The 57,671-nt window shown below is 38.9% G+C and carries 45 protein-coding genes, 2 tRNA genes and 5 pseudogenes (2 of these 52 cut by a window edge); 31 read left to right on the top strand and 21 right to left on the bottom strand.

Annotated elements, in window-relative coordinates; all coding sequences use genetic code 11:
- On the top strand, positions 1-413 hold the 3' portion of the coding sequence (locus tag AC0VZ4_RS11470) for a TIGR00645 family protein (protein WP_007375378.1). It extends 133 nt beyond the left edge of the window; the window shows 413 of its 546 coding nt (coding positions 134-546); its start codon lies beyond the left edge, outside the window; it ends in the stop codon at positions 411-413.
- A gap of 92 nt (positions 414-505) precedes the next feature.
- Here the strand turns inward: AC0VZ4_RS11470 and AC0VZ4_RS11465 are convergent, their stop codons facing one another.
- Complete coding sequence (locus AC0VZ4_RS11465; RefSeq protein WP_007375377.1) at positions 506-2,128, bottom strand: alpha-glucosidase family protein; 1,623 nt, start codon at positions 2,126-2,128, stop codon at positions 506-508.
- Positions 2,129-2,789: 661 nt separating this feature from the next.
- Here AC0VZ4_RS11465 and AC0VZ4_RS11460 point away from each other — a divergent pair.
- The 7 genes from AC0VZ4_RS11460 (at position 2,790) to AC0VZ4_RS11430 (ending at position 17,668) form a co-directional block, all read left to right on the top strand.
- Positions 2,790-5,582 carry a TonB-dependent receptor gene (locus AC0VZ4_RS11460; RefSeq protein WP_475439734.1) on the top strand — a complete coding sequence of 931 codons (2,793 nt, stop codon included), beginning with the start codon at positions 2,790-2,792 and terminating at the stop codon, positions 5,580-5,582.
- A 103-nt stretch (positions 5,583-5,685) separates the two neighbouring features.
- A complete protein-coding gene (locus AC0VZ4_RS11455) occupies positions 5,686-7,182 on the top strand; it encodes a tryptophan halogenase family protein (RefSeq protein WP_475439733.1) in 1,497 nt (498 codons plus the stop codon).
- A 50-nt stretch (positions 7,183-7,232) separates the two neighbouring features.
- Positions 7,233-9,032 (top strand): glycoside hydrolase family 13 protein, encoded by a 1,800-nt coding sequence (locus tag AC0VZ4_RS11450; RefSeq protein ID WP_475441645.1) that lies wholly within the window; start codon positions 7,233-7,235, stop codon positions 9,030-9,032.
- Between the two features lie 88 nt (positions 9,033-9,120).
- Positions 9,121-10,980 (top strand): alpha-amylase family protein, encoded by a 1,860-nt coding sequence (locus AC0VZ4_RS11445; protein WP_475439732.1) that lies wholly within the window; start codon positions 9,121-9,123, stop codon positions 10,978-10,980.
- Positions 10,973-12,469, top strand: coding sequence for an MFS transporter (locus AC0VZ4_RS11440; RefSeq protein ID WP_475439731.1), 1,497 nt, complete (start codon positions 10,973-10,975; stop codon positions 12,467-12,469). The genes AC0VZ4_RS11445 and AC0VZ4_RS11440 overlap by 8 nt, the downstream gene beginning before the upstream one ends.
- Before the next feature lie 9 nt (positions 12,470-12,478).
- On the top strand, positions 12,479-14,887 hold the full coding sequence (locus AC0VZ4_RS11435; protein ID WP_475439730.1) for a glycoside hydrolase family 15 protein: 2,409 nt from the start codon (positions 12,479-12,481) through the stop codon (positions 14,885-14,887).
- 675 nt (positions 14,888-15,562) lie between these two features.
- Positions 15,563-17,668 (top strand): TonB-dependent receptor, encoded by a 2,106-nt coding sequence (locus AC0VZ4_RS11430; protein ID WP_475439729.1) that lies wholly within the window; start codon positions 15,563-15,565, stop codon positions 17,666-17,668.
- An 8-nt stretch (positions 17,669-17,676) separates the two neighbouring features.
- On the opposite strand, the gene AC0VZ4_RS11425 is transcribed toward AC0VZ4_RS11430, so the two are convergent.
- Complete coding sequence (locus AC0VZ4_RS11425) at positions 17,677-19,296, bottom strand: IS1634 family transposase (protein ID WP_475439728.1); 1,620 nt, start codon at positions 19,294-19,296, stop codon at positions 17,677-17,679.
- An 89-nt stretch (positions 19,297-19,385) separates the two neighbouring features.
- Between AC0VZ4_RS11425 and AC0VZ4_RS11420 the strand changes: the two genes are divergently transcribed.
- The 3 genes from AC0VZ4_RS11420 to AC0VZ4_RS11410 all read left to right on the top strand — a co-directional run bounded on the left by AC0VZ4_RS11420 (position 19,386) and on the right by AC0VZ4_RS11410 (position 21,001).
- The gene (locus AC0VZ4_RS11420) at positions 19,386-19,730 is read left to right on the top strand and encodes an ATP-binding protein (protein ID WP_475439727.1); all 345 of its coding nucleotides are present in this window, start codon (positions 19,386-19,388) and stop codon (positions 19,728-19,730) included.
- Positions 19,705-20,532 carry a LytR/AlgR family response regulator transcription factor gene (locus tag AC0VZ4_RS11415; RefSeq protein ID WP_096792971.1) on the top strand — a complete coding sequence of 276 codons (828 nt, stop codon included), beginning with the start codon at positions 19,705-19,707 and terminating at the stop codon, positions 20,530-20,532. Before AC0VZ4_RS11420 ends, AC0VZ4_RS11415 begins: the two co-directional genes overlap by 26 nt.
- Before the next feature lie 235 nt (positions 20,533-20,767).
- Positions 20,768-21,001, top strand: a complete 234-nt coding sequence (locus AC0VZ4_RS11410; protein ID WP_337120280.1) for a DUF6429 family protein — start codon at positions 20,768-20,770, stop codon at positions 20,999-21,001.
- A gap of 14 nt (positions 21,002-21,015) precedes the next feature.
- Here AC0VZ4_RS11410 and AC0VZ4_RS11405 read toward each other — a convergent pair whose 3' ends face one another.
- A complete protein-coding gene (locus AC0VZ4_RS11405) occupies positions 21,016-22,032 on the bottom strand; it encodes a LacI family DNA-binding transcriptional regulator (RefSeq protein ID WP_475439726.1) in 1,017 nt (338 codons plus the stop codon).
- Between the two features lie 292 nt (positions 22,033-22,324).
- Here AC0VZ4_RS11405 and glk point away from each other — a divergent pair, with 292 nt between their 5' ends.
- The 6 genes from glk to AC0VZ4_RS11375 all read left to right on the top strand — a co-directional run bounded on the left by glk (position 22,325) and on the right by AC0VZ4_RS11375 (position 29,550).
- Positions 22,325-23,317: a glucokinase gene (gene glk, locus AC0VZ4_RS11400; protein WP_007375363.1), complete on the top strand. Its 993-nt coding sequence runs from the start codon at positions 22,325-22,327 to the stop codon at positions 23,315-23,317.
- A gap of 35 nt (positions 23,318-23,352) precedes the next feature.
- Complete coding sequence (locus AC0VZ4_RS11395; RefSeq protein ID WP_475439725.1) at positions 23,353-24,366, top strand: LacI family DNA-binding transcriptional regulator; 1,014 nt, start codon at positions 23,353-23,355, stop codon at positions 24,364-24,366.
- Positions 24,367-24,701: 335 nt separating this feature from the next.
- On the top strand, positions 24,702-26,552 hold the full coding sequence (edd, locus tag AC0VZ4_RS11390; RefSeq protein WP_475439724.1) for a phosphogluconate dehydratase: 1,851 nt from the start codon (positions 24,702-24,704) through the stop codon (positions 26,550-26,552).
- 33 nt (positions 26,553-26,585) lie between these two features.
- Entirely contained in the window at positions 26,586-27,206 is a 621-nt protein-coding gene (gene eda / locus AC0VZ4_RS11385) for a bifunctional 4-hydroxy-2-oxoglutarate aldolase/2-dehydro-3-deoxy-phosphogluconate aldolase (RefSeq protein WP_475439723.1), read from the top strand.
- A gap of 9 nt (positions 27,207-27,215) precedes the next feature.
- On the top strand, positions 27,216-28,220 hold the full coding sequence (gap, locus tag AC0VZ4_RS11380) for a type I glyceraldehyde-3-phosphate dehydrogenase (protein ID WP_475439722.1): 1,005 nt from the start codon (positions 27,216-27,218) through the stop codon (positions 28,218-28,220).
- A gap of 205 nt (positions 28,221-28,425) precedes the next feature.
- On the top strand, positions 28,426-29,550 hold the full coding sequence (locus AC0VZ4_RS11375; protein WP_475439721.1) for a sterol desaturase family protein: 1,125 nt from the start codon (positions 28,426-28,428) through the stop codon (positions 29,548-29,550).
- Positions 29,551-29,628: 78 nt separating this feature from the next.
- Here AC0VZ4_RS11375 and AC0VZ4_RS11370 read toward each other — a convergent pair.
- The 4 genes and pseudogenes from AC0VZ4_RS11370 to AC0VZ4_RS11355 all read right to left on the bottom strand — a co-directional run bounded on the left by AC0VZ4_RS11370 (position 29,629) and on the right by AC0VZ4_RS11355 (position 36,070).
- Positions 29,629-30,958, bottom strand: a pseudogene (locus tag AC0VZ4_RS11370) (leucine-rich repeat-containing protein kinase family protein).
- 41 nt (positions 30,959-30,999) lie between these two features.
- On the bottom strand, positions 31,000-31,713 hold the full coding sequence (locus AC0VZ4_RS11365; protein ID WP_002959761.1) for a YebC/PmpR family DNA-binding transcriptional regulator: 714 nt from the start codon (positions 31,711-31,713) through the stop codon (positions 31,000-31,002).
- A 259-nt stretch (positions 31,714-31,972) separates the two neighbouring features.
- Complete coding sequence (locus tag AC0VZ4_RS11360) at positions 31,973-34,051, bottom strand: M13 family metallopeptidase (RefSeq protein ID WP_475439720.1); 2,079 nt, start codon at positions 34,049-34,051, stop codon at positions 31,973-31,975.
- 240 nt (positions 34,052-34,291) lie between these two features.
- On the bottom strand, positions 34,292-36,070 hold the full coding sequence (locus AC0VZ4_RS11355; RefSeq protein ID WP_475439719.1) for an ABCB family ABC transporter ATP-binding protein/permease: 1,779 nt from the start codon (positions 36,068-36,070) through the stop codon (positions 34,292-34,294).
- A 101-nt stretch (positions 36,071-36,171) separates the two neighbouring features.
- On the opposite strand from AC0VZ4_RS11355, the gene AC0VZ4_RS11350 reads away from it, so the two are divergent.
- The 8 genes from AC0VZ4_RS11350 (at position 36,172) to AC0VZ4_RS11315 (ending at position 42,626) form a co-directional block, all read left to right on the top strand.
- Entirely contained in the window at positions 36,172-36,633 is a 462-nt protein-coding gene (locus tag AC0VZ4_RS11350; RefSeq protein ID WP_475439718.1) for a hypothetical protein, read from the top strand.
- 108 nt (positions 36,634-36,741) lie between these two features.
- On the top strand, positions 36,742-38,580 hold the full coding sequence (secD, locus tag AC0VZ4_RS11345) for a protein translocase subunit SecD (RefSeq protein ID WP_475439717.1): 1,839 nt from the start codon (positions 36,742-36,744) through the stop codon (positions 38,578-38,580).
- Entirely contained in the window at positions 38,573-39,517 is a 945-nt protein-coding gene (secF, locus tag AC0VZ4_RS11340) for a protein translocase subunit SecF (RefSeq protein WP_475439716.1), read from the top strand. Before secD ends, secF begins: the two co-directional genes overlap by 8 nt.
- A gap of 185 nt (positions 39,518-39,702) precedes the next feature.
- Positions 39,703-40,179 (top strand): GreA/GreB family elongation factor, encoded by a 477-nt coding sequence (locus tag AC0VZ4_RS11335; RefSeq protein ID WP_475439715.1) that lies wholly within the window; start codon positions 39,703-39,705, stop codon positions 40,177-40,179.
- 195 nt (positions 40,180-40,374) lie between these two features.
- A complete protein-coding gene (locus tag AC0VZ4_RS11330; protein ID WP_475439714.1) occupies positions 40,375-41,259 on the top strand; it encodes a histidine kinase in 885 nt (294 codons plus the stop codon).
- 35 nt (positions 41,260-41,294) lie between these two features.
- A complete protein-coding gene (locus tag AC0VZ4_RS11325; protein WP_475439713.1) occupies positions 41,295-41,759 on the top strand; it encodes a response regulator in 465 nt (154 codons plus the stop codon).
- Positions 41,760-42,081: 322 nt separating this feature from the next.
- Positions 42,082-42,339, top strand: coding sequence for a type II toxin-antitoxin system Phd/YefM family antitoxin (locus AC0VZ4_RS11320; protein WP_010555056.1), 258 nt, complete (start codon positions 42,082-42,084; stop codon positions 42,337-42,339).
- Positions 42,327-42,626 carry a type II toxin-antitoxin system RelE/ParE family toxin gene (locus AC0VZ4_RS11315; protein ID WP_475439712.1) on the top strand — a complete coding sequence of 100 codons (300 nt, stop codon included), beginning with the start codon at positions 42,327-42,329 and terminating at the stop codon, positions 42,624-42,626. The genes AC0VZ4_RS11320 and AC0VZ4_RS11315 overlap by 13 nt, the downstream gene beginning before the upstream one ends.
- Before the next feature lie 39 nt (positions 42,627-42,665).
- Here AC0VZ4_RS11315 and AC0VZ4_RS11310 read toward each other — a convergent pair.
- Positions 42,666-42,965: pseudogene (locus AC0VZ4_RS11310) on the bottom strand (IS110 family transposase); the annotation flags it as partial.
- A 142-nt stretch (positions 42,966-43,107) separates the two neighbouring features.
- Here AC0VZ4_RS11310 and AC0VZ4_RS11305 point away from each other — a divergent pair.
- Positions 43,108-43,575: an SLATT domain-containing protein gene (locus tag AC0VZ4_RS11305; protein WP_188085494.1), complete on the top strand. Its 468-nt coding sequence runs from the start codon at positions 43,108-43,110 to the stop codon at positions 43,573-43,575.
- Between the two features lie 535 nt (positions 43,576-44,110).
- On the opposite strand, the gene AC0VZ4_RS11300 is transcribed toward AC0VZ4_RS11305, so the two are convergent.
- The 7 genes and pseudogenes from AC0VZ4_RS11300 to AC0VZ4_RS11270 form a co-directional block, all read right to left on the bottom strand.
- Positions 44,111-44,437: a zinc ribbon domain-containing protein YjdM gene (locus AC0VZ4_RS11300; protein ID WP_475439711.1), complete on the bottom strand. Its 327-nt coding sequence runs from the start codon at positions 44,435-44,437 to the stop codon at positions 44,111-44,113.
- A gap of 344 nt (positions 44,438-44,781) precedes the next feature.
- Positions 44,782-46,040, bottom strand: a pseudogene (locus AC0VZ4_RS11295) (IS256 family transposase).
- 42 nt (positions 46,041-46,082) lie between these two features.
- Positions 46,083-46,721, bottom strand: coding sequence for a DUF6444 domain-containing protein (locus AC0VZ4_RS11290; protein WP_475439710.1), 639 nt, complete (start codon positions 46,719-46,721; stop codon positions 46,083-46,085).
- 194 nt (positions 46,722-46,915) lie between these two features.
- Positions 46,916-46,992: transfer RNA gene (locus tag AC0VZ4_RS11285), tRNA-Val, on the bottom strand.
- Positions 46,993-47,245: 253 nt separating this feature from the next.
- Positions 47,246-47,322, bottom strand: a tRNA-Val gene (locus AC0VZ4_RS11280).
- Between the two features lie 110 nt (positions 47,323-47,432).
- On the bottom strand, positions 47,433-48,479 hold the full coding sequence (locus AC0VZ4_RS11275) for a DUF3080 family protein (protein WP_475441644.1): 1,047 nt from the start codon (positions 48,477-48,479) through the stop codon (positions 47,433-47,435).
- Positions 48,460-49,830 (bottom strand): MATE family efflux transporter, encoded by a 1,371-nt coding sequence (locus tag AC0VZ4_RS11270; protein ID WP_475439709.1) that lies wholly within the window; start codon positions 49,828-49,830, stop codon positions 48,460-48,462. The genes AC0VZ4_RS11275 and AC0VZ4_RS11270 overlap by 20 nt, the downstream gene beginning before the upstream one ends.
- 128 nt (positions 49,831-49,958) lie before the next feature.
- On the opposite strand from AC0VZ4_RS11270, the gene AC0VZ4_RS11265 reads away from it, so the two are divergent.
- Positions 49,959-50,585 carry a riboflavin synthase gene (locus tag AC0VZ4_RS11265; protein WP_033015721.1) on the top strand — a complete coding sequence of 209 codons (627 nt, stop codon included), beginning with the start codon at positions 49,959-49,961 and terminating at the stop codon, positions 50,583-50,585.
- A gap of 1 nt (position 50,586) precedes the next feature.
- Here the strand turns inward: AC0VZ4_RS11265 and AC0VZ4_RS11260 are convergent, their stop codons facing one another.
- The 5 genes and pseudogenes from AC0VZ4_RS11260 to AC0VZ4_RS11240 all read right to left on the bottom strand — a co-directional run.
- Positions 50,587-50,790, bottom strand: coding sequence for a CPXCG motif-containing cysteine-rich protein (locus tag AC0VZ4_RS11260; protein WP_007375655.1), 204 nt, complete (start codon positions 50,788-50,790; stop codon positions 50,587-50,589).
- Between the two features lie 115 nt (positions 50,791-50,905).
- Positions 50,906-51,382 (bottom strand): annotated as a pseudogene (locus AC0VZ4_RS11255) (fructosamine kinase family protein); the annotation flags it as partial.
- A gap of 7 nt (positions 51,383-51,389) precedes the next feature.
- Complete coding sequence (locus AC0VZ4_RS11250) at positions 51,390-51,644, bottom strand: hypothetical protein (protein WP_475439708.1); 255 nt, start codon at positions 51,642-51,644, stop codon at positions 51,390-51,392.
- 8 nt (positions 51,645-51,652) lie between these two features.
- Entirely contained in the window at positions 51,653-52,822 is a 1,170-nt protein-coding gene (locus AC0VZ4_RS11245; protein WP_475439707.1) for an IS4 family transposase, read from the bottom strand.
- Between the two features lie 76 nt (positions 52,823-52,898).
- Positions 52,899-53,309: pseudogene (locus tag AC0VZ4_RS11240) on the bottom strand (fructosamine kinase family protein); the annotation flags it as partial.
- 123 nt (positions 53,310-53,432) lie between these two features.
- Between AC0VZ4_RS11240 and AC0VZ4_RS11235 the strand changes: the two are divergent.
- Both AC0VZ4_RS11235 and AC0VZ4_RS11230 read left to right on the top strand, forming a co-directional pair.
- Positions 53,433-54,125 (top strand): hypothetical protein, encoded by a 693-nt coding sequence (locus tag AC0VZ4_RS11235; protein ID WP_007375657.1) that lies wholly within the window; start codon positions 53,433-53,435, stop codon positions 54,123-54,125.
- Between the two features lie 258 nt (positions 54,126-54,383).
- Entirely contained in the window at positions 54,384-55,352 is a 969-nt protein-coding gene (locus AC0VZ4_RS11230) for an IS30 family transposase (protein WP_475441638.1), read from the top strand.
- On the opposite strand, the gene AC0VZ4_RS11225 is transcribed toward AC0VZ4_RS11230, so the two are convergent.
- Positions 55,307-55,630 (bottom strand): DUF3718 domain-containing protein, encoded by a 324-nt coding sequence (locus AC0VZ4_RS11225; RefSeq protein ID WP_475439706.1) that lies wholly within the window; start codon positions 55,628-55,630, stop codon positions 55,307-55,309. The genes AC0VZ4_RS11230 and AC0VZ4_RS11225 overlap by 46 nt on opposite strands.
- A gap of 250 nt (positions 55,631-55,880) precedes the next feature.
- Between AC0VZ4_RS11225 and AC0VZ4_RS11220 the strand changes: the two genes are divergently transcribed.
- Both AC0VZ4_RS11220 and AC0VZ4_RS11215 read left to right on the top strand, forming a co-directional pair.
- Positions 55,881-56,666: a hypothetical protein gene (locus AC0VZ4_RS11220; RefSeq protein ID WP_002962505.1), complete on the top strand. Its 786-nt coding sequence runs from the start codon at positions 55,881-55,883 to the stop codon at positions 56,664-56,666.
- A gap of 100 nt (positions 56,667-56,766) precedes the next feature.
- Positions 56,767-57,671, top strand: partial view of an amidohydrolase gene (locus tag AC0VZ4_RS11215; protein WP_475439705.1) — the 5' portion only. The gene runs 478 nt beyond the window's last position; the window shows 905 of its 1,383 coding nt (coding positions 1-905); its start codon is at positions 56,767-56,769; its stop codon lies beyond the right edge, outside the window.

Below are 57,671 nucleotides of genomic sequence, written 5' to 3'. Positions count from 1 at the left end.
TACTAATAAAATTTTTTAAACAGCTTTATTTAATGGGTATTGCGACGTTTTCAGCAACTAATCAAGAATTACTTGTTGGCATTTTAACCTTAGTCGATACCGCACTATTAGCAGGGCTATTACTAATCATTACATTCAGCGGTTACGAAAACTTTGTTTCAAAGCTTGATATTGATAATCATGAAGACAGACCATCTTGGATGGGGAAAGTCGGTTTTTCAGGGCTAAAGATGAAACTAATAAGCGCAATCGTGGCTATTTCAGCCGTTGAATTATTAAAAGTATTTATTAACTCAGGTGCATACCCAAACGATGAATTACTGTGGAAGGTGATTATTCATGTTACGTTTGTTATGTCTGGTGTTCTATTTGCGCTAACTGATTACTTAAACAGTAAAACTCAAAGTCATTAGAAAAATTAAATGTACAAAAAAGCCCAAGTAATTTACTTGGGCTTTTTATGTTTAGAGCTTAGCTGTAACATTAAGTGTAATTATTGATGTCATTAACACTCTGCATAAAAGCAAGCGTAAGGCTCAAGCGTTAGTGTATCTTGGCTTAATTTTGCGCTGTGATGGCTAAGCTCAGTGTATTCTTTAACGATTGATGTTGGCATATCAATACTTGCTTGTTGAAAGCTTAGATTAAACATGCAAAGCATTCTTTGCGTTCCAAGGGTTCTATAAAAAGCAAGCACAGGCTCAGGCGTTTCAATAAACTCAATATCACCCTCAAGCAAAACCGTTTGCTTTTTTCGCCAGGTCATAAATTCACGGTAGGCATTTAAAATTGAGTTGTTATCATTTGTTTGCATCGCAACTGATTGTTTTTTGTGTGCATCATCTACTGGGAGCCAAGGCTTGGCTTCACTAAACCCAGCGTGCTGCGATCCAGTTTGCTCCCAAGGCATTGGCGTTCTACAGCCATCACGCCCTTTAAAGTTAGGCCAAAACGTTATGCCATACGGGTCTTGTAAGTCTTCAAAGGCAACACTTGCTTCACCTAACCCTAATTCTTCACCTTGGTACATACACACGCTGCCGCGAAGAGAAGCAAGTAGGGCGGTTAACATTTTACATTGCTGAGAGTTGATTTTGCCGTTTTCGCTCCAGCGGCTTGCTACGCGCTCTACGTCATGATTGCTAAATGCCCAGCATGGCCAGCCCTCAAGCATATGTTGTTCTAGGGTTTGAACCGTAGTTCTAATATATTCACTTGAGTAATCATTTGTTAAAAGCTCAAAGCTATAACCCATATGCAGTTTGTCGCCGCCTTGAGTATATTCTGCCATAGTTGCTAACGAATCTTCTGACGATATTTCCCCAAGTGATACAGTACCTGGGTATTTATTAAGTAATGCACGAATATCTTGCATAAACTCAATGTTTTCTGGCTGAGTATTGTTGTAATAATGGTACTGAAACGCATACGGATTATCTTCACTAAAACCACGGCCTTGACGCTTATCTTTTGGTTTAGCTGGATTATCGCGTAGTCGTGCATCGTGATAACAAAAATTAATAGCATCGAGTCTAAAACCATCAACGCCTTTTTTAAGCCAAAACTCTACATTATCAAGCACTGCTTTTCTTACATCTGGATTATGAAAGTTAAGATCCGGTTGTTCGGTTAAAAAATTATGCAAGTAGTATTGCCCGCGACGAGGTTCCCACTGCCAAGCCCCACCACCAAAAATAGAAAGCCAGTTATTTGGCGCTGTACCATCTTCTTTTGCATCGGCCCAAACATACCAGTCGGCTTTATCGTTTATTAAATTATCGCGGCTATCTAAAAACCACTGATGTTGATCAGAGGTGTGACTTAATACCTGATCAATAATTATTTTAATATCACGATCATGGGCTTGGCTTATTAGCTCATCAAAATCATTTAAATCACCAAAAAGCGGGTCAATGTCGCGGTAGTCACTAATATCGTAGCCAAAGTCTTTCATTGGCGATTTGAAAAAAGGTGAAATCCAAATAGCATCAACGCCTAAGCTTTTAATGTAATCAATACGATTAATAATTCCTTTTAAATCACCAATACCATCGTTGTTGCTATCTTGAAAGCTACGCGGATAAACCTGATAAATAACCGCACCTTTATACCACTGCTTTTGGGTCATGCTTTTCTCCGTCATTCCACACAGTACTTAGACTATTCTTATTTGTGATTAAGATTAATCACGTTATTTGAAAAAGCATACGTGAAGCCTTGAACACTGTAAAAAGCCTGCATACGTATGCACTAAAATTAATACAATTAAATTATTAAAAATAAGTACTTAGGCATCATTAAAAATGTTCGATTTGTGTGTTTTTTTGTTTACCAATTATGTAATTTAGCTATTTTCTTACTCGAACTAAGCCTAATAGCTTGTCCTATAAGGGAAATATATCTTATGTTTCACCTTTAATGGTCTGACCAATTTCACACTTGGTTGATGCTTGATAGTTCTTATTTTTCATAGCGGTACTAATTAATTTCACTTTGTTTACATCAAGGTCAGTGAGCTATTAACTGTTAATAGAGTAAATTTAACGAGCAATGTTTTCCAATTGATTTTATTTGTTTTTATATATAATTAAATCAATTGGTTAGTCTTTGTTTTTTCAAGTTTATGTTAATGTTAAATCCTTCTGTAACGGTTGAATACGTATGCATAAAGTTGTTAATAAAATAAAGCTGGCGTTAATATCCATCCTGACAACAAAATTAGCTCGCCTGTTTGACTATCACTCAAATAAAGAAGCGAGTATCACAATATGGGTAACGGGAAAAACATCATGTCTATGTTCAAACCAAGTATATTAACGTTGGCAATGGCTACTGCAGGATTAGCAAGCTTTGCCTCTGTAGCAGCACAAGAAGATACAGTCAAAAATGATGACGTTGAGGTTATCGAAGTAAAAGGCTTTCGTGGCAGTGTTGTAGAATCAATCAACACAAAGCGTTTTTCTACTCAAGTCGTTGAGTCAATTTCAGCAGAAGATATAGGTAAGCTACCTGATTCATCTATTGCTGAGTCTATTGCACGCTTACCAGGTTTAACGGCGCAACGCCTAGATGGTCGTGCAAGTAGAGTATCTATTCGTGGCTTTGGCGAAAACGAAAGCGGTACTACATTTAATGGCCGAGAGCAGGTATCTATTAGTGATAACCGAGGCGTAGAATTTGACCTTTACCCATCAGAAATTATGAGCGGTGTAACTGTTTATAAAACACCTAGTGCAGATTTAGATGCAGAGGGTATTGCGGGCATAATTAACATGCAAACAGTTCGCCCACTAAGTAAAGGTGAACGTGTTGTTCAAGTAAATGGACAGTATGAGCAAACAAGCTTTGATAAATTAAACCCTGACGGCAACGACGACGGTTACCGTGGCACTTTCTCATACATCGACCAGTTTGCTGATGACACCATTGGTATTGCATTTGCACTAAACACCATGAGCTCGCCAAACCAAGAAAAACGTTGGAACTCATGGGGCTACCCTGAATTTACTGCTGAAGATGGTAACTCATATTCAATTTTAGGCGGTGCAAAACCATATGTTCGTTCATCAACGCTTGAACGTGATTCAGCAATGCTTGTTCTAGAAGCAGCGCCTACAGATAAACTAAATATGACGTTTGATGCGTTGTATGTAGACTTTACAGATGAGCAAATTTTACGCGGCATTGAAGTTCCTTTTGCTTGGGGTCAAGGTAGTATTGATGCAAGTAGTGCTACTGTAAATGCAGAAAGTGGATTTATAACAAGTGCTGTAACACAAGGCCAACGTGTTGTTGTGCGTAACGATTACCAAGAGCGTGATGCTGAACTGACTGCATTTGGTTTTAACACTAAATACGATATTGATGATTCATGGTCAGTAGAATTTGATGCAAGTTACTCGCAAGTTGACCGTAAAATTTGGAGTATAGAAAGCTACTCAGGTACAGGACGTGGTGATTCTCGCGGTGTTGCAGATAACTTAGGTTATGCTTTTAATGGTGGCAATACTGGCGCTACTTTTTCACATGACTTAGATTACAGCGATTATGATTTAATCCAATTAGGTGGACCGCTTTCGTGGGGCGCAAGCTCTGCACTAAATGATGCATATGGATTAACTGGCACAGAGTATGAAAACCAAGCTCAAGACGGTTTTATTAATGCTCCAACTATTGAAGATGAATTAGTTACATTAAAACTTGCAGCGTCTAAAGTACTAGAAAACGAATATATTAGCTCAATTGAATTTGGCTTAGGTTATAAAGAGCGTGAAAAGTCTAAATCTTCGCAAGGTTACTTCTTGACTTTAACTGATTTTTCTCTTGAAAACCCAGGAATGCTTAGTGTACCTCAGCAATACCGTCTAGGCAGTGTTGGCCTTGACTTTATTGGGCTAGGCGACATGATAGCTTACGATGTAAATGGTTTAGTTAATGATGGTTACTATGAAACCCTTGACGAAAGTTTAACTAGCTCAACTCATGCAACTAAGTCGTGGACAGTAAAAGAAGAAATCACCTCAGCATTTGCACAAGCTAATATTAATGCAGAAGTAAGTGGTCTTCCATTAACTGGTAATGTTGGGGTGCGCTATGTTCATACAGATCAATCCTCTCAAGGTAATGCTTTTGGTGTAGATGGTAATACTGGCCTAGTCATTACTTCACCTACAGATATTGGTCACGATTATTCTCACGTTTTACCAAGCTTAAATTTATCACTTGCGATTGATGAGCAGCAAACAATACGTTTTGGCGCAGCTAAAACAATCTCACGTGCGCGTATAGATGAAATGAACGCCTCTGTTAATGCATCATATAATGATACACCGGATGAAAACGGTAACTTTTGGTCTGTATCGGGTGGTAACCCTAATTTAGAACCTAAAGAAGCAACAGGCTACGATTTATCTTATGAAAACTACTTTAGTGATGAAGGTTACTTCTCTGCTGCATTTTTCTATAAAGACTTAACCCAGTGGATTTTTGACGGTACTTACGCGATTGATATGTCGGGTGTTGCGGACCCATCAACAGGTGAAGTACCAGCTACGTCAGTAGGTACTGGCAGTGGTAAAGTAAATGGCGGCGGCGGTGACCTATACGGTTACGAGCTATCTCTAGCGTTACCATTTAAAATTTTCCACCCGTCTCTTGAAGGCTTTGGCTTAATTGCTAGTCATACAGGTATTGAATCTGATATTAAAGATGGAAATGGTAATAAGTACGAACTACCGGGTCTATCAGATAAAATTCAAAGCTTAACGGTTTACTACGAGATGAACGGCATGCAATTACGAACCAGCATGCGTAAGCGTAGTGACTTCAAAGGTGATGTTTACGGATTAGGCTTTAATACAGAGCAAGTGAATATTATCGGCGAAACAATTTGGGATATTCAGGCCGGTTATGACTTCTCTGAAGCAGGGGTTGAAAGCCTTGAAGGTTTATCAATTCAGTTCCAAGTTCAAAACTTAACAGAAGAGCCGTTCACATCGCTTTCTGGCGATAACGCGCTACAAGTTCGCGACTACCAAGATTACGGTCGCACTTACTTGTTAGGCTTTAGCTACCAGCTATAATAAAGGTTGTGTGTAGGAGCCCTTGTAATTTGTTTTACAAGGGCTTTTTTATAGCTACTTTATCAAACTTAACAAAGCTTTAAACTGTAACGTGGATAATAAGATGAAATCAATAAAACACGTCGTGATCGCAGGCGGTGGTACCGCAGGTTGGATAACTGCAGCACTGCTTAATAAAGTGTTAGGTAAAGTAATTAATATCACATTGATAGAGTCATCATCTATTGGCACCGTGGGAGTTGGAGAAGCAACAATTCCGCCTATTATTCAACTTAATAACGCATTAGGCATTAACGAAAAAGAGTTTATAAACGAAACCAACGCAACAATTAAACTCGGTATTGAATTCGAAAACTGGAAAAAACCAACGCACAGTTATATGCATGCGTTTGGCCCGATTGGAAAAGACTTCCCGTTTTGCGACTTTTATAACTTTTGGTTAAAAGGTCGAATCACGGGTTGCGAAGACGATTTATGGGATTTTTCGTTAAATTACCAAGCCGCTAAACAGCATAAATTTGCTCCCTTAAACACAATACCCAATACCCAATTACCTGGGCTAAGTTACGCTTATCATTTTGACGCCACACTTTACGCTGAATATTTAAAAAAGCTGGCAATATCGCGTGGTGTAAAACACATTGATGCCAAAATTAGTGAGGTTACACAATGTTTAGCAACGGGTAATGTAGAAACACTCATACTCGATGATAATAAGCAAATCAACGGTGATTTATTTATAGATTGCACAGGGTTACGTGCGTTGCTTATTGAGAAAACACTCAATACCGGATTTGTAGATTGGTCTCATTATTTACCATGCGATAGTGCCATTGCAGTACAAACAAAATCAAACGATGAATTAAAACCTTATACGCAAGCAATTGCGCACAGTGCCGGTTGGCAGTGGCAAATTCCGCTACAAAGCCGAATAGGCAATGGCTTGGTTTATTGTAGTCGTTATTTATCGGATGAAGACGCAAAGGCGTTGTTGCTTAATAACTTACCCGCAGATCCAATAACAGAACCTCGATTTATTAAATTCAAAACAGGTAGACGTGTAAAGCAATGGCATAAAAATGTAGTCGCGGTTGGTTTATCAAGTGGCTTTTTAGAGCCATTGGAATCTACAAGCATTCACCTAATTCAAAGCGCAGTTACGCGGCTGATTAAATTATTTCCGCACCATGGTATTAGCGGTGCGTTAGCAATCGAGTTTAATAAACAAAGCGTGACAGAAATAGAGCACATGCGCGATTTTATTATTTTGCATTACAAACTTACTGTGCGCGAAGACTCCGCATTTTGGCGTCAATGCATCCAAATGGATATACCGGATTCACTGATCCATAAACTTAATCTATTTAAACAAACAGGTAAGGTGATTCGTGAAAATAATGAGTTATTTACCGAAATAGCATGGCAGCAAGTGATGATTGGACAAGGCTTAATACCTGATGACTATTGCACTATTGCTAATTCGTTTACGGACGAGCAGTTAAGTGATTTGTTTATTAGTTTAAAAACATTAGTAAATTCGACAGTTGAAAAACTTCCTACCCACAAAGAATTTTTAGCCAGTATTAAAAGGGCGTCATAATGCGATTTATACAGCAAATACTCTTACTCTGTTTATATACTATACCAAGCATGTCTTATGCTCTTAGCGTTGAACCAGCTAATTGGTGGGTGGGCATGAAAAAAAATACAATTACGCTAATGTTGCATGAACAAAACATTGCAAACACCCAATTTAAGCTTTTACCTTATCAAGGAGTTGAGCTGGCCAATATTACGCGCACCGAAAACCCTAATTACGTATTTTTACATATAGCCATTAGCGATACAGCCCAAGCAGGCACATTAAAATTTAATAGCAATGGTAAGAATAATTTCATTTTCTCTTTACTTGAGAGAACAAAAAATAGTGCTGTGCGAGAAGGTTTTAGCAGTAAAGATACTGTGTATTTAATTAATCCTGACCGTTTTGTAAATGGCGATAAACAAAATGACACCGTGAGCGGTATGTTGGAGGAAGTAAATCCAACATTTAAAGGAGGGCGACACGGTGGTGATATACAAGGTGTTATTAATGCATTGCCATATTTAAAAGATTTAGGTGTAACGCAGTTATGGTTAACGCCGGTGCTTGAAAACAACATGCCCGATTACTCTTATCACGGTTATGCTATTACTGATTTTTATAAAGTAGACCCACGCATGGGTTCTAATTCACTTTATAAATTGCTCTCAGTAAAGGCCAAAGGGCAGGGGATTGGTCTTGTAATGGATATGGTGCTTAATCACTTTGGTGCTGAGCATACATGGATGAAGGATAAACCGAGCAAAGATTGGATCAACTTTAATGGCGAATTTGAAAATGGTAAAAATGCGACAAGCCATGCCCGCCAAACAATTCAAGACCCACACGCAAGCGATTACGATAAACGCCAGTTTAACGATGGCTGGTTTGTAGCCAGCATGCCGGATTTAAACCAGCGCCAACCACTTTTAAGCGAATATTTAACTCAAAATGCGATTTGGTGGATTGAATACGCAGATTTAAGTGGTATTCGCGTTGATACTTACTCTTACTCAGATAAAGCATTTTTGAGCGATTGGACAAAAGCAATTATGCAAGAGTATCCGGATTTTAATATTGTAGGAGAAGAGTGGACCTCTAACCCTGCTATTGCCTCTTACTGGCAACGTGGTAAGCATAACCAAGATGGCTATACGTCAAGCCTACCAAGCGTTATGGACTTTTCGTTGCAAGAGTCGGTAATTCAAGCGCTAAATGAAGATGAAAGTTGGAACACCGGTTGGGTTAAAGTATATGAATCGTTAGCTAATGATTTTTTATACCCTGATACCAATAACATTATGGTATTTGCAGATAATCACGATATGAGCCGCGTTTACACTGAACTTGGCCAAGACGAAGCCAAAACTAAAATGGCAATGACCTTGTTTTTAACCACACGAGGTATAGCCCAAATGTACTACGGTACGGAAGTGCTATTAGATAACACCCCAAGTAAAGACCATGGTGATATTAGAATAGACTTCCCAGGTGGATTTAAAGGCCAAACTCGTAACGCCTTTACGGGCGAGGGGCTAACAAAACAGCAAAAAGAGATGCATAAAACAATTAGCACCTTGCTTAACTTTAGAAAAAGTAGCACTGCGCTTGATAAAGGAAAACTTGTGCACTTTACGCCTCAACAAGGTGTGTATAGTTACGCGCGTATTAGCGACGAGCAAACTGTGTTGGTATTTATGAATAAAAACACAAAAGAGCTCACTAAGAATATTGAGTATATGCAGGAAGTAATACCAAAAAATGCCAAAGCACTAAACTTATTCACCCACAAAACACAGGTGTTGGGTAATACAGTTGCTTTACCGGCAATGAGTGCAACGGTATTAATTATAAATACCTCTCAATAGTTTACCTGAATACGTATGCAGCAACTGTATGGTTGCTGCAGTAATCTTTAGTATAAAGTAATAACAATACTGACAAAAAAGACACACAATGAAAAAATCAGTTTATGTATCCGCAGTACTGTGTAGCGCACTTATTTCTACAGGGTGTTCAGAGAATAACAAACCTGAGCAACCGCAAGCGCCTGCATACACAAAAAGTGAGCTTACCAAGCCGGTTGTATATCAAGTATTTACTCGCTTGTTTGGTAATACCGAAACAGCCAATGTTTCATGGGGCACTAAAGAGCAAAATGGCGTAGGTAAGTTTGCCGATTTTAACGATGCCGCCCTCAAAGGTATAAAGGAGCTGGGAACAACGCACGTTTGGTATACCGGCGTATTACACCACGCCTTAGTAGGCGATTATAGCGATTATGGGATTTCTCAAGACGATCCTGATGTTGTAAAAGGACGAGCAGGTTCGCCATATGCAATAAAAGATTATTATGATGTAAATCCTGATTTAGCAATTAACGTGACGAATCGTATGGGAGAGTTTAGCCAGCTCATTGAGCGTACGCACAGCCATGGCATGAAAGTCATTATTGATATAGTGCCTAATCATGTTGCGCGTAATTATCAATCGCTAGGCAAGCCTAAAGGGGTTGAAGATTTTGGCGCGCAAGACGACACCAGTAAAACGTACGATAAAAACAACAATTTTTACTATGTGCCTGGGCAGTCATTTCAAGTGCCTACCTCTACAACCTATAAAGTGCTAGGCGGGAATGCTCATCCTCTTGTTGATGGTTTTTTTGATGAAACACCCGCCAAATGGACAGGTAATGGTGCTCGATCTCCAAAACCAGATATGAACGATTGGTACGAAACAGTAAAAGTGAATTACGGTGTAAAGCCTGGTGGCAGCTACGACTTTGTAGAGTTACCAAATGAATACAAGAATAAAGATTACCGTGCTCACTACGCGTTTTGGCAAGATAAAGAGCTCCCTAACAGCTGGTACAAATTTAGAGACATTGCGCTTTTTTGGTTAGATAAAGGTGTTGATGGCTTTAGGTACGACATGGCCGAAATGGTGCCGGTTGAATTTTGGAGCTTTTTAAACTCATCAATAAAAATGCAAAAACCTGATGCATTTTTACTTGCCGAAGTTTACAACCCAAAAATGTACCGTGCTTATATCCATCAAGGTAAAATGGACTATTTATACGATAAGGTCGGTTTTTACGATACCTTAAAAGCAATTATGCAAAGCAAGCAACCTGCAAACGCTATTTTTGATGCGCAGCAACAGGTTGCGGATATTGAACAGCACATGCTGCACTTTTTAGAAAATCACGACGAACAACGTATCGCAAGCCCAGACTTTGCAGGCAAAGCTGTGTGGGGTAAACCAGCCATGGTGGTTTCAAACCTGATTAGCCGTGCACCCACCTTATTATATTTTGGCCAAGATGTAGGGGAAGATGGCTCTGAAAGTGCAGGCTTTGGCTTACCAACCCGCACCAGTATTTTTGATTACATTGGCGTACCAGCGCATCAAGCATGGATGAATAGCGGTAAGTTTGACGGCGCTAATTTAACAAAAGAGCAGTCAGCACTTCGTGATTACTATAAAGCCATTCTGTCACTTAATAGTTTACCTGCAGTGGTGGGCGGTGAAATGAGTGAGCTTAGCGTTACAGGAAGTGAGCGAGTTGTAGGATTTACCCGCAAACTTGGCCAACAAATGCTTTACGTATTAAGTAACTTTAGCGAACAATCTCAAACAATTACGGTTAATTTATCAAAAGTGCAATTAGCGGGACTCAGCGAATACACTCAATTGCATGACTTACTTGAGCAGCATAGCACCGAGATTACATCAGGGTCTCAAGGCGCAACCTTCACACTTACACTTGATGCATTTAGCAGCGCAGTATTAACAAATAAGGCTAATAATGAATAATCAAAATAATAGCGACAAGCCAACTCTAAGCTTTTGGCAAATATGGAACATGTGTTTTGGCTTTTTAGGCATACAGTTTGGTTTTGCCCTACAAAACGGTAACGTGAGCCGAATATTTCAAACCCTTGGCGCACAAGTGGATGATATTCCTATTTTATGGGTAGCAGCACCGCTAACCGGTTTAATTGTGCAACCTATTATTGGTTATTGGAGTGATAAAACGTGGTGTCGTTTTGGTCGTCGTCGTCCATTTTTCTTTTTGGGTGCAATATTAACAACCATTGCATTGTTTATTATGCCGCATTCGCCAACATTGTGGATTGCTGCTGGTATGTTGTGGATTATGGATGCGTCAATTAACGTAACCATGGAACCATTTAGAGCACTTGTTGGTGATAACTTGCCAGAAAAACAACGCGCTACCGGTTATGGGTTACAAAGTTTTTTTATTGGAATAGGTGCAGTTTTGGCATCAGCACTGCCATGGATGATGACAAATTGGTTTGATGTGAGTAACACGGCAGCTATTGGTGAAATACCAGACTCAGTTAAGTACTCATTTTACTGGGGTGGCGTTGTTTTACTAGCTGCTGTGTTGTGGACTGTTGCAAAAACTAAAGAATACACACCTGAGCAATTAGCTAAATTTGAGGCGCAAAAAGGGCCAGCTGTAACAGCTGAAATTGCTGATATTAACTATAATAAAGGCGGCATTATATTTGTTGTATTAGGCATTGCAACACTTGCCCTTGTGATGGGCTTAGCGCTTGAAAAAGAACTTTATTTATTAGCAGGTGGCTTACTTGCCTTTGGCATTGTGCAGTGGATAGCAGGTTTATTAAAAGCTAAAAATCACACTCAAGGGGGCTTTTATCAAGTAGTGCAAGATGTATTTACAATGCCCACTGCGATGAAGCAATTAGCTTGGGTGCAATTTTTTAGTTGGTTTACCTTATTTGCGATGTGGATTTATACCACGTCGGCAGTAACAAGCTTTCATTATGGTAGTAGCGATACAACATCAAAAGCGTTTAACGATGGCGCTGATTGGGTCGGTATTTTATTTGCGGCTTACAATGGATTCGCTGCTATTGCCGCAATGTGCATTCCATTCTTAGTTAAAAAAATGGGCTTAAAAGGCGCGCATTGTTTTAACTTATTACTAGGCGCATTAGGCCTTGCCAGCTTTATGTTTATAACAGACCCCAAAATGCTGCTTATTCCTATGATTGGTGTTGGTTTTGCGTGGGCTTCAATATTGTCACTGCCTTATGCAATGCTAAGTAACTCATTACCGAGTAATAAAATGGGTGTTTATATGGGAATATTTAACTTCTTTATTGTTATTCCACAGCTACTTGCAGCCAGTATTTTAGGACTTATTTTGAGCCATGTGTTTTCTAATCAGCCCATTTACGCTTTGTTAATTGGTGCTGCGTCATTTGTATTAGCAGCCATTGCTGTTATGCGCGTTAAAAATTCTAATTAAGAGTAAAAAATGAAAAACTATAACCTAATTACTATTTCATTATTAGCACTTGGATTAACTGCATGCGGTGCTCAAAATACGAATCAGTCACAAACAGTACAAACATCTAAAACAACTGCGCCTGGTGCTCCGGGCAGCGACCCGTTTTGGTCATACGCAGGTAAAACAGGGATTGGCACATCGTACGAGCAATACCAAAATGGTCATTACACAAGTGATGCACCAACAGGTGTAGTATCAAAAGTCTGGTTTTCAATTGCTAAAGGCATGATCACCGAAACTATGTTTGGCCTTATTCATCAAGCACAAATAAAAGATATGCAATTTGTGGTAACAGGAAAAGACTTTACTGTTAGCGAAGCAGACGATCTTGATGTCACTATTGATTATCTATACAAAGACGAGCAAGGCCGTCCGTTATCACTTGCTTATAAAATAGTAAGTAAAGATAAACAAGGCAGATTCACTCTTGAAAAACACGTTTTTACCGATCCTGATGGGCAAAGTTTATTTGTTCGTAGCGTGTTTAATACCGACCTTAAAGACGTTAAAGCCTATGTTGTGGTAAATCCATATATTGATAATAACGGCCTTGATGATTTTGCAAAAACTACCGAGCAAGGTTTAGTTGCTTGGCAAGGTGACAACTACTTAACATTGCAAGCAAATACTGAATTTGGCGCAAAAACGGTTGGCTTTACGGGTGTAAGCGATGGTTTGGATGAGCTTAAAAAGTCACAATCATTAAATACCAGCTATAGCAATACTGGTGAGCAGTCAGGTAATGTCAGTTTACTTGCTGAGCTTGGCAATATTGAAAGTAATACCACGTTTGATTTAGTACTGAGCTTTGCACATAACGAGCAACAAAGTGCAGAGCAGGGCGCCCAAACATTAGCAAAAGGTTATCAAAGTGTACTTGATAACTACAATGGTAAAGGTGCGGCATTTGGTTGGCAAGATTACCTACAAAGCCTTACACCTATTAATAAAATGACGTGGCAAACGGCCGATAACGGTAAGTTACTTTATACCAGCGCAATGGTATTAAAAGCGCAAGAAGACAAAACGTACGCAGGTGCGCTTATTGCGTCGTTGTCTAATCCGTGGGGCGAAACCGTATCGGCTAAAACAGGCTCAACTGGTTATAAAGCAGTGTGGGTACGAGATTTCTACCAAGTAGCTATGGCATTTATGGCACTGGGTGATACAGCTACGGCAAAAATAGCATTCGAATACCTTGAAAAAGTTCAAGTTAATAGCAAAACGCCAGGTAACAATGGCGATACAGGGTGGTTTTTACAAAAAACACATGTCGATGGCGAACTTGAATGGGTGGGTGTGCAGCTTGATCAAACTGCGATGCCAATTATGCTTGCGTGGAAATTACATCAAACAAATGTACTTAGTGATGCCGAGCTTAAAGACTGGTACGCACGTATGTTAAAACCAGCGGCGGATTTTTTAGTCGAGGGAGGACGCGCGAAAATTTTATGGAATGATACACAAATCACGCCACCGGCAACCCAACAAGAGCGCTGGGAAGAGCAAAGTGGTTATTCGCCTTCAACTACTGCAGCGGTTGTTGCAGGTTTAATTAGCGCCGCAGATATTGCAAATATGGCCGGCGATACAAAAAATGCAGAACGTTATTTAGCAACGGCAAAAAATTATAACGCTGACATCGAAAAAATGATGTTTACCACCCAAGGTAATTTAGAATCAAAAGCCACCGATGGCGAATATTTCATTCGTATTGGTCAAGATAAAAATGCCAACTCCAATACAACAATTAACGCAAACAACGGGCGAGAAGGCTTTAATAAAAAACAGATTTTAGACGGTGGCTTTTTAGAGTTAGTACGCTATGGGGTACGTGATGCACTTGCACCAAGCATTGTAAAAACGCTACCAGAATACGATGACGAAACACTCGCTGACAATCTACAAGTAAAATACAGCTTTAACTTTAGCGATGGTAGTGGCTCATTTGCAGGTTATCGTCGTTATGGCAACGATGGCTATGGCGAAGATGAAGTAACCGGTACAAATTACGCTGAAAATGGAAGTAACACACCTGGGCAACGCGGACGTGTATGGCCATTTTTTACAGGCGAACGTGGTCACTATGAAATAGCAGCAGCCAATGCCAGCAATACATTCAATGACGTAAAACAAGCTGAAATTAAAAACAGTTACGTTAAAGGGCTAGAGCAATTTGCCAATGAAGGCATGATGTTACCAGAGCAAGTATGGGACGGCGTTGGTGTAAATAAAGCAGGTTATACACTGGGCGAAGGAACTAATTCAGCAACACCTCTAGCTTGGACACACGCAGAATACATTAAGCTGGTACGCTCACTCAGTGATAAACAAGTATGGGATCACTACCCAGTTGTTAAAAAAGCACTAAAATAGTAATTTTTCATATTTTTAAATTTAAAAGCCATGGTTTATAACCATGGCTTTTTAGTATCTGTGACCTAAGAGTTGTTAAGCTGACCTCCTTGCTTTTAGTTCATTAAATCTGATTATCCATAAAGCGTATGTTCACCTCAATCGGAACACTTTTATTGTGGCTGGTTGATCTTTCAGGATTTAAATGTGTTTTATCTAAATGCGGCTTAACCGAGGCGTAAGGAGTGTAACCTAATGGAGCTGGTAACGGCTCCTGCGCTAATATAATGACTTACATCGCCTATGGTGAATAACCTCGACCCATAAGCGCCAATTTGCCTAAAATCAGACATACTGCTGTAAATTTAACCTCGAAAGGTAAATAGGCTCTAGTTAATTTATATCTATTTAACCTGAATTCTGGTTAAGAGATTTATGAACATATTGAACCACAATGATAGTTAAACTTATTTATCTCAAGCAGTTATTATCCAAAGTTCAGGTTATTTAATAACGATAAATATGACAATTTAATTTTTATTTACGTGTAATTTACTCGGGTTGTATTGCCAGTGCTTCGCTTTACCGTATTAGGGTAGTCAATGGGTGTAACTAATTTGTAACCTGTTAACAGGTAGTAAATAAAGCATGTTTTACATGCCTCTGACAACCCACACAAATTGAAAGGTGATACCCGTGCAAAAAATAAACACAATAACTTTGGCAATCGCACTTGCTTGTTCGTTGCCTAGTATTGCTCAAGAGTCTTTAGCAGATCAAAGCAATAGTAACGAGGTTAAAAAAAATGACACTGCATTAGAAGTTATATCGGTAACGGCGACTAAGCGTAAAACAAGGTTAATGGAAACACCCGTCGCAATTACAGCGTTAACATCGGCACAATTAAAACAAAGTGGTGTTAATAATATAAGGGATATAGCAAATCTTGTACCTGGGCTTGATATATCAACGGCAACAGATCAATCAGCACCAGTTATATCTATGCGAGGCGTGCGCTCTACCAATATTACTGAACTTGGCGACCCTGCTGTTGGCGTGCATTTAGATGGAATTTATTCACCAAGAATGCAAGGTGCTTTAGCATTAATGTACGATGTTGAGCGTATTGAAGCACTACGTGGACCACAAGGTACGCTGTTTGGCAGAAACTCGACCGTTGGTAGCATTAATGTTATTTCTGCAAAACCTGATTTTACTGATGATTATGGTAGTGTAACGTTAGAAGCGGGCAAATATAATACACGCAGTGCGGAAGGTTTTTATAACTTTTCAGTTAGCGACGATTTTGCGGTCCGTATTGCAGCTAAAGGGTTAAAACGTGATTCTTATTTGGAAGGTTATTACGATCCTAACCAATACGATACTCGCAGATTAAGTGATGCAGTACTAAATACAGACGTTATTTCACAAGATTCATATCAAAACATTGGCAGTACACTTACTCAACGAGAGAATTGGTGGATAGATGCAGCTGGTACCAACCCAGAGTCGCAGCAAGTTCGCGCGTTAACAGAAGCTGACAAATCAGATTTTTATAATAGTGCTAATGAGTATTCATTTAGAGTAAGTACGTTATGGTCGCCTTTAGATGGTAATTTCACCAACCATACCGTATTTCAAAAATATGTTAACGACAGTGGTAATAATGTTGATTTGGTAAACTGCGATAAATTACGAGGTCGCCCAACAGAGTACGGTGGCGATTGTTCAAACTTTTTACCTTCAGATAATACATATCAAGCGGTTGTGAATGTACCCGGTGAACTTAAATTAGATATAACGTATTTACGTAACACTCTTAATTATGCATTAACAGACGATCTTGATTTAGTGTGGTTAGTGGGCTTTGAAGACATGGAGCGCTCTTCAAAGCAAGATAGCGAAGCGGGTTTAGATGTTTGGGATGGTGCAACTTATTTTTTAGACGGTACTGGCGCTAAATCTTATTCTACAGAGCTACAACTACAATCATCGGATATGTCTGACCTTACTTGGATTATGGGCGTTAACTATTTTCACGAAAAAACCACAACGCTCGGGTATTACGATAATCCAATGGACGATAAAGTATTTTGGGATCAACCTGATAGATCAACCGATGCATTCGCATTTTTTGCTCAAGCTACGTATAAAATAACCCCCAAACTGCACGCCACACTGGGATATCGCTTTAGTGATGAAACAAAAGAAGATAAAGGCGGGCGCTCTTATCGTTGCTCAAATGCAGATGGCTGCGCGCCGGGTTGGTTTAATCGTACTGATTTAAATAACTTGCCAGCAGATTACTTTGAAGATCCTACTATTTACGCATCATTTTTTGAAAATGACAACAAAGGCAGTTGGACGCACCATGACTTTAGAGTGGGTTTAGATTACGACTTGAGCCCCGATACAATGCTTTATACTTATTTAGCAAGCGGCTTTAAAGCCGGTGGTATTGGCGATGTGTTTGAAGTAGTAAACGATAGAACCTCTGAAGTAAATCGATTCGAAACGCAATTTGATCCAGAAGAAGTATTAACATGGGAAATAGGCGCTAAATCGAGCTTTTTTGATAACTCGTTAAATCTACAAGCTGCATTTTTCTACACAGATTACACAGACATGCAGTATGCATCTGTTGGTTCTATTGGTAACGTTGAGCGTCTTTCTGCTGTTGAGGATAATGATGGCAGGCCTATTTTGGATGGCTCAGGAAACCCTGTATTAGATTACATAAATCAGCCTGTTATAGCGTATTACACACAAAATGTACCTGGTTCTACTATTAACAGGCATTGATCAGACCCCTAGGCAACTTTTTGGATTTTATATAAATGCAACGCATGTCCACCAATGAGCCTTATTATCTTTTCCCTGAACTCATCAAAACCATCCAAGCTGATTTTGTCGCCTTGCTGGAGTAGATTAATTCCCTCAAAACACTGAAAGACCCAACGTAATGTTGGGTTAGATATTTCTTTATTGATTTGATTCGCTATCGTGGCTTTTTCTTTTTTCATATTCGCTCTCATTCGTCTTTGCGCGATTGAATAAACTAACAATGAAAGTGTCATCACCATCAACAGAGCATCTATTCTACTTGGCTTTTTGATAAATAATGATGAAACAAAAAACAAGGGGTCTTTTAAAAACCTAAACCCTTTTTCTACTTCAGATTGTGCTTTGTAATGCTTAAGTAAACCTACTGGTGAAAGGGCTTCTTTATCAATATTCGTTGCTAATACGAAGCATGACTTTTGTTCTACAATCTGTTTTATTGCGCTTTCGTTTTCTTCAATTTCTGCCGTGATTTGCCATTCAATATTTTTTACTGGCGCATCTTTTTTAGGTCGCCCTTTACCTTCATAGACTTTATGCTTAATAAATTGCTGAGTCGCTATTTGATGATGCTTCATCTTTTTCGCTAATTTATCTAATGCGCGTTGTGCGTCAGTTTGACAAGCGAAACGTTGAGCTTGTAAATGGAAGAGGTCTTTTTTGATGCCTGTGTGTGCTCGCTCAACTTGTCGAACAATGCTTTTTTGTGCTCGGCTATTAGCTGCTTTTGAATAAATAATCATCCATCTTTGCTTTATCCCCATATGCTCAATCTCTTCAACAACATATTGATAGTTATCATCAATATTAACCCATTGGTTGGCTGCTATGGCTGTACTTATAGAGGATTTTTCAAGAGAAATTGTTGAAGGTACTAGCGTGAGAAATTGAATTTTGGTTAAAAACTCAGCATTACTTTTATGATAAAGTTTACAGTCCGCCACAAGGTATTTAGGAGCTTGGCTTTTTTTGAACTCGTCAACAAGCGCCTTACTTCGCGCTTTAAAAATAGCGGTGTCTGCGCTGTTACCATCCCAGTTTTTACATGCAAGCGGGATCCCACCATCTTGGCTAACAATGATTTCTTGTACGACTTGTTTTAAATCAGGACGGTGAGCCTTGCTATAGCCATGAGTAATTTTAATGACGTTTTCATCACTATCTCCATCATCAAAAGCATATTCACCTGTCAGTGAGTGACTCGTTGTATCAAGTGATTCAAAGGTTTTATCAACTTGTTCTATTTCACATGCTTGTCCGGAGACTAATGAAAATAAGCTTTCACAGCCAAACTCGAAGCATTGATCGAGAGTTCTACCAAGTTTGTGACGATTAAAATGTGATGCTTGAACCCCTTCACGAAATAAATGTTCAAGAGGCAAGTTAGTAAAAAATTGAGGGCTGAGTGATAAAGGTCGATTGGCAAAACCGAGTCCATTCATGATCATGCCTTTTACAGCTTCACCGGGGGTGATTTCTTGTTTATCGTCTTGAGGTAAGTATTGATCTAAAAGGCTGACAATTTTTAAGTCTTCTATAACACCTGAAACAATACCGTGATGGTCTAACCGTTTGATTTTTAGATTCATATACACCTCAAAGTTGAGATGTTATTTTATCAAATTAAAGAGAATTAAGCGTTTAAATTAAATCGAAATTTTTGAAATTGGTCTGATCAATGTCTGTTTTAATTCCTTCTATGCTTATTCAGCCTTTAGTTGAAAACGCTTTAAAGCATGGAATGGATCAAGCTCAAAACATAACAATAACGCTAAGAATAGAGCAAAAGAATAATACGTTGTCTATTTCTGTTTTAGATACAGGCAAAGGTTTTAACACAAATACTAATTCTCAAAGAGGAATAGGCTTAAAAAATTGTGAACAACGATTAAGCTTAATTTATCCTCAAAATAATAAATTTAAAACAGGTAACAACGAACTGGGCGGAGCGTGGGTTAATATGGCAATTCCACTTGAGCGTACACAGGAGAATATGCATGCAGCTAAAAACACTGATAGTTGATGATGAGTACAGTGCTATAGAAGGGTTGATGATAAGGCTTGAAAGTTTTCCTCAAATAGATGTTATTGGCCATGCTAATAGTGTAGATGACGCCGTAAGTATTATAAATAAAACCCAACCAAACCTTATTTTTTTAGATATAGAAATGCCTGAAAAATCAGGCTTTGAGTTAGTTAAATACTTTATTGGGAATTATTGCCCTGCTGTTATTTTTGTTACAGCTTTTCATCAGCATGCAGTGCAAGCTTTTGAAGTTAAGGCGGTAGATTATTTGCTCAAGCCGGTTAAATTGCAGCGCTTAGGTGAAGCTATTGAGCGCGCAAGTGAACGTTTAAGTAGCGTGGTTAACAAGCAGCAATTACTTGAAATGCGCGAAAGTTATTTAAACGCGCAGCAACCAAGACTCACCAACTCAACAAAAATTGAAACGTTAGTTGAGGCTAATAACTTAATTATACAAGATGGTCGAAACCCTATACAACTTGTACCTTACAACGATATTTTATGTATAGATGCAGCAGGTGATTATATGTGTGTACATACTCAACAAGAAACATTTGTGATGCGCGCTCGAATGAAAAGTCTCGAAAAAGATACACTCCCAGCTGATTTTGTACGCATACATAAATCAGCTATCGTAAATCTGAAGCATGTAAAGCGTTTAGAACCTCTGCGAAATAGTGAGTACAACGCTATTTTAAAAAATGACAAATCTATGAAAGTAAGCCGTACTTACAGCAAAGAACTAAAAAGTCGATTACTTAAAAACTCTGGTTACTTATTATCACAGAGTTTGAATTAGAAATAATGGTTTCAGTGGCAATTATATTGCTCAATTATTTTATCTTCTTCATTCTCAGGTTCAAGAATGAAGCTAAACCAGTAGCAGATAGACGAAGTGATGAAAAAGCAGAACTGCACGTCCTGGTTATAAAAATAAAAGGGTTTAATGAATAAAGCCTCGCTACAAAGGTTTTATTGGATAGGTAAATAATTTAAAACTTGAATTCAAGAGTTCTAATGATTGGGAGTTAGTAATGAATATTGATGAAAATAAAATAGATGAAGCTGCATTAGCGTTGATGTATCTCACATTACATGAGCACAATCGAGCTTGGAAGCAAGTTGATTGGGAAGTAACCAACCGGTTGTTTGAAAAAGGTTTAATCTGTAACCCTATTGGTAAAGCTAAATCTATCGTATTAACGGATGATGGGCTTAAACAATGTGGAATGTTATTTAATAAGTTATTTGTAAAAAATGAGCCCTAAAGTTTACAATTAAATTAACTTGAGCCTCTGGCAATTAATAGCGGCGGTAATAAAGTGCTTTGCACTTCTTCCCCGCGTATGAGTTTTAATAAATTTTCAACTAGCATTTGTCCTGCAACCGTCGTATTTTGCTCTATGGTCGTAAGTGGTGGGTTTACATAGCTCGCAATAGCAATGTTATCAAAGCCGACAACAGCTACGTCTTTAGGTACCTTGATATTTGCTTCTTTAAGCGCTCGTATTGCGCCAATGGCGATTAAATCGCTTGCAGCGAATAAGGCGTTAAACTTTATATTATTAGCAATAAGGGAGCGGGTGGCGTGATATCCAGATTCTTCTGTAGATATAGCGTTGGCCATCTTTCTTTCGTTTATTGTTACTTTATTAGCAAGTAGCTCATCTTTGAAGCCTTGAAAGCGTGCAAAAAATTCTGGACTGTGATCTGAAGCATCACCTATAAACGCACAATCGCTACGATTATGTGCAATAAAATGGGCTGCAGCTTGCTTACCTCCACTATAGTTATCACAGCATACGGTTAGATCAGGGCGGTTATCAACCGTTGCTCCCCAACATACAAATTTAGTATTTTGTTCAAGTAGGCTTTTAAACTTTGGTTGAAAGTCGATGTAATCACCATAACCTAATAAAATGATGCCATCAGCTCTGTGGCTATCTTCGTAGTCAGCTTGCCAATCAGCACTAGCAGATTGAAATGAAACTAATAAGTCATAGCCTTCTTTAGCGCACGCGCGAGTTATGCTACCTAGCATAGCCAAAAAAAATGGATTAATTTGTGAGTCATCTGAGGTTGGGTCTTCAAATAATAACAACGCGAGTGTACTACTTTGTTGCGTGCGAAGATTACTGGCATTTTTATCTACTTTGTAGTTAAGTTGTTTGGCTACATCGTGAACACGTTTGCGTGTTTCTTCATTAACCAGAGGGCTATTACGTAAAGCACGAGAAACGGTTGATTGAGACACTCCAGCATAGTGGGCAATGTCAAATGAAGTAGCTTTACCTTTCATTGTTACAACTTAATTAAAGTAATAAATAATTGTGCCATTCTCGTTTATTAATGGATTTTTTCAAGCTTTTTATGGTTAAAGGCATTTATTTATTGATTTGACCATGACACCGGTGTCATAATGTGGGCGTTTTATCATTTTGTTGTCAAAACGTATTGGCTGTCTATATTCTTATAGGCAGCATTTTTACTGTGATAGCTGCTTTAGGGTGATAGCCTAAAGTAAATAAATACCAATGGTTTACCGTTGTAGAATAATAAGCATTAATCGCTTAAACAAAAGAGATAACACCATGAGCTTACACGCTTCTACCAAATTTGATCCTATCCTAGTTGCTGATGTCGGCGGCACCAATGCTCGTTTTGCTCTAATTACAGCTTTTGACGAGGCAAAAAACCAATTTATTATAGAGCATAACAACACATTTCCCAGTGCTGATTTTGGTTCGCTTGAAAATGCATTAGAGCGTTACTTATCAACCATCTCTCATATTAAACCTAAACGCGCATGTTTAGCAGTTGCAGGCCCTATAAAAGCAGGGCAAGTGCATTTAACTAATTTAGGCTGGCATTTTAGTGTTAACGAATTTAAACAACATTTTAATTTAGAAAAATTAGATGTTATTAACGATTTTGCTGCTTTTGCGTATGCGTCGCCTTATTTAGATCCTCTGCAAAATGTGACTGTGAAATCAGGACAAGCTGATGAAAATGCAAATATTGGTGTAATGGGCCCCGGTACTGGCTTTGGTGCTGCGTGTTTAGTAAGAACAGCTCATTCTACGTCAGTATTAAGTTCTGAAGGTGGCCATATATCGCTTGCGGCGGTTAACGAATTAGATACCGCACTAATTACAGAACTCAGAAAAGAGCATCAGCATGTATCTGTAGAAACCGTATTCTCTGGTCCAGGCATTACACATTTATACAAAGCAATGGCTGCGGTTAAAGGTGTTACTGCAAAAAACCTTGATGCGGCGCAAATTAGTAGCTTAGCTAATAGTGGTGAGTGTGAAGTGTGCGATGCAACTCTCAATCAATTTTGTGATTGGATAGGCAGCGTGGCAGGTGATTTAGCATTGGCTTATGGCGCATTAGGTGGTTTGTTTATTGGTGGTGGTATTTTGCCTCGCATGCAATCTCGCTTACTTGAAAGTCGTTTTGTTGAACGTTTTTCGCAAAAGGGTATTATGTCGCAATATACAGGGCAAATTCCCGTAACGCTTGTAACGCAAGATAACATCCCGTTAATTGGTGCCGCAGCATGTTTGCACAACAGTAAATAAGGTCGTTTCCTTGTTTGCATTTGGAAAATAGAGTGATGAAAAAAGTAACAATCAACAGCGTAGCAAGCCATGCTGGTGTTTCTAAAAAAACGGTATCACGCGTTTTAAATAACGAACCTAATGTTAGTGTGGCTACGCGTGAAAAGGTGCTTGCGGTATTTAAAGAGCTTGATTACACCCCAAATCCAATAGCACGAGGTCTTGCTCAAAATCGTAGCTTTATTATTGGCTGTTTATACGATAACCCAAGTAAAAGTTATATTACCCGAGTGCAAACGGGCGCCTTAGAAGCGTGTAAAGAAAACAACTATAATTTATTGATACACCCTTGTGAGTTTCGTGGTGAAGCACTTATAAATAATATAGAGCAATTACTACAAACTTCTCGATTAGATGGCATTGTGCTAACCCCTCCTTTTGGTGATTTTGCTGAGCTTGCTTCTTTTTTAAAATCTAAAAAAATTCCTTATGCTAGGGTTGCATCAGCTTTACTACAAGATGATTCAATTTCAGTGCGTAGTAACGACGAGCAAGGCGCATTTGAGATTACCGAGCATTTAATTAACCTCGGTCATAAATCTATAGCCTTTATTAAAGGGCACCCAGATCACAGTGCCACGCAACAACGTTTTAAAGGTTACAGGCGTTCACTTGCAAGCCATGGTATAGAATTTGATGAGCGCTTAGTAGAGGAGGGTAACTTTAGTTATCACTCAGGTGTAGATAGTGCACGCAGCATATTAGATTTATCCCCTAGGCCAACCGCTGTATTTGCATCAAACGATTACATGGCGGCAGCCGTACTTAAATTAGCAACTCAGCGCCAATTAAAAGTGCCTGATGACATTTCAATAGCTGGGTTTGATAATGCACCCATTGCACGTCATATTTGGCCCGGGTTAACAACGATTGCACAGCCCGTTGAAGAAATGACTAAACAAGCGGTAACACAACTTATTTCACACATAGCTCAACCACAAGAGCAGCCGTATCAGGTTACGCTTGAGTCGCGCTTGATTACACGCGAGTCTACCTCAGCAATAAAATAGTGAGTTTAAAACACTTTCACAGTAGCCCGAATATGAGTGACGCTTATTCGGGCTTTTTTTACTCTGAACTTGCTAGAACATGCTTTGTGCCTAAAAATCAATTAGGTCATTATTCGGTCATGTTAAAATATTAAACTATTTTTGTTACTCGGGGTTGACACCGGTGTCATGGTCATGCGTTAATACGGTGACACCGGTGTCAGGGTTGTTGTGAGAGGCTCCCTGGTAGCGTACCTTTGAACGGGTATATCAAAGATGCTCAGTACAGTTATTTACGTGGAGTCTATAATTGCTACTGAGCCTTTATCCTCTAACTAATAGAGATGAGTTAAATTATGTTGCACCCTCGTATTCAAGAAGTTACCCAGCGCGTTATAGAACGTAGTAAAAATACCCGTCAAGCCTATTTAGATCGTATTTCGCACGCAAAAAAACAAACAAGAGTTCGTGCTGGATTAGGTTGCGGTAATATTGCTCATGTTATGGCTGCATGTAGCAGTGATGACAAAGCGCGCTTAAAAGCTGATGAGCAACCAAATCTTGCTATTATCAACTCATATAACGATATGTTATCAGCTCATGTGCCATACAAAGACTACCCAGATTTAATTAAAGACATTGCAACAAAATACGATGCTACAGCTCAAGTTGCTGGTGGCGTTCCTGCAATGTGTGATGGTGTTACGCAAGGGCGTGACGGCATGGAACTTTCGTTATTTTCTCGTGACGTAATCGCTATGTCTACAGCAATATCGCTTTCGCACGATGTATTTGATGGCGTTTTTTGTTTAGGTGTTTGTGACAAAATTGTCCCTGGTTTATTAATTGGTGCATTGTCGTTTGGTCATTTACCTGTGTTCTTTTTACCAGCAGGCCCAATGCAATCAGGTATTCCTAATAAAGAAAAAGCACGTATTCGTCAAAAATTTGCACAAGGTTTAGTAAGTCGCGAAGACTTATTAGAGGCCGAAAGCGCTTCTTACCATAGTGCAGGTACGTGTACGTTCTACGGTACTGCAAACTCAAACCAAATGTTAATGGAAATAATGGGCTTGCACCTTCCGGGTAGCTCGTTTATTAATCCTTATACTGAGCTTCGCGATGGTCTTACAGGTAATGCTGTAGAAACAATGCTTAAGCAGCTTAGCGATGACAAAGAAAGTCCGTGTTTAGCCGATGTGATCAGCGAAAAAACGATTATAAACGGTTTAGTAGGCCTGCTTTCTACAGGTGGTTCTACTAATCATGCAATTCATATTGTTGCGATAGCAAAAGCTGCGGGCATTCAAGTTACGTGGAAAGATATGTCTGATTTATCAGAAGTTGTACCACTACTTACTCGTATTTACCCTAACGGCTCAGCTGATGTAAACCACTTCCAAGCAGCTGGTGGTATGGGTTTCTTAATGCGAGAGCTAGCGAGCTCTGGTTACTTACACACAGACGTTAAAACAATGCTAGGTGATGGTTTAGCACCTTACATGACAGAGCCTCGTTTAGATAAAGACGATAGCTTGATCATGAGCAACTCAACCGGCCCAACTAAAATTAAATGGGTAGATTGCCCAGCAAACTCTCATGATGAAGAAGTACTTCGTCCAGTGAATAACCCTTTTAGTAAGCAAGGTGGTCTGCAACTTCTAACGGGTAACTTAGGTAAAGCCGTTATCAAAGTGTCAGCGGTTGCTATTGAACATCAGATTGTTACTGCTCCTGCGAAAGTATTTAGCTCACAAAGTGCTCTGCAAGATGCATACACGCGTGGCGAATTAAACCAAGACTTTATTGCCGTGCTAAAAGAGCAAGGCCCTAAAGCGAAAGGCATGCCAGAGCTACATAAGCTAACGCCAGTAATGGCAACGCTTCAAGATGAAGGCTTTAAAGTAGCTATTGTTACTGACGGTCGTATGTCGGGTGCATCAGGTAAAGTACCTGCTGCTATTCACTTAGCACCAGAGGCAGTAGAAGGCGGCATAATTGCTAAAATTCGAGAAGGTGACTTAGTGACGCTTGATGCGCCAAACGGAATTTTAAAAGTACATGTTAGCGATGAAGAACTTGCAAAACGTGAACTAGAACTTAGCCAACCAAGTGCAACATTTGGTACGGGTCGTGAATTATTTACAGGGTTTAGAAATATCGTAAGCAGTGCCGATTTAGGGGCGAGTGCTTTTGGACTTGAATGAAAATTAGCCATACTGGGTAATGAGGAACAAGTAATGAGTATTGAAAAAATCTTAGCATCGGCACCCGTAGTGCCAGTGGTTGTAATCGAAAAATTAGAAGATGCTGCACCACTTGCTAGAGCGTTATATAACGGCGGTTTAAAAGCCTTAGAAATTACACTACGTACACCAATTGCCGCAGAAGCTGTAAAGCTAATGAAAGCAGAAGTACCAGAAGCTTATGTTGGCACTGGTACGGTTGTAGATAAAGCAAGCTTTGATCTTTCAGTAGCTGCGGGTGCTGATTTTATGGTGAGCCCAGGTGTTAGCGATGAGCTGATTGCTTTAGCAAAAGAGTCAGATATACCATTTCTACCCGGCGCTGCAACGGCGAGTGAAGTTATGCAGCTTGCGTCGCATGGTTTTAAGTTTTTAAAATTCTTCCCTGCAGAAGCTGCGGGCGGAACAGTAATGCTTAAATCTATCGGTGGCCCATTACCAAATATTACTTTTTGCCCAACTGGCGGCATTAGCCTAGCAACTGCACCTAATTATTTAGCGCTTAACAACGTTATTTGTGTTGGTGGTACTTGGATGCTAGATAAACAACTAATTGAAAATAAAGACTGGCAAGCAATTGAAGCGCTTGCTCGCCAAGCAAGTGAACTTAAATAGGAGTCTAAAATGATTAATGTAGCAATTAACGGTTATGGCCGTATCGGTCGCAATGTATTACGTGCACTTTACGAGTCAGCTCAAAACAACGAAATTAAAATTGTTGCAATTAACGATTTAGCACCGGCTAATGTTAATGCACATTTAACGCAGTATGACTCAGTTCATGGTATTTTTTCTAAAAAAGTAACACTTGAAAACAACACTATGCTAATTGGTGATGACGTAATTACGTTAACGCAAGAGCGTGATCCTGCAAACTTACCGTGGAAAGAGCTAAACGTAGACATCGTTTTAGAATGTACTGGTTTTTTCACTAAACGTGATGACGCTGCTAAGCACATTACTGCAGGCGCTAAAAAAGTAATCGTATCTGCTCCAGGTACTGGTTTAGATGCAACAGTAGTACATGGTGTAAACAGCGACGTAATTAACGCTGATAGTAATATCATTTCTAACGCTTCTTGTACTACTAACTGTTTAGCGCCAATTGCAAAAGCAATTAACGACACAGTAGGTATTGAACAAGGTAGCATGACGACTATTCACGCTTACACAAACGATCAAAATTTATCTGACGTGTACCATCCAGATTTATACCGTGCGCGTAGTGCAACTCAATCTATGATCCCAACTAAAACAGGTGCTGCGGCAGCTGTTGGTTTAGTATTACCTGAACTTGCTGGTAAATTAGACGGTATGTCGGTACGTGTACCTACAATCAATGTTTCTTTAGTTGATTTTACGTTTATCACTAATCGCGATACGACCGCAGAAGAAATCAATGCAATCATGAAAGAAGCATCAACGGGTTCAATGAAGAGTATTTTAGAATATAATGAGCTTCCGCTTGTTTCTATCGACTTTAACCATAACCCAGCGTCGTCTATCTTTGATGCAACGCAAACTAAAGCCAATGGCAAACTAGTTAAAGTAATGGCTTGGTACGACAACGAGTGGGGTTTCTCAAACCGCATGTTAGACCAAGTTAAAGCATTAGGTCAGTACTTATAATTAACCTTGTAAAAGTTTAGCTTTATCCAACCAAGCCACGCATTGCGTGGCTTTTTTGCGTTTGGTTTATCTGTATATTTGCAATTCAAAATTAGCAGGGAACTATTTGTATTTTTTATACCCTAAATTTTGTTAATATGTGGGTGTGTAAATTAATGGAATTTCGTTGTATTTAATCAACTCAACGACGCAAGGAATAATAAAAATGATCAGAGCTTTATCGCGAAAAGTATTTCGCACAAATCATCTTCAGATAGGTGAGGGCAACATAAGTGGCTACATAGCCTGCTTTTTAGCAATACTGAGTTGCTTAGGCGTATTAGCGTTTCACTTTCCTGAATATTTAACCACACCAGAGCTGAGAAAAAGCTACAGCGTCAACTTTTTACGTCAGCTTATGTTTGCATCATTATTAGTCTCGGGCAGTTTAGGATTACTTAACTTTGTACGCAATACCAATAAGCGTTTAGGGGCTACAGCGTGGTTTTTTATTTTACTCGCTATTATGTTTGGCGGGCCAAACGTTGAAGTAAACGAATTTGCTTCTGATACACCTTATATAGGGCTTGATTGGTTTATTTTAGATTTACTCGGCTCAACACTTATATTTATTGTGATTGAAAAGTTATTACCTCATCGTAAAGATCAAAAAATATTACGTAGTGAGTGGCGGGGCGATTTAAACCACTTTTTTGTAAATCATTTAATTATTGGTTTTGTATTACTCGTTACTAACCACTTTGTGCATTATGGCTTTGGCTGGGCTGTATCATCTACAGTACAAGGTTATATAGAGCAAACTCCCTTTGCAGTGCAGTTGTTTTTAATAATACTCGTGGCTGATTTAATGCAGTATTGGGTGCATCGTGCTTATCACGAAGTCCCTTTATTATGGCGCTTTCATGGCGTACATCACAGTGCGAAAGAAATGGATTGGTTAGCGGGCTCTCGCCAGCATATTCTTGAAATACTCGTAACGCGCAGCTTAGTGCTCACGCCTATATTTGTGCTTGGTTTTTCACAGCAAATAATTAGTTTGTACGTAATAATTGTGGGTTTGCAGGCTGTGTTTAACCATGCAAATGTACGTGTGAAATTTGGTTGGCTAAAATATTTTATGGTTACACCGCAGTTTCATCATTGGCACCATGCGTCAGATAAAGCCGCGATTGACCGCAATTACGCTGCGCATTTTTCGTTTTTAGACTACGTGTTCGGTACTGCTGTTAAAGGCCAAAAAGAGTGGCCACAAGCGTATGGTGTAGTCGGGGATTACATGCCCGTAGGTATGCTTAAACAACAGGTTTACCCGTTTAAGCGCACTAAATAAGTTCGGGAATCTGGATAAACATAAATTAAAAGCGAGCAAGGTGTTACATTTTGCTCGCTTATATTATTAATATTAAACTTATTTTAGCTCAGCTAATAACTCAGTAAATGTAGGTCTTTGATTTAATATAGGTTGCATGGCACATTTTGCCATATCGGACATTTTAACAAAGAGCTCACTTTGTTTATCATCGCCAGTTACCGTGCCTAATAAGTCTTCAATTAAACACCCTAATGCACGTACTTCAATTAACTCGATTTGCTTTTGTTGATAATCACTTAACATGGCTAAGTTTGTGGCTGCACCAAAATCACCAAATAATACATCAGCATCTTTGTTTATCATGGTGTTATGCGCATACACGTCGCCATGGCTTACTTTACAAATATGCAAGTGCTGCAGCGTACTTATCATTTGCTGTGCAATTTTTAAAATAGCGTGAGTTGAGTAATGGCAATCATCGTTAAAGGTATCACGCGTACAGGTTTCAAGGCTTGGAGGCAGGCCTAAATTAGCAAAGCTTTTATCTATTAGCTCCATTACTAAACCTAGCTGATCACTTTGCTCAATGTAGGCAAGTACTTTAATTAAATTAGCGTGCTCGCCTGCTTGTAAGCAGCAATTTACTTCATCAAGCGGGTAGCCGTCGCTGGTAATTGCGCCTTTAAATAATTTAATAGCTACAGCGCTATCAGCTGCTTGCGCTAAATGAATAACGCCCGATGCACCTTGGCCAATAACATGACTAAGCGTGTAATCGTCAAGAGGGTTATTTTCTAAGCTGCACTTTGTAAGGCACTGAGCTTTATTAAAATCGTTACCGGCAAACGCAATCCAAGCAAGTTTAGGTAATTCAAACAGCCAGTCGTCTACGTGTGTTAAGTTATTAGCTGAGAGCCTAACAAGCTCAAGGTTTTTACACTGCGCCATGCTACTTGGCAGTTGCTTAAGTTGATTGCCTGCAAGCGCAAGCTTTTTAAGCTGGGTATAATTACCAAAATCTTCAGGCAATTCGCTTAACGTATTATCGGTGAGTATTAGCCACTCAATATTTTTTGGCAGGCTGTTTAAAGCAAATTCAGAAATTTGGTTACCTTTAAACGCGACCATAATTAAAGTAGGGCATTTAGCGAGCACTTTGGGAATATGCTTAAACTGATTAAACTGATTAAACGAATTACACACGCTTAAGGCGTGTTAAACAGGCAAATTCATCAGGTAGTGTTGATAAGTTATTATTTGATAAATCGAGAACTTCAAGCGTGTCAGCTAAGCTAAAAATTTCTTCAGGAAATGTCGTTAGCTCTTCTACCAATTGCAGGCGAGTAGCACCAACAAGTTTGCCACTTTTAAGCTCTTTAAGGGAGTTCATATTAATACCATGTTCTAAAAATGAAAAAGCCAACATAGCTGTTGGCTTAAAGTCGTTCTAACTTACTAAATCGCTCTTTAGAATTGCGCGTTATGGTAAACGTTTTGTACGTCGTCGCAATCTTCTAACATGGCTAAAAAGCGTTCCATAACTTCAACGTCTTCGCCTTCAATCGGCGTTTCAATTTGTGGCACAAAGCTAATTAGGTCTTCGTCAAATTCAGTCACGCCCATTTCTTCAAGCGCTGTACGTGTATTGTTGTACTCTGTATGAGGAGCAAAAACAGTAACTTTACCGTCATCTACTTCTACGTCAGTTACATCAACATCAGCCATCATAAGAGCTTCAAGTACTGCTTCGTCGTCATCACCGTCAAATACAAAAATAGCAAGGTGATCAAATAAATGTGAAACAGAGTTTTGAGCGCCAATTTTAGCATTTGCTTTGGTAAAACAAACACGTACATCAGCAAAGGTACGCTTGTTGTTGTCTGTTAAACAGTCAACAATAATCATACAGTTACCAGGGCCGTAACCTTCGTAACGTGTTGCTGCGTAGTCTTCACCGCCGCCGCCTTTTGCTTTGTCTATTGCGCGGTCAATAACGTGTGCTGGCACTTGGTCTTTTTTAGCGCGTTCAATTAAACGACGTAATGATAAGTTACCATCTGGATCTACACCGCCGTTTTTAGCACAAATATAAATTTCTTTGCCGTACTTAGAATAAACTTTAGTTTTAGCACCCGCAGTCTTAGCCATTGAATCTTTTTTGTTTTGGTAAGCTCTTCCCATCTGCGTTTCGCCTTAATATATGTAAATAATAGAATAAAATTATAATGCGTATTCTAAAGGTAAATGCATTCAAGGGCTAGTAAGTATTAAAACAGATTAAAACGGTAACGTTTAAAAGCAATGTAAACTGTATTTTATTAATGGGATCATCGAGGGTTCTAGACGTTGGAATTATATCTATTATGTGTAAATTTAACTCAATAAAAAAGGCAACCTGTATAACAGGTTGCCTTACTAAGTAATAAAAAGTAAGTATTACTTACCAAATACGTACACGTTCATCTTCAGGAAGGTATAACGCATCGCCTGGTTTTACATCAAACGCTTTATACCATGCATCGTGGTTACGTGGCGCTTGTGCTCTAAAGCGACCTGGGGCATGTGTGCCACTACGCAGTTGGTTAAGCATGCTTTGCTCAGTACGTTTTTCTTTCCATACTTGTGCCCACGCAAGGAAGAAACGTTGATCGCCAGTAACACCGTCAATAACAGGCGCTTCTTTACCATTTAAACTGAGCTTGTACGCGTGATAAGCCATCGATAACCCACCTACATCACCAATGTTTTCGCCAAGGCTATTGCGACCATTAACAAAGTTACCTTCGATTGGCTCGTATTTACTGTACTGCGCAGCCAGTTGGTCGGCTTTTTTGTCAAATGCAGCGCGGTCAGCATCAGTCCACCAGTTACGTTGCACACCGTTTTCGTCAGATTTTGAACCTTGATCGTCAAATCCATGACCCATTTCGTGACCAATTACAGCGCCAATACCGCCATAGTTTACAGCCGGATCGGCATTTGGATCGAAAAACGGCGGTTGTAATATCGCAGCCGGAAATACAATTTCATTAAACGAGCTATTGTAGTAAGCGTTTACGCGTTGTGGCGTCATGCCCCAGCGGTTACGATCTGTTTTTTGTAGCTCTTTTTCAACACTTTCTGCGTGGAAAAACTCACGCATGTTTTTCACATTACCAATCAAATCATTTTTAGTAATGCTTAAACCTTCATAAGACTGCCATACATCGGGGTAACCAATTTTTGGTACAAATGCAGCCAGTTTAGCGCGCGCATTTACTTTAGTTTCATCGCCCATCCACTCTAGGTTATCAATACGTTCACCAAGAGCTGTACGAAGGTTTTCAACCAGCTCTGACATTTGTTGTTTTGATGATTCAGGGAAGTAACGTGCTACGTATATTTTACCAATAGCAAAACCAAGCGAACTTGTGCCTGACATTTGACTTATTGCACGTTTCCAACGAGGGCGAGGCTCTTGTTGTCCGTTTAGTTCTTTACCAAAAAAAGCAAAGTTAGTATTAAATACGTCTTCTGATAGTAAACCTGCGTTACCGCTAATCGCGTGATACGTTAGGTAGTCTTTCCATACTGCAATATCTTCTTGATTGATTAGCTCAATCATCGCTTTTATAGGTTCAGGTTGAGAGACATTTAACTGAGGTACTTTATAACCTGTTTGCGCAAAATATAAATCCCAGTTAAAACCAGGATAAGCAGTGCTTAAATCGGCGCGTTCAATTTGGTTTAGCGTTAAATCGCGATTACGGCGCTTTTCACGAGGCCAATGGCCTTGTGCAATTTTGGTTTCAAGATCAACAATTGCTTGAGCGCGCTCAGCGGTATTTTCTACTCCTGCAAACTCAAGCATATCAGCAATGTGAGCAACATAAGCTGTGCGGGTTTTAACAAAGCGCTCAGCGTCTTCAAGGTAGTAAGAGCGATCTGGTAAGCCTAATCCACCTGCACCTAGTGACATTTCATATTTGTTAGGGTCTAGGCGATTAAACCACATACCGCCGCCAAAAGGGGCTTTATTACCGGTTAACCAAGACTTACCAAACATCTCAGCTAAATCGTCGGTTGACGATATACCATTAATTTCACTTAGCAATGGCTTAATTGGCGCCACACCTAGTTTATTAAGTGTTTCGGTATCCATGTAGGCGTTGTAAAAATCAGCAACGAGTTTTTCTTCTGCGTTTAAATCTTTACGTGCGGCTATTTCTTCAATAATAGCTTTAACATCGCCTTCGCTTCGCTCAGCTAATCCTGAAAATGCACCGTAGCGGGTTTTATCTGCAGGCATTACGTAGTTGTCATACCATGTGCCGCTGGCATACATAAAAAAGTCATCGCCTGGTTTAACAGCTTCGTTACGCGCTGTTAGGTCAACACCAAAATTACCTAACTCTGCTTTTTGTGTCACTGCTGCAGTGGCTACTTTAAGTTGTTGCTCTTCTGTTTTTGTTGTTTGCGGCTCTGAACAACCGGTAATAAATGTGGCAGCTAATGCTGCGGCAATTAAACTCTTTTTCATTACTTACTCCTGAGTATCACTGATTGAATTAAAGCAGCAGTGAATCATTTTTATTGTTACGAATATTTAACTTATCGATTGTTATTGATATTAATCAGACAAACAAACCTTTTGAGGTGAATCACCACAGTGGTCGATAAAACTAATATAGGAGAAAAGAGAAAGGCTAATAGGTTCTATAAACACTTTATTTAGCTCGCATACTTAAAAGTATCCGAGCTAAGAGGGGTTACGCAGTATTTATTTTTTATGCTGAAGCTCCCACATACGGGCATATTCTCCGGCGAGTGTAAGTAACTCATCGTGCTTACCTTGCTCAATAATTTGTCCGGCTTTGAGCACAATAATGGTGTCTGCATCGGTAATAGTAGAAAGGCGATGAGCAATAACAATACTCGTATGGTTACTGGCAACTTCACGCATTGCAGCAAGTATTGCTTGCTCAGAATGAGAGTCGAGTGCTGAAGTTGCTTCATCAAAAATTAAAATAGGGGATTTTTTCAAAATAGCGCGTGCAATGGCAATACGCTGTTTTTCGCCGCCGGATACTTTTAAACCGCGCTCGCCAACCAGTGTTTTATCGCCTTTATCAAGTGTGCCTATAAAGTCTTTTAAATGCGCCATAGCAATGGCGTCGTCAATTTCAGCATCGCTTGCTGTTGGTCTACCGTAAGCGATATTTTCACGAATCGTGGTGTTAAACAACACGGTATCTTGCGGGACTATTGCAATGGCTTTTCGTAAACTATTAAGTGTTACTGAGTTTATTGCTTGATTATCAATACTAATTTCACCAGCGTTTACATTATAAAAACGATAAAGCAGTCGGGCTAATGAGCTTTTACCAGCACCACTGGCACCAACAATGGCTACTTTGCTGCCTGCTTTAACATTAAAGCTAAGATTATTAAGAATAGGGCGATGGGCATCGTAACTAAAACTTACATTATTAAATGTTATTTCACCTTGGCTAATATTGAGCTGTTTTGCATTAAGTGCATCGGTTATTTGTGGCTTTTTATTTAATAATCCAAGCATATTTTCAAGGTCGGTAAGGGCGCGTCTTATTTCGCGGTACACAAAACCTAAAAAGTTAAGTGGTAAAAATAGCTGAATCATATACGCGTTAATCATTACCAGCTCACCAATTGAGAGCGTACCTGCAACTACCTCAGTTGAGCCCAACCACATTAACGCGGTAATAGCACAAGCAATAATAAGTGCTTGGCCTGAGTTGAGGGCGAGCAACGACATTCTATTTTTTAAACGGGCTTTTTCCCAGTTTGCTAAAAAGGTGTCGTACGTTTTAGCTTCAAACAGTTCATTATTAAAATATTTTACAGTTTCATAGTTAAGTAGGCTGTCTATAGCGCGGGTATTACTTTGGTTGTCGGCAGCGTTTGCTTCGCGAATAAAGCGGTTTCTCCACTGAGTAACCACCACAGTAAAGGTAATATAAATAGCGACTGCCAATAATGTAATAAGCGCAAACCAAACAGAAAACAACGTGCCAAAAATAATCGCAACGGTCAGTATTTCAAATAAAGTAGGCACAATGTTAAACATTAAAAAACGCATTAAAAAGCTTAACCCGCTTGTACCGCGTTCTATATCGCGGCTAATGCCACCGGTTTGCCTATCTAAATGAAAAGCCAGCTCAAGTGAGTGCAAATGCTTAAATACTTTTAAACCTATATCACGCATGGCGTGCTCGGTTACGCGAGAAAATACAGCATCTCTTACCTCACCTAAAAATACGCTAGCAAAACGCAGTGCACCGTACATCAGTAATAATAAAACGGGAATAACTAACAGTGGGTTAATCGACTTATCTACAGAGTCTATTATTTCTTTAAGCGCCCAAGGCATTAAAAGCGTGGCACCTTTTGCGCCTATAAGCGCCATAAGTGCAATAAAAACACGGCCTTTAAATTTTGTAAGGTAGGGCCACAGTGTTTTTACACTTTGGCGTAAATTCATGGCGTCTGGTCGTTTTTCTGTGCTTTGTCTGGGGCGCATTAGCGATCTCTGTTAAAACTAAATACTTAATTAATAAGCATTGTATTTTAAATGCTTGCCCTTATATACTACGCATCCCTTATTTTAGTTTTAAAACGTGAATGTTTAAATTTAGAGTGTTTTTAACTGCCTTTTTGCTACTTGCTGCACTTTTTAGTGTGCAGAGCAATGCTATGGGCGCCTCACAAAATTTAAATATAAATATTAGCACGCAGGTTTCGCTTACTAATATTGGCGATTTAACTAAAATACAGCCTATTAGTAAGTCTGTAGATACTTCGCAACATAAAAAAACGCATCAAACCGATTTTGACGCGCACCAACCAAGATTAACTGCCAATAATTCATCTTTGTTTTTGCACACTGTGCAAAATGAGCCAGAATACGATGTGGTTTTTGAATTTTTTGCTCAAAATCTTGTTAGGCATATATTCTTACGACCGAGAGCCGTTAACCGTATACAACCTTGGTATACGCTTGTAACTAATAGTAAAAAGTCGCGCTTGAGTGGCTGGAAAGACGTTAACTTACTCTACAGAGCTGTAACTACCTACCACGCTTAATTTTCCTTATTTAATTTTATTAGGTTTTAACTTTTAAAGTTTTAGCCTGCAGATTAATTGTGCTTTTAAAAAGTACGTTGCTAGCATTTCTGGCAATAAGGATTAAACATGTTAAGTTTTAAAAAAGATAAAAAGCCGTCTACGGCTAAGTTCAAATTAAGCTATATAGCCATGCTAATAGTATTGGTTTTATTAGCTATTAGCGCATTACCAAACCTATATCCAAATAAATCGTGGTTGCACGTAAGTAGTACGCCGCACAGCGAAACACAATCTTTACCAAGCACTAAAACCCTAGTTACTTTTTTAAATAACCAAGGACTTGAGGTTGAGCAAGGCTTAGATAAGCAATCAACTATTAATGTACTTTTAAACGAGCCAACTAAAAGCGCTCAGGCGCAAGCGGCTATAAAAGCGCAATACCCAAACACGCAAGTTAAAATTGTTGAGCATGCAACCAGCCCCACATGGCTACAAAATTTTGGTTTATCACCAATTAAGCTAGGCCTTGATTTAAATGGCGGTGTGCTATTTGTATTAGACGTAGATTTAGATAAAGCCGTTGATGAGCAATTAGTCAGTGCGTATCAACAAGCTAAATCAATTATTATTAAGCAAAAAGCACATGGCGTAAAAGCGCAGCAAACTCAGCACGGGTTTGAAATAAACGCATTGCCTAATGCAACCGACAAGTTAACCCCTGTTATTGAAGAGCTACAAAGCCGATTTGCTAATTTAGCCGTTGTAACAAGCAATAACGGCAGTGTTAAAACTGCCAAATTTAGTTATTCAGAGCAAGGCCGCAGCAGCTTTGATAAAGAAGTAATGGGGCAAACACTTACAACCCTTCGTTCACGTATTGAAGAGTTAGGCATTACCGAAGCGGTAACACAGCAACAAGGTAAGCACCGCATTCGTATAGAGCTACCGGGTGTGCAAGATCCAACCGAAGCTAAGCGCATTATTGGTGCAACCGCATCGCTTGGTTTTTATCAATTAAAAGAAATTGGCGGGCAAACATTTAATATGCAATCGGGCGGAACCATAAAGCTCGATCCTGTGCCAATTTTTACAGGCGATCATATTAATAATGCAAACATAGGCCGCGACGATTGGGGTAAACCACTTGTACAACTAAGCCTAGACGGCCAAGGTGGGGATGCAATGTCGGCATTTTCAAAAGCCAATATTGGTAAGCCAATGGCGACGGTTTACTCTGAGTATTCTCAAAACGCTAAAGGCGAAGTAGTTAAAAAAAGCGAAGTTATTAATGTTGCCAATATTGCTCAGCATTTAAGTTCGCGTTTTAGTATTACCAATATGAAAAGCCAGCAAGCGGCAGCCGATCTGGCATTGTTACTACGTGCAGGCTCGCTTACCGCCCCCGTTACAATTGTGCACGAACAAACAATAGGGCCAAGCCTCGGCCAAGAAAACATTAGTAATGGCTTAGCCGCGCTTATGTTAGGCATGGGTATTACCCTTGCATTTATGGCGCTTTGGTACCGCCGTTTAGGCCTTATTGCAAACGTAGCACTTATATTAAACTTAACGTCCCTTGTGGGCTTAATGTCATTATTACCAGGGGTTGTATTAACGCTTCCGGGTATTGCAGGCCTAGTATTAACCATAGGTATGGCGGTAGACACTAACGTAATAATTTTTGAACGTATTAAAGAAGAACGTCGCCAAGGCCGTGCACCATATCAAGCTATTCAAGAGGGTTATAAACAAGCCGGAAATACAATATTTGATGCCAATATAACCACCATGATCACCGCACTTATTTTATACGGCATAGGCTATGGGCCCGTTAAAGGTTTTGCCATTACATTAGCACTGGGACTTTTAACGTCTGTATTTACAGGTGTGTACGTATCAAAAATATTAAGCCAAACGTTGTATTTAAAAATGGGTAAAAAAGCAGGAGTAAAAGCACATGCTTAACACTTTTTTGAAAGGTGAAAAGGGCACACGTTTACGCTTTATGGGTATGCTTTTAAGTGCCATTTTAGTGCTGCTATCCGTATTTACGCTTACGCAAAAAGGTCTAAATTTTGGCCTAGATTTTACCGGCGGTTATTTAACTGAGTTTACAACTAGCCAAAGCGTTGAGCTAAAAGAGCTTCAATCGTTTATTGCTAAAAATCACAACGGTGAGTTTGAGCTAACCGCGCAAGGGAATAGCCATTTTCAATTAAGAGAAGCGCCAAGTGCATCAACTACATCAACAACAGCTAATAGCCTTGATTGGCAAAGCGCCGTTACACAAAACGATGATATAAACGCACAGGTTTTATCGTCAGCTTATATTGGCTCACAAGTGGGCGATGAGTTATTTGATCAAGGCTGTTTAGCCATGTTTGCTGCAATGATTGCGGTAATGATTTACCTTGCAGTGCGTTTTGAATGGCGCTTAGCGGTAGGGTCTGTGGTAGCGCTAATGCACGATTTAATACTCGTACTTGGGTTGTTTTCACTATTACAAATTGAGTTTAACCTAACCGTACTGGCAAGTTTACTGGCTATTATTGGCTACTCACTTAACGACTCAATAATAGTAGGGGATAGAGTGCGTGAGCTTTTACGTGTTCAATCAAACAATATACTTAGCCCAGCGACTATTATTAATAATGCGATTAAAAGCACACTAACGCGCACCTTAATAACGTCGGGTACCACACTTGCAACGGTTGCGAGCGTTTGGTTACTTGCAGGTGCACCACTGCAAGGCTTTGCTATAGCATTATTTACCGGCATTGTAGTGGGTACGTTCTCGTCTATTTGTATAGCGGCAACCTTGCCGGAACTATTGGGCTTAAGCGCTAAAAACTACGAAGTTAAAGTAGATGCCCACACGCAAACATTATTAGATATGCCATAAGGTTTTTAATAAAACACAAGCAAAGAGCTGCACCAACCAATCAACGGCTCTTTGCTTGTTTAATGCTTATTTAAGCCCCGCTAGTATTCCCACCAAACTTGCGGGGTTTAAAACAATGGTTTTAAGCCTAGCAAAAATGTTAAACTAACTGCCTTATTTTTACTGCCAGTATTGTATTAATCCCCATGAATAAAACCCACGTTATCGAACATCTTCGTTTTGCGCTAGAAGCGCAGCTTACAACAGCAAAAGTAGCGGCAAAAACTGCGCACGACACCGCCACACATGAAGAAAACATAGCCGAAAACAAATACGATACCCTAGGGCTTGAAGCCGCTTATTTAGCACAAGGCCAAGCCCAGCGCGTAAACGATTGCTATAAAAGCATAGAATTGTTTGAGCCTGCTTTTAACGAAAAACCAACCGACAAAATAGCTATCGGTTCGCTGGTATGTTTAGAAGATGATAACGCAGCCCAAAAATGGTTTTATTTAGGCCCTGCAGCTGGTGGTTTAACAGTAAACGTTAAACAGCACGCAATTGCTGTTGTAACACCCGGCGCACCAATGGGTAAGCAGTTACTAAATAAACAGATTGATGATGAAATTACGTTAACAATTGCAGGTAAAGCCCACGAATATGTGGTGGTAGATATTTTATAAAGCTTTGGTTTTTTAAGAGAACACCATCTGACAAAGGTAATTCTGTCTCATAACATTATTAAAAGTCGTTTTGGTGCAAAACAACAGAGCCTATTTTATTACATGGCTAATCATTTGTTTACATTGAAGTTATTTAGTGGAATTATTAAGATAAGTAATATATGCCGCTTTGGGGTGCTATAAACCCCTAGAGTGGTGTTTGATAAAATCTTACGCAACTTATCAGAATCAGGGAGAAGTATGTTAGGTATTTGTATTCGTTGTCCTTCAAAAGATTGCGAAAAATCAGTAATAGACACATTTGATTTTTGCCAGTACGGCGTCGCATTTTACAATACAGGGGGTGTTATCAAAAAGAAGGAGGAATCTGTTACTTTAAGACATATTTCCCATAACTTAAGGCACGAATTACACAAAGTACTTCAAACTATTGTTGCTGAAGCTTCTCGAATTGATCCTACTGTAAGTACTAAGGTAGTAGAGCTTGATAAACCTGCTAGTAAAATTGTTGGAGCTACAGTAATCATAGATCAATTCATTGAAATGATTGCGGGGGTTAATGAGTTTCATCCCAGTTCGCATTACTCTGCAAATTTAGATAAGAAAACAAACCTTTTAAAAATTCTAGATAAGTATTCAAAAGTGTTTTCTTTGATAGTGAATACTCGTAGGTCAAAAAATTTTGATTTTGATGTACATAAAAAGACTAACATAACTTTTGCATCACATATGATTGAATATATTATCTCAATCATGATGGACAATATTTGGAAATACAGTATTGATTCCAGTACAGTAAGAGTCTCCGCTGTCAAAAATAAAAACGATGATATTACACTTAAGTTTACCAATATATCTGAGCCAATCGTTGATTCTGAAGTAATCTTTGAGAAGGGTTTTCAATCAAAGAGGGAGTCGGAAGGTTTTGGTTATGGTTTGTATTGGGCACAAGTACTAATTCAGCATTATAACGAACTAAACAAAAGAACCTCTGATTTTTTAGAGTTAGTCCATGAGCAACAAATAATAGATAAGGAAAAAGCAAAACAAATATTTATAATTAGGAATCTGAGAGCATGAAGCACAAACCGTTAAAAGGATTGGGAAAGTTTCTCATGAAACTTAATAATGTAAATATCTGTATCGTAGATGATGAAGATATTTACTTTAATACAGACATGCTAAATATAGCTAATAATGCGGGCTTTAGTAAAATAGACAGACATTCTAAAATAGATAATGCACTTTTAAGCCGATTACAAAAAAAACCATACGATATCGTCATTTTAGATGTTCAAGGAATTACAGAACCTGATGTCGCGAAAGATGGTATGCAAATAGCATCATTGCTGAGTAGAACAACAAGTAGTTATATCGTCGTAACTTCAGCACACCAATTTCATTTAGTTAATGATATGACTAAAGTCGATTATGTAATGGAAAATAAAATTCAAACTACAGCTGATTTTGTGGATGAGTTGATAGAAATAGTTGACGATTTTCTTAGTAAGAAGTCTTCTTTTTATAAAAAAGTTCTTTTTAAAGTTGGCTTTTCAATGCTTAAGAAAAGCGTTGCATAACAAGTCATTAAAATAATTAGGATGACACCTATCCTAATTACCAACACAATAAACGCTTATTTTTACTCATAAATTAATTGTCGAATGGCATGGCTCCGCCATTTATCCAACCTACAGCTATGTTTTTATAGCGTAACGTGGTGTGTATTTCAATTTCTACAAAGGCATATAATGAGAAGTACCTAATAGTTTAAAAGTGAGCAGGGTTGACGTTAGGTGCTCCCTTTTTAATTGATTTTAGTGGTTAAACAGCCTCGTTAGTTGTATTTCCCAAGTTGGCTACTCGGTGCTACTATAGTGATACATTTGTTTGGGGATTATTATGAGAGTAGAACTAGTAACAACATTGAAGCGTCAAGCTACGAAGATATTATCTGAACTTCATTCCTCTAAAGAACCTGTGTTGATAACTGAACATGGGCAACCATCTGCATACTTAGTAGATGTTGATGATTATGAATTTATGCAAAAGCGTATGCAAATTCTTGAGTCTCTTGCAAAAGGAGAGCAGGCAATAAGTCGTGGTGAAACCATGTCGAATGTTGAAGCTAAAGATAAAATGAATAAATGGCTGAAATAATTTGGACTAATCCAGCTTTGAATGATCTTAACGATATCGCTGAATATATCGAATTAAGCAATTTGCAGTCAGCGAAAAAATTGGTTTCCAAAATATTTGAAAAAGTTGAACGTCTCGAACTCTTTCCTGAATCAGGTAAAAAACCAATTGAGTTAGCTAACCTAAATTATCTTGAACTGGTCGTGAATCCTTGTCGTATATTTTACAAAAAAGATAACGATAAAGTATATATTTTGCACGTAATGAGACAAGAACGAGACTTACGAAAATTTTTGTTGCTAACGTAATATACAGCTAACAACACGCCCTGAGGTGGACAGCAAGCGCTAAAGCTCACTTTCCACCGCAAATTTTAACAGCGGTGAACCCTTACTTTTCAATGCAGTTAAGTAAGTTGATTCATCGTAGGGCGTATGTGTTTTCCAGCGCCTAAATAGGATTTGCATCCACTTAAATGCCAATGATCTAATGATGGTATTATGGGTTTTTCCTTTGGCTTCTTGCTGGCGATAATATGCTTTAGCCCAAAATGAATAACGCACAGATAATCCTGCCCATTCCACAAATGTTTGCCTTAAAAATTTAGTGCACGAATATCGCCAGTGTATCCATTCTTTCTTGCCACTGTACCACTACACTTTTTATATCCTGTGTAAAAGTACAGTAATAGATTGAACAAAAATAGGAACTCAGATATGGTTTGTTTATCAATAAAAACAAATAAAAACGAGTTACTCTACAGGCTCGTTAGGTGCAAAGGAGATAACTGTGAATCATCGAAAGGTTGCATTAGAATGGAGTAATCGTGTGGCTGCAGTAGCACATGGCCATTATCTCGCTGCATCTAGATACTCTCGACTCCATTTTTGGCTTGGCTTACCAACAGTTTTACTCGCAACAATTGTTGGAACAACGGTTTTTGCTACACTCCAGCAAAAGCCAGAAATTTGGTTGCAAATCACAGTAGGCTTAATGAGCATTACCGCAGCCGTACTATCTGCACTACAGTCATTTCTAAATTATTCAGATAAAACTGAAAAGCATAGAACTGCAGGCGCACGTTATAATGCAATCGGGCGTGAGTTGGAGCAACTTTTAGCACAAGAAGATAACTGGGCCTTACTTGATACTATTCGAGAAAAGATAGACCAACTTTCCCAAGAAAGCCCTCACATTCCAAATACTGTACGAAGCTCTATAGCGGATATAAGTGAAGGTGCTCTTTGGACAGAGTAGTTTAAAATACACCTAACTAGAAAATAAAGCGTGACTGCTAACAGTTTACTCGGTTCCACTTCGTTTCATATTTTGGCAAGCTATTGACCGATTAATGCTTTGTTAGATTTCTACGTAAGCTCAGTCTATTCAGCTCTGGAGAATAAATAAACAAAGGATTTGCGGGTATATTTGAAACGGATTCTGTACTAAAGACTGTCGTTTTATGTGTGTTAACTATAGGCTCACATTTAATATATAAGCTTTACCGATTTACGAGCCAGATCAATCTTCATACCGAACTTAAAATACCTAACTTATTTATTACAACTACCATTGTTTTATTTATTATTTCTTTAGGTAGTTTAATTTATGGTTTAGCTAATTATCATGACCTTGCTATTCTAAAAAGCTCAATTGGTATTCATGCTATATCTAGTGCTTTCGATGTAACTTGGATTGTCATGGTTCGTAATCGTATTAACTTAATAGCGGACTCTAATAGAGGTGACAAACTTTGGTTAAATCCTTTTATTACGTCAATTTTCCATGTTATTTATATACAACATAAAATCAACCAAGGCTTGGCTAAAAACGCAATATAATAAGCAAGTTCGTGATCTTTTTTTTCAAGTACTCTTCTAACTACCGCTTTGGTGCCAATTTTAATTACTTGCGAGCTGCCTTTAATTTTTAAATCTTTGGCTACGGTCACTTTATCGCCATCATTAAGTAAAGTGCCGTTGGCATCGTTTACTAAAATTGCGTCTTCATCGTGTGTAGTATTTGGGTTCCACTCATGGGCGCACTCGGGGCAAATAAGCAGTTGTTGGTCTTCGTAAGCGTATTCAGATTGGCACTGTGGGCAAGCAGGGTGTGACATTTATAACACTCGTAAAATATTAATTTTGCGTATTTTAATCTGCATTAGGTGGAAAATATAGTTAATCAATATTTTTCATCTTCACGCTAAAAATATCTCGTTTGTGCGTTTTTAAAAAAAGGCATATAAAGCACATGTCGCTTAAGCAATTTAAGCGCTAACTCGTACAGTAGGTACCTGTTAAAGCACCCATCATATTAAGTGATTCGCGCAATGCCCACTTAGTACGATGGGTGTTTCTATTTATAATGCTTAGTATTTTACTAAGCATGCTTTTTATATTTTGACTTAACTAGGAAAAGTCGTGTTTAAAACCTTAATTGTGGTTGATAACAGAGTTATTGTCAAATCTGGTGTATGAGCTCATCTTGATGCTCTGTTTGATCTTGAGTTATTCTTTCGCCGTCTTTAAATTTTACCCCTGTAATTACTTCAGCCAGTAGCTTAAACCCTCGCAAGCGGTACCATTTTTTCTCTGCCGACTGCGCGAGTTTAAAAACCATCATTAAGGTGGTTGTCCGGCTGCCACAACTCTTCACTTTATGCGTTCTCAGCCTTACCGTCGCAAACGTTGACTCTATCGGATTACTCGTTCTTATGTGCATCCAATGCTCAGCAGGATAATCATAAAATGCCAGCATTTCATCTTTATCCTTCATCAAGCAATCCGTCGCTTTTGGGTATTTGACTGAGTAATTTTTAACAAATAAATCATACGCTTTATAAGCAGAAGCTCGACTCTCTGCCATCCAGATATCTTGTAAATTCGCTTTGATTTTAGGTTGCATTGATTTCGGCACTTTGTTTAGCACATTCGCGATTTTATGCACCCAGCAACGTTGATGTTGGGTTGTTGGCCATACTTTGGTGAGGGCATTCCAAAACCCCAGCGCACCATCCCCTATGGCCAATTTTGGTGGTATTGTTAGACCCTGTGAGCGCAACTGATTTAACACTTCAGTCCAGCTCTGCTCAGACTCACGAACCCCGTCAACCACCGCCAATAGCTCCTTTCTGCCCGTTTCATCTACCCCATAATTACCAGTAAGCACAGCTTATCATCCATTCGAATTTTACTGTAAATCCCATCGGCCCAGATATACACATATCGACGTTTAGCCAAGGAACGTTTAGACCACTGCTGATACTCCGTTTCCCAGGTGGATTTCAACCGAGAGACACTATTGGCCGACAAACCTTTGGCTTGCTCGCCTAAAAGAGACACTAAAGCGGGCTGCATATCACCCGTCGAAATTCCTCGTAAATAGAGCCATGGGATCAGCTCTTCGATATTTTTTGTCCGTTTCAGATAAGGCGGGATCAAGGCACTATTGAATTTAATGCCTTCCTTTTTTCGATCCCTGACTTTAGGTATTTTGACCTCAATATCACCAAGGCCTGTTTGGATCGTACGCTCAGGCTGGTGACCATTTTTGACGATCCGCTGAAGTCCCTCGACGGTCTCATGCTGGTATTGAGCCAATAAAACAGCCAACTCAGCCTCAATCGCTTGAGCTAACAACTGCTGCGCCCCGCTTTTAAGCAACTGCTCTAACGGATTGTCTGGTTTTTCAATGGAAATAACATTATCATTTTCAGTCATTGCGATGTCTCTCTGGTTAATTGTTGATCTGGTCAAGATCAATTAACAGATTACATCGCAATGACTTTTTCTCATACACCAGAAACGACTATAGCTCCTGATTGGAATACCGAGTTGATCACAAAAATATTCTTCAATGCGGTTGTAAGGGAGTAATTGATATTGGGATAGGTAAACTGCATGGGCTTTTACACCAACCCCATATTGAATAGGACTGTTAACGTCTTCTGGAAATTCACCAATAAAACGCTTACCTTGCTCATTTTCCAGAATTTGTGCTTGGTATTCAGTGACCACTTTCCTGATATCTATATCGACAACCTGTCGTTTTTGAAAGCCAATTTCACGGTAGTGACCTTTCGGTAAAAAATCACGTTCAACTAGGATGATTTTGATCTCATCAGGCGTCTGTGTTTGGGTTAGTGTTTTACCTGCACGGCCTTTTTGACCACCCGCTGACTTGGCTGATTTCTCTTTGTTTTGTTTTTTTCGGTTGATGTCTTTTGATGGCGGGATACTGCTATTGTTACTGTTAAGTCCTAATTTACTTGCTAACATAACAACGACAACCAGAATGAGTTCAATAGACATCTTCAGCGCAGGCGTGAGAGTTTTACCTTCTTGTAATTGAGCTTTGGTTTTCTCAACGATTTCGTCGATGTTGATGCTGTTTAAATTCATTGAAGCTAGGGCTATTAGGTCATAGCCCTAGCTTGGCATACTGGCGGGATCGGTCAATAGTTAAAAAAGATCCTTTGAAAATAATTTACCATGGTGAATAGTTACAAAAATTTTATTTTTAAGTCCATATACCGGTAAATATTAATGCTGTAGTTGTTGAATGTTGCCAATATTTTGACTGTAACTATCTTATTTGGTACGACTGAGTGGATTCGAACCACCGACCCCTACCATGTCAAGGTAGTGCTCTAACCAACTGAGCTACAGTCGTACAATTTTTGAGGTTTTACTTAAATAAATTTATTCTCTGATTTAAGAATAAATATTGGTACGACTGAGTGGATTTGAGTTACTGACCCTTGGACCGGGTGGTCAAGAGTAGGTAGCGCTTTTTCCTTCAATTATACTTTTTTTAAACGTTGGTACGACTGAGTGGATTCGAACTACTGACCTTTGGACCGGGTGATCAAGAGTAGGTAGTGCTTTTTCCTTCAGATGTACTTTTATTTATTTTACTTAAATGTTGGTACGACTGAGTGGATTCGAACCACCGACCCCTACCATGTCAAGGTAGTGCTCTAACCAACTGAGCTACAGTCGTATTACTTTATTTAAGTAGGTGTTAATTGCTTAACAACGGCTAATATATAGCGTGGTGGTTGGTGAATCAAGCAAGTTTGTTGTTTTTAAGTTTATTTGCCGTTTTTTTATTCATATTGGGCTTATTTCACACGTTTTATAAAAACCTTGCCACCAAACCACATGTTTTTTAGCTGAGCTTTTAAGCAAGTTCAGTAAGTTACTTGTCGAGCCCATTTTGACTAAGTTATTAATTTGAGGGCTTGAGATACTTTCGTTAAACCAAAGCTCGTTATAAAGCGGTTGTAGTACCTCTAGATAACCAGTTAATTGCGCTTGATAGGGCTGAATTTCTTTTAGGTAAAACTTTTGAAATACGTTGCTTATGATTTTTGCGTTTTTATTATTTTTATCCTTTGGGCACAGCGTATTAAAGTTTAGTGTTTTTACAAACTGTGTGGCGTTGTTATTTAACACGACCTGCATACGGGACGATTGAATGAGTGCTTGGTTAAATTGAAATTTATTAAGCTGCTCGAGTGCGCTAAAAATAGAGTCGCTATTAATTTCACTAAATTCTTTAGCCTTAATTTGCTGCTTAATGAGTACAAGTTGCTTTAGCGCAAATACGGTATCGCGAAAACCAGCGGGTTCAGTAGTGAGCTCGTTTGAGGTGAGTTGCCAGGTACGATTTAACTCAGATTCTTTAAATAACATGGTATTAAAAAAGTACATTAGGTGTGTTTCTTTATAGTTTTTGGCTGCGAGTATTTTTGTGTAACTAGGGCTATTTTTATCAAGCGTATTTAAGCAAACCTGCGCACTTTTAATAAAGTTTATTTGATATTTTAATTGCCCAGCAGCGCTGGCTGTTTTTCCTAATTGGTTATTGTGCTCACTTATAAGTACGTTAAGCTTACATTGGCTAATGCCTGCAAGCTCAACAATACTTAGTGTTAAGTCACTTTGTGCTATTGGGGGAGGCTGCAGTAAAGGGAGTTGCTTGAGTGGCGCAGACTGTGTTGGGCTTGCATTAACTGTGCTACTTAAGCGTTCAATATAAGTAGCGTTTACAGTACTTTGTGGTTTGTTGCAGCCTGTAAGCATTAAAAAACACATTACCAGCAAAGCAGCTGGTAATGTTTTAAGGCTGAGCTTATTAGTTTTGATTGAGTGCATCACTGTTAACAAATTCATATTTTAGACGCTTTCTTACTGTTAGCATTAATAAAATTGCAGCGACACTAAGGCCTACTATTATTCCAACCCAAAAGCCATGCGGCCCCATAGCTGGCACAATTATGTCTGTTCTTGCCAATACGTAACCTAAACAAAAGCCGATTAACCAATACGATATAAACGTAATATACGATATAGGCGTGGTGTATTTTAACCCACGGAGCATGCCATTTGCTGCAACTTGGAGTGCATCAGGTAATTGGTAAATACACGCTAAAATCATAATTGATGAAGCCAATGCCATAACAGCGGGACTGTCGGTATACAGTTGGCTAATTAAATCACGACCTGTAAAAGTCATAAGTGCCAAAAATAGTGCAATTACAATAGCTAATATGTAACTAGTTGATACGGCAACTTTTAACTGCTGTAAATTATTTTGACCATATAGATTACCAATACGAATACTTATAGCGATAGAGAGGCTTAGCGGCATCATAAACAGCAATGTAGTTACACTCGCTGCTATTTGATGGCCTGATACAGCCACAGCGCCTAAATGCGCTATAAATAGCGGTATACAGGCAAATAAGGTTACTTCAAAAAAGGTGGCTAATGAAATTGGAATACCTAATTTTGTAATCGTTGCAATGGTGGCTAGGTTAGGTTTTTCAAATGGAGTAAGTAGGCCTTTGGCGTCTACTTTTTTACTTAGTTGGCAGTAAGTCACTTGTGCAATTGCCATAACAGTTAAAACAATTGCTGTTGCAATACCACAACCCGCGCCGCCGTAGGCAGGTAAACCAAATAAACCATTTATAAAAATATAATTTACCGGAATATTCACAGCTAAACCCAGCAAGCTTATGTAAAAAGCGGGTTTAGTCATGCCCATGCCTTCGGTCATGTTTCTATAAGTGGTAAAAATTAAAAAGCCGAATACACCCCATTTAACAAAATGAATGTAGTCAAAAGCGAGGCTTGCAATTGCTGGGCTGGTATCGAGCCTTAATATAATTATGTCGGCTAGATAAGTGATACCGAACCCTATAGCACTCAATAGTACGGTTAAATAAAGGGCTTGTTGAAAATAATGGCTAATACCTTTTTTGTCATTCGCACCTGCGTACTGTGCAATGATACCGGTGAGCGCTAATAAAATGCCTTGTAATGCAAGTAACAAAGGATTCCAAATACCTGTGGCAATAGACAGTGCCGCTAAATCTGTAGGACTTACTTGACCGGCCATAATAGTGTTGACCACCGACATTAAAACAAGGGTAACTTGAGCTAAAAAAACAGGAAGAGCAAGAGAGAGTAAGCGTTTAGCTTCCCAATTACAAAAGGTCATAAAAACAGCTATTTAATAAAACAGAACACAATTGTAATCTATTGTGTTTCAAATAAAAATCTCAGTTGTGAATGATTTTATTAGTTGATACGTTAAACTATCACTTTGTAATAATTTTAAGTGATTTTATGTTTACAGGAATAGTGCAAACGCAAGCAACAGTGGTTTCTAAAACTCAAACAGCCGGCGTTCTACGTTTAGTTATATCGGTAAGTGATGAATATGTAAAACACCTAGATTTAGGCGCAAGTATAGCTATTAACGGGTGTTGCTTAACTGTTGTGCAAGTTGAACTAAGTAACCATGATGTGGTGGCGCAAGTACATTTTGATGTGATTGACGAAACCCTAAAGCTAACTAATTTAGGGTTGCTTGAGCTAGGCAGCTTAGTTAATTACGAGCGCTCAGTTACGTTTGGTACTGAATTGGGTGGGCATATAGTGTCTGGGCATATTCATTGTACGTCACAAATCTCTCAAATTGTGAAGCTTGAGAATAACTGTAAAATTCAATTAAGCTTACCAAAAGAGTGGAAAAAGTATGTGTTATATAAAGGCTTTGTTGCTATAAATGGCGCAAGCTTAACCGTGGGTGAAATTGACGAGCAAGGATTTTGGTTACACCTTATTCCCGAAACGCTCGCTATTACAAACATTGGTGCAGCACAAGTAGGTGATAAGCTAAATATTGAAGTAGATCAGCAAACTTATACTATTGTAAACACGGTAGAAAATTACTTACGCCATCAGGTTTAAATTAAAATATTTGTTCGTCGTCGCTGTCTACGTGTAGCTCTAATTTATTGTTAGCATAGTCTATATGCATGTTTAAATGAATTGGGTTACAGCAGGCTGCACAGTCTTCTATATAATCTTGATCGCCCATACTTGCATCTAAGTCTAAATGAATGTGGTGTCCGCAATGTGGGCAGGCGATTCGTTGTGACAAAAAGTCTTTCATAATCACTCCAGTTATAAATAATTAAGTGGTTGCAAATAACTCTAGCAAAAACTTAATGGATCAAAGCTGAACTCCTTACTTTACTAAATATAGTCGGTCTGGAGGATTGTGACACTTATTTTACATTGGTTGCTGTGAGCATTTCTATATGTTGTTTTGCTTCAGTGAGATAGTGTCCAGCAAAAATGTTAGCGTGATTTAAAATTGGGTATAATTGATAAATCAATTTTCGTTTTTGATAGTTTTGCGAAAGCGGATATTGCTGATTGTAGGCAGTATAAAAATTTTCAGGGAGCGGGGCAAACAACTCGCTCATCGCAATATCAACTTCCCGATCACCATAATAACAAGCTGGATTAAATACGGTTGGAAGCATATTGATAAACCCCATGTTTCCGCGCCAAAAATCACCGTGCAGCAATGATGGCTCTACTTGATGGCTATGGAGTTGTTCTTTTATCGTATTTATTAAGCGTTCGGGTTCAACAAAGTTAATGCCTTTTTCAGCGAGTAACTGTAATTGCCAGCCGATACGTTCTTCGGCATAAAATACGTCCCATTTTTTATGCCGGCGGTTAGGTTGTATGGCTGTCTCTTGATCACAACTTTTCTGTCTGCTGAATTGATATTAACAATTCGGCAGATTCGACCATTTCTGCTAATTTCAACCACCCCTTCCAGAGTGCTTTTACGCCAACTCGACCATTTCTTTTACTGTCATACCACCCTCCCAATTTCGCTAAACTATAGTATAGCCAATGGAGAGACGGTACTTTATCCGGCAACACATCCTTTTCAACCTTTGCCCATAGTAATTTCCACGTCATCTCTTTAACACAAGTTGTACATCTCACTTCTTTGTCTAATTCACTTCTTTGTCTAATTCACTCCTTTGCGCCATATTTTGCAGCTGTAATAACCTGACAGCAATAAACGCCTTAATGATCGCAATTCGTAAAATATTATCACTGTGCTGCAAACGTAAATCTTCTACTTCGGTTCCATCTGTTTTCCATGTTTTATGAAACTCCTCTACACGCCAGCGAAGTTCATAGTATCTTACTAATTTCTGGGCATCTTCTGCTGTATTTACGGGCTCTGTCGTATATAAAATCCAACATAATGGATTTTTTTGCGTACTTTCTTTTTCCTGACAGACAATGACATTGACGCTCAATGTCGGTGATTCTTGCCCTTGTACTCGCTTAGGCTTGGCGAGTGTTATAGGTTGATAGCTCAATGTAATTCGGGCCTGACGCGCTTTTCTTCCCGCACGTTGCGCTATATTAATAGTGTAACAACACTGACCCTGCGCTGTTTCTATTAACTGATTGAGATTGCATTGAGGCTCTATTAATTTTCTATTTTCTTTTGCTCTGACTAAAAATCGATGCCCTTCATCTTTTTGGTAAGTCATGTACTCATAAATGTCAGCTTCTCTGTCGCAGATGTTAAGTATATTTGATAATTCACCTGTACGTTTTTTTATATCCATTAATGTTTGTTGCCAGCGATAGCTTTCTTTCTCTTCGTAAGGGCGTTGCTGTTGTTGATCTTTAGTCCCTTTAACCTTTGATTTCCTAAACCAATAGTACTGGTCGAGTAAACCAATAACGTGCTCCGTATCTGCATCAATTGCTAAAGTTGAATGCGCATATAGCGTTCTTGTTTTTGATGGTTTTCCTAATGTATTTGCACAGTTCACATCGCCTAATTCTTTGCAAACACTGTGTTTAAATGTCAATCCTGTCGTATCTTGGATAGCGAGAACCAAAGGCAACTGCTTTACCGCTTCACTCGTTTGTGAGAATCCTGAATCGGCAATCGCTTGAGGGGATATTTTCTCATTTCTAATGAAACGATAAGCGGCTTCAATTTTTGCGGGTGTATCAGAAGCCTTAACAATTGAGCTGTCTGCATTCTCAGCCATATCGCTTGCTAGTAGAGCTAATCGTCGGGTGCGTCTCGGATCTCCTAAATTAGCATTACCAAAAATTAATTGAGCCCATTCTTCAGAAGTGTTTGTGTGCATATGATAAATCTATGAGTGATGATGATCGATTAGATCACAGACTTAACGATATTCAAAGACTTGTGTATAAGAGACAGGGTTGTATGGTTGTAGCTAAATAATTGTCTACATCAAAACCAAACATAGCCTGTTCATGTATGGTGTGCATTTTAGCCAAGTTTTTACCCATAGCAGACCACGTATCATGAGGTTGTTTATCAAGTACTAGCCATTCTAAAACGATAAACGAAAATTCTATGTTTGCACCTGTTACAATGCAATCGGGCACCATAAATACACTATTTTGTGCTAAAAGTTCTAAACCGATAGCTTCACTTTCAAAACGTTCGAGTTCATTTTTTAATGCTACTTTTACTAAGTAGTTTTGTGTACCGTTACTTAAATGAAATAGTTTATCGGAGCTGGAACTTTGTAGTTGGCGTTTGTGGGTGTGTTTAAAATCATAATGAATAGCTTGGCTGATGTGCTCGTTTACTGTTTTCCACATAACAATTGCTCACCTTTTAAACAGATAGTTAAACTATGGCAAAAAGGAATTAATTTAACAATCTAAACGTTGTAAAATTAACGGCTATATTGCATAAACTACATTTACTGTAATGGAGTAAGAATGAACAAAAGTTTAATAACCAATTCGCTAGCAGGTTTATGTGTTGTTGTAGGTTTTGTGTTTAACCAAGCAATTGTGCTATCTGTTGGTTTATTTGCACTTTCTGGTGCGGTAACTAATTTATTGGCTATTCATATGTTATTCGAAAAGGTTCCGTTTTTATATGGCTCAGGCGTTATAGCACTTAAATTTGAAAGTTTTAAAGTGGCCATAAGAAACTTAATATTAACGGAGTTTTTTTCAGAGCAAAAAATTAATAATTTACTAAATAAAGCACAGCCAAATATCGACTTTGAGCCAATAATTAGCAATGTTGATTTAAACCCTGCTTTTGACAATTTGTTAGAAGTAATAGAGCAATCTCAGTTTGGCAGTATGCTAGGAATGTTTGGCGGTACAGCGGCAATAGAGCCAATGCGTGAAAAGTTTATTGAAAAAATGCAACTGTCGCTTGGTGAGATCTCTCAAACTGACGATTTTAAAGCATTAGTAACCCAAACACTTTCACAAGGTAACAGCGCAGAGAGTTTATATAAAACAGTGCTTAAACTAGTTGATGAGCGCTTAGATGAGCTTACCCCTAAGATGGTGAAAGAGATTATTCAAACTATGATCCGCGAGCACCTAGGCTGGCTTGTTGTGTGGGGCGGTGTATTTGGTGGTTTATTTGGCTTAATAGCGGTGATTATCTAACTTAAAATGAATTAAGCAAGCGGTTTAACAGCCTGCTTAATTGCTTTTTAGCTGCCATTTATTTAGGGCTTGTAATAATAGTTACTGTAGGTATGTTTACTTTGGCTAAATCTTTAATTGATGTGCGTGTTGTCGCTTCAATATTTAGATAATTAGCGCTTTTATCTAAACCTAAATTCGGATAATAAGTGCAATTTCTCAGATTAGATGGCCAGCTGTTATAATTCGGCCATTCTCTCGCCAAAGGAAATTGCTTTAATGAAATATAAACAGCTGACACAAGCAGAAAGATACCAGATTTACGCGTTAATAAAAGCAGGAAATAACCAAAAACAGATAGCTGATGAACTCACTCGTTCACCGTCATCTATCTCTAGAGAGTTAAAACGCAATAAAGGGCTTAAAGGCTATCGACCTAACCAAGCCAATAATTTTGCAGAGCAAAGACGCAAGTCATCTTTCAAAGCAAGTAAGTTAACAGATGATGTTACTGACTGGATTAATAAATTGTTGGTTGACGGACTTTCGCCAGAGCAGGAGGCAGGCCGCTTAGCTTTAGAGAAAAAGGTCGTTTTGCATCATGAAACGATTTATCAATATATTTACAGAGACAAGGCTCGTGGTGGTGAACTACATAAGACACTCACTCGTGCATGTAAAAAGTATAAAAAACGCTATGGAAGCTACGATAAACGTGGACAGATAGTTAATCGAGTCAGTATTGATGAACGCCCAAGTATTGTGGATTCAAAGTCTAGGATTGGTGATTGGGAGGGCGATACAGTGATAGGCAAAGGGCGTAAAAATGCCCTTGTTACAATGGTTGAACGTAAAACGTTATATACAGTCGTTCACAGAATTGAAAGCAAGCATGCGAAAATAACAGCCGATGCGCTGATCAAGTGTATGACACCCTATAAAGGTAAGGTTATTACCGTGACTTTAGATAATGGAAAAGAGTTTGCTCACCATGAGCATGTTGCACAAAAATTAGAAGCGGATGTGTATTTCGCTCACCCATATTCATCATGGGAGCGGGGCATAAATGAGAATACCAACGGCTTACTTAGACGCTTCTTCCCCAAGGGAACTGACTTTATGTCGCTAAGTGAAGCAGAAATACAGGCGGCAGTTGATAAGCTCAACCATCGGCCAAGAAAAACAAGAGGGTATAAAACCCCTCATGAGTTATTTACGGGGCAATCAGAAGTTCTGGTGGCTGCATAATGATTGCACTTAATACTTGAATTCAAGAAATTATAAAGTGATACAAACTCTGTTATTGGTAAGTTATTACATTGCAGTTTGTTGATGGCGGCTTTACTGGTACGTAAATCACGCAGTGTTGCACGCAATTTATAGGCTTTATTAGACGCAACAGCCATACAAGCCTGTGTACCTGGGCTTGTATCAGCAGCAACAAATTTTGCTGCTAAAGTAGGTGTTGTAATAAGTGCCGCGCTTAATACTAAGCCGGTATATAAAGTTGCTTTTAATATGTTCATAATTTATTCCTCATTATTTGCGGGTGCAGGGTAAGTATTAAACGAATTGAATAAAAAAGCTGTTAACCAAATGCAACAAGCTGTAAGCAAGTATGTGATTAATACACACTTATAATTAGATGTATGAATTAATAGCAATTTAAGTATGTTTTTTGACACACTTATATAAATTTTTTTATTACAGCTGATTTATTTTTTCAGGCTGTTATTATCGCCCCCATAATTTAGTCGTGTTTTTTTAGGAGCAACGGTGAGCAAAACGTTAGCCAGTTATTATCAGCAAGCATACGCTTGCGATCAGCAGCATTTTAACCAGTGTTTTTATTGTGGTTGTGAAGCAACAGAGCGCGACCATTGTCCGCCATTGCATATGCTACAAAGCATTGTTGATTTAGGTGAAGAGGCTGACTTTATCTCTATCCCTGCGTGTTATGAGTGTCATGCACTTTTACATAACGAAAGACTGATGACGATTGATGAGCGTTTTACCAAGCTTAAAAAAAAGCTCTCAAATAAATATGCTAAACCACTGCGCGTTTATAACATGTGGGAAGAAAGCGAACTTGGCGACATGAGCGACGAGTTTGCCCATAGTATTCAAGCGGGTATGAAATTAGGAAAAGAAGCCGCTGAGCGTTTAGCCTTTACGGGTTTTAGCTATGCCACAGAAGATGCCAAAGTAGCAGTGCGTGAAAAAACGAAAGAGTTTGATGTAGAGGGCATGATATTTACCGACTTTAAAGAAGCGCTAAATTACTGCATTAATGATTTAAACGTACAAAAAAGTGACTTTTATAAAATTTTGGTTGAAGACTACCAAGGTGATTTTAATAAAGCATTGAGCCAGTATCGTCACCGTCATGACAAAGTAACTGCAGCTAAAGACGGTAATACACTTATTAAAGATTTTTCAAAGCTACATAAGCAAAACTCTGATTTTGTAACGCGTACGGTAAAGCACTTTATAAGCAAAGACCCCTCGCTTACCACCGAAGGTGCGCTTGAAAAGTTGTATAACAATTATATAAAGAAATAATTACAGATATTCATCTTAATTAACTGCGTTTTCACCTGTTTTTTTGGCTTTATTCCTTAGCTTTCGCTAAAGTAGCAAAAAAACAGGAGATCCAAACAACATGCAAAAATTTGCACCTTCTTTATTAGCAGTGGGCTTAGCTGCTGCACTTGTAGGTTGCCAAGAAAACGGCCCGCAAGACGATAAAATAACAATTAACAAAAACCCTTACCCAAGTACTTATCAGCCAGTTTCTACATCTAGCACATTAATTACCAATGCCACCGTTTTAACAGGTACTGGTGAGCGTTTAGATGAAACAGATGTATTACTTGTTGACGGCAAAGTACAACAAGTCGGTAAAGACTTAACAGCCACTGCTGATATTACAATTGATGCACAAGGCAAATGGGTAACACCGGGTATTATTGACGTACATTCACATTTAGGCGCATACCCAAGCCCGTCGGTTGAGTCGCATCAAGATGGTAACGAAATGACCAGCCCTAACACTGCAGAAGTGTGGGTTGAGCATTCTGTCTGGCCACAAGATCCAGGCTTTAACCGCGCCCGCGAAGGCGGCATTACTTCTCTGCAAATTTTACCAGGCTCAGCTAACTTATTTGGTGGTCGCGGTGTTACGCTTAAAAATGTACCTGCACACACTATGCAAAGCATGAAATTTCCTGGCGCGCCGTATGGTTTAAAAATGGCATGTGGTGAAAACCCTAAACGTGTTTATGGTCGCAAAGGCGTGCTGCCTTCAACTCGTATGGGTAATATGGCTGGTTACCGTATGGCATGGGCTGAAGCTGCTGAATACAAACGTGCATGGGATAAGTACGATGCCGATTACGCGGCAGGTTTAAACCCAGAAGCACCAGTACGTGATATTAAACACGATACGCTACGCGGTGTGCTTGAAGGCGAAGTGATGATTCATAATCATTGTTATAAAGCTGAAGAAATGGCAATGATGATTGACCTGTCAAAAGAATTTGGTTACCACGCAGGTACTTTTCATCA

This window comes from Pseudoalteromonas sp. QJM3NY_22, assembly GCF_056173065.1.
Note: the sequence above shows the minus strand (reverse complement) of the source record. Positions and strands in the feature narration are given on the sequence as shown.

Excerpts from the sequence above, each read along its gene's own strand:
- AC0VZ4_RS11410 (WP_337120280.1), top strand. The coding sequence starts at position 20,768 with ATGAATATTGATGAAAATAAAATAGATGAAGCTGCATTAGCGTTGATG.
- AC0VZ4_RS11355 (WP_475439719.1), bottom strand. The coding sequence starts at position 36,070 with ATGCGCCCCAGACAAAGCACAGAAAAACGACCAGACGCCATGAATTTA.
- AC0VZ4_RS11425 (WP_475439728.1), bottom strand. The coding sequence starts at position 19,296 with ATGAATCTAAAAATCAAACGGTTAGACCATCACGGTATTGTTTCAGGT.
- AC0VZ4_RS11375 (WP_475439721.1), top strand. The coding sequence starts at position 28,426 with ATGATCAGAGCTTTATCGCGAAAAGTATTTCGCACAAATCATCTTCAG.
- AC0VZ4_RS11230 (WP_475441638.1), top strand. The coding sequence starts at position 54,384 with ATGAAATATAAACAGCTGACACAAGCAGAAAGATACCAGATTTACGCG.
- AC0VZ4_RS11270 (WP_475439709.1), bottom strand. The coding sequence starts at position 49,830 with ATGACCTTTTGTAATTGGGAAGCTAAACGCTTACTCTCTCTTGCTCTT.
- AC0VZ4_RS11440 (WP_475439731.1), top strand. The coding sequence starts at position 10,973 with ATGAATAATCAAAATAATAGCGACAAGCCAACTCTAAGCTTTTGGCAA.
- AC0VZ4_RS11405 (WP_475439726.1), bottom strand. The coding sequence starts at position 22,032 with ATGAAAGGTAAAGCTACTTCATTTGACATTGCCCACTATGCTGGAGTG.
- AC0VZ4_RS11335 (WP_475439715.1), top strand. The coding sequence starts at position 39,703 with ATGAATAAAACCCACGTTATCGAACATCTTCGTTTTGCGCTAGAAGCG.
- AC0VZ4_RS11245 (WP_475439707.1), bottom strand. The coding sequence starts at position 52,822 with ATGCACACAAACACTTCTGAAGAATGGGCTCAATTAATTTTTGGTAAT.
- AC0VZ4_RS11455 (WP_475439733.1), top strand. The coding sequence starts at position 5,686 with ATGAAATCAATAAAACACGTCGTGATCGCAGGCGGTGGTACCGCAGGT.
- AC0VZ4_RS11360 (WP_475439720.1), bottom strand. The coding sequence starts at position 34,051 with ATGAAAAAGAGTTTAATTGCCGCAGCATTAGCTGCCACATTTATTACC.
- AC0VZ4_RS11320 (WP_010555056.1), top strand. The coding sequence starts at position 42,082 with ATGAGAGTAGAACTAGTAACAACATTGAAGCGTCAAGCTACGAAGATA.
- AC0VZ4_RS11350 (WP_475439718.1), top strand. The coding sequence starts at position 36,172 with ATGTTTAAATTTAGAGTGTTTTTAACTGCCTTTTTGCTACTTGCTGCA.
- secF (WP_475439716.1), top strand. The coding sequence starts at position 38,573 with ATGCTTAACACTTTTTTGAAAGGTGAAAAGGGCACACGTTTACGCTTT.
- AC0VZ4_RS11450 (WP_475441645.1), top strand. The coding sequence starts at position 7,233 with ATGTCTTATGCTCTTAGCGTTGAACCAGCTAATTGGTGGGTGGGCATG.
- AC0VZ4_RS11420 (WP_475439727.1), top strand. The coding sequence starts at position 19,386 with ATGTCTGTTTTAATTCCTTCTATGCTTATTCAGCCTTTAGTTGAAAAC.
- edd (WP_475439724.1), top strand. The coding sequence starts at position 24,702 with ATGTTGCACCCTCGTATTCAAGAAGTTACCCAGCGCGTTATAGAACGT.
- AC0VZ4_RS11235 (WP_007375657.1), top strand. The coding sequence starts at position 53,433 with ATGAACAAAAGTTTAATAACCAATTCGCTAGCAGGTTTATGTGTTGTT.
- AC0VZ4_RS11260 (WP_007375655.1), bottom strand. The coding sequence starts at position 50,790 with ATGAAAGACTTTTTGTCACAACGAATCGCCTGCCCACATTGCGGACAC.
- AC0VZ4_RS11465 (WP_007375377.1), bottom strand. The coding sequence starts at position 2,128 with ATGACCCAAAAGCAGTGGTATAAAGGTGCGGTTATTTATCAGGTTTAT.
- AC0VZ4_RS11225 (WP_475439706.1), bottom strand. The coding sequence starts at position 55,630 with ATGAACATATTAAAAGCAACTTTATATACCGGCTTAGTATTAAGCGCG.
- AC0VZ4_RS11325 (WP_475439713.1), top strand. The coding sequence starts at position 41,295 with ATGAAACTTAATAATGTAAATATCTGTATCGTAGATGATGAAGATATT.
- AC0VZ4_RS11445 (WP_475439732.1), top strand. The coding sequence starts at position 9,121 with ATGAAAAAATCAGTTTATGTATCCGCAGTACTGTGTAGCGCACTTATT.
- AC0VZ4_RS11435 (WP_475439730.1), top strand. The coding sequence starts at position 12,479 with ATGAAAAACTATAACCTAATTACTATTTCATTATTAGCACTTGGATTA.
- AC0VZ4_RS11415 (WP_096792971.1), top strand. The coding sequence starts at position 19,705 with ATGCAGCTAAAAACACTGATAGTTGATGATGAGTACAGTGCTATAGAA.
- AC0VZ4_RS11275 (WP_475441644.1), bottom strand. The coding sequence starts at position 48,479 with ATGCACTCAATCAAAACTAATAAGCTCAGCCTTAAAACATTACCAGCT.
- eda (WP_475439723.1), top strand. The coding sequence starts at position 26,586 with ATGAGTATTGAAAAAATCTTAGCATCGGCACCCGTAGTGCCAGTGGTT.
- AC0VZ4_RS11395 (WP_475439725.1), top strand. The coding sequence starts at position 23,353 with ATGAAAAAAGTAACAATCAACAGCGTAGCAAGCCATGCTGGTGTTTCT.
- AC0VZ4_RS11460 (WP_475439734.1), top strand. The coding sequence starts at position 2,790 with ATGTCTATGTTCAAACCAAGTATATTAACGTTGGCAATGGCTACTGCA.
- secD (WP_475439717.1), top strand. The coding sequence starts at position 36,742 with ATGTTAAGTTTTAAAAAAGATAAAAAGCCGTCTACGGCTAAGTTCAAA.
- AC0VZ4_RS11365 (WP_002959761.1), bottom strand. The coding sequence starts at position 31,713 with ATGGGAAGAGCTTACCAAAACAAAAAAGATTCAATGGCTAAGACTGCG.
- AC0VZ4_RS11300 (WP_475439711.1), bottom strand. The coding sequence starts at position 44,437 with ATGTCACACCCTGCTTGCCCACAGTGCCAATCTGAATACGCTTACGAA.
- gap (WP_475439722.1), top strand. The coding sequence starts at position 27,216 with ATGATTAATGTAGCAATTAACGGTTATGGCCGTATCGGTCGCAATGTA.
- AC0VZ4_RS11265 (WP_033015721.1), top strand. The coding sequence starts at position 49,959 with ATGTTTACAGGAATAGTGCAAACGCAAGCAACAGTGGTTTCTAAAACT.
- AC0VZ4_RS11315 (WP_475439712.1), top strand. The coding sequence starts at position 42,327 with ATGGCTGAAATAATTTGGACTAATCCAGCTTTGAATGATCTTAACGAT.
- AC0VZ4_RS11290 (WP_475439710.1), bottom strand. The coding sequence starts at position 46,721 with ATGAATTTAAACAGCATCAACATCGACGAAATCGTTGAGAAAACCAAA.
- glk (WP_007375363.1), top strand. The coding sequence starts at position 22,325 with ATGAGCTTACACGCTTCTACCAAATTTGATCCTATCCTAGTTGCTGAT.